The organism is Blautia hominis (genome assembly GCA_002270465.1).
Taxonomy (GTDB): domain Bacteria; phylum Bacillota; class Clostridia; order Lachnospirales; family Lachnospiraceae; genus Blautia; species Blautia hominis.
On sequence record NQOF01000011.1, the window covers coordinates 1 to 57,671 of the forward strand.

The following is a 57,671-nucleotide window of genomic DNA, read 5'->3' on the forward strand; positions in this document are numbered from 1 at the left end:
TTGTTGAGGGTACAAACAGCAAATTGAAAATGATAAAACGTACCATGTATGGTCGTTGTGGCAAGGAATTATTGGCCGCAAAGCTTATATTGTCAAATCGCTAATACGGATAATTGCGGAAGAACCCTAAAACTCCGTGCACATGGTGCAGTGTTAGCGGAATATACACCAATATAATAACTTCATTTCCGACCTGCACCAGATAAAAATATTTTATTCAATGAATGATAAAATGTTATATCTACCGAACGATATTTAAAGTTATTATAATGCATGCAATAAGCTATTTTCAGATACACAAGCAAATCAAATAGAGCCAAACGACATAAAACAACCCCGAAAATGCCCATTTTATCAGCATTCCCGGGGTTCTGTCCGTTATTCGAATTCAATCGTAGCCGGCGGTTTCCCCGTACAATCATACATAACCCGATTAATACGCTTCACCTCATTCACAATCCTACTAGTCACCTTCCCAATCACATCCCAAGGCACCTCCGCGCTCTCAGCCGTCATAAAGTCCGTAGTAGTAACCGCCCGCAGCACCACTGCATAGTCATAGGTTCTCTCATCCCCCATAACCCCCACAGACCTCATATTCGTCAAGGCCGCAAAATACTGCCCTATCTCCTTATCCAGCCCTGCATTGGCAATCGCCTCGCGCCAGATAGCATCAGCCTCCTGCACCATCTCCACCTTTTCCGCAGTGACTTCCCCGATGATCCTGATTCCAAGTCCAGGGCCCGGGAACGGTTGACGGAACACCAGATAATCCGGAATTCCCAGTTCAAGACCGGCCTTACGCACCTCATCTTTAAACAGATCACGAAGTGGCTCAATAATCTCTTTAAAATCAACATAATCCGGCAGACCACCCACATTATGATGTGATTTGATCACCGTAGACTCTCCGCCCACGCCGCTCTCCACAACGTCAGGATAAATAGTTCCCTGCACCAAAAAGTCAACGGTTCCGATTTTCTTAGCTTCTTCCTCAAACACCCGGATAAACTCTTCGCCGATAATCTTCCGCTTCTCTTCCGGCTCTTCCACGCCCTTTAACTTCTCATAAAACCGTTCCTGTGCATTCACTCTGATAAAGTTCAGATTATAAGGACCCGCCGGTCCGAATACAGCCTCAACCTCATCCCCTTCATTTTTCCTTAAAAGTCCATGATCCACAAACACACAGGTAAGCTGGTTCCCTACCGCCTTTGACAGCATAACAGCCGCCACAGAGGAATCCACACCGCCGGAAAGCGCACACAGCACTTTACCGTCTCCGACTTTCTCCTGGATCGCTTTAATACTCTCCTCCACAAAGGAGTCCATCTTCCAGTCTCCGGAACATTCACACACATTATATACGAAATTGGAAAGCATCTTCTTGCCTTCCTGCGTATGCAGCACTTCCGGATGGAACTGGACAGCATACAGATTCTTACCCGGATTCTGCACCGCTGCAACCGGACAATCAGAGGTATGGGCAATAATCTCAAATCCCGGTGCTTCTTTTGCAATATAGTCATTATGACTCATCCAGCAAATTGTCTTCTCGGACACATTCTCAAACATTTTGGAAGACTGTTCCACCGTAACTTCAATCTTTCCATATTCCCTGACAGGCGCTGTGCCTACCTGACCACCCAACAAGTGCATCATAAGCTGCGCACCATAGCAGATTCCCAGAACCGGAATTCCCAGCTCAAAGATTTCTTTTGTATATGTGGGGGAATCCTCCAGATACACACTGTTAGGACCACCTGTAAAAATAATTCCCTTAGGCTGGATTTCTTTTATTTTTTCAATATCTGTTTTGTAAGAATATATCTCACAATATACATTGCATTCCCGAACACGTCTTGCTATTAACTGGTTATACTGGCCGCCAAAATCAAGTACAATTACGGTTTCTCTCTTCAAAAAAGTGCCCTCCTGTTCTTTCGCATTCCTCAAAATCAGATTTTATTATAAAATATCCCGCTTCAATTTACAAGAAAATTTCCTTTCCATATTCTAAAAACAGAATATCTGACAAAAATCGTCCCTGCAAAGCCCCATTCTTAGTAAACCTTACTTAGAGTGTGTCAAACGGGATTTACATGAACCATGCAGTGTTTTACCAGCGGAAACTCCTTTTCAATGGCATCATGCACCTTCTGTGCAATCTCATGCCCTTCCTCCAGAGAAAGGGTTCCGTCCGCGGAGATTTCAATATCCACATACATTTTTGCACCAAACAGCCTGGTGTGCAGCATATCAATATTTAACACACCTGCCTGCTCCGAAATAATACCGCGCATCTGCTCCAGCGTCTCGTCATCACAGGATTTATCCACCATCTTGTCTATAGCATCCTTGAATATATCATAAGCCGCTTTTCCGATAAATAAACAGATGATCACACTGGCGATAGGGTCTAAAATAGGATAACCCAATCTGGCCCCCAAAATACCGGCAAATGCACCGACCGATGAGAGGGCATCCGAACGGTGATGCCATGCTTCAGCCATGAGCGCTCCCGAATTGATCTTTTTAGCTGCTGACCTGGTGTACCAATACATCCATTCCTTAAATACAATAGAAACAACAGCTGCCACAAGTGCGATCACTCCCGGAACCACCGCACTGCTGCTGTTCCCTTTTATGATCTTCTCCAAACCGCTGATTCCGATACCAAGCCCTGTTGCCAGCAAAATGACAGCCAGCACAATAGCTGCCACACATTCCAGCCTGTCATGCCCATACTGATGGTTCGCATCCGATTTTCTCTTCGAGATGCTGATTCCCAGCACGGCAATGATAGTGCCAAACACATCGGAAGCGGAATGTACCGCATCAGAAATCATAGCCCCTGAATGGCCTATAATACCAGCAAGCAGCTTAAATAGTGACAACACCACATTGCCGGCCACACTGACTCCGGATACGTGAAGTGCAATCTTCTTTGCCTTTTCGTCTGTTACAAATTCTTTCCTTACCTGTTCCATTTTAAATCCTCCCCGGTATTGATTCTTTATACTGCATAACTTCCTCTGCCGCTTCTTAATACCCGGGCTGTTTCCAACCATTTTAAAAAGCACCTGTGGAACAATAAAGTAATCTACTGTCCCACAGATGCCCTATGCTCATCTGCTGTCACTAAAAGTGACCCGGCTATACGGATGCCCAGCATCCGTGCCTGCTCAGTTTGTACTGTAATTTAAATGCAGTGCAAAGAAGTTTATGTTATTTTATGCCAGAGCAGGCCCATTAGTCAATGCTAATTTTTATATTTAATTTTCAGTCTCTAATTCCTTGATCACAATACCCATCCGTTTTGCACAGACAATGGCCTGTGTCATGTTGAGCACTACACCCCGCAGTTCTTCCTTGCCATCAGATATGATGATCCTGTCCATATCACAGTCAGACATATCCACACCTTTAAGCGCAGTTTTGAAAAAGCTTGCGCCGGCAAGTTTTACCTGATGTAAGTCCAGATTATCCAGCCCGCATTTACTCAGGCTTGACTCTTCCAGATTCGTGTCTTTGATCTTGACATAGCTCATTCTGGACGCATCCAGATTCATGTCAGAAAGATTACATTCCAGAAAGGACACATGACGCATAAGACTACCGTAAAAATCAGCTCCGACAGCCTTGCATGACTGAAAGGAACATCTTTTAAAATACACATCCGTGAGGCTAGTGTTGGAAAAGTCGCAGTTCTTAAAACGTACATCAGTAAAACTGGCTTCATCGAAGAAACAGCTTATAAACTTACAGTTTTCAAAAGCCATTTTTTTGAAGCGAAGCAGTTTTCCATCAAACTTAGTGATAAACACTCCCTTAAAACAGCAGCCTGTAATTTCTTCCTCAGATATTTTTGCATCTTCCAGAACAGAAACTACATCTTCTGTGACTGGAAGTTTCACAGGCGCTTTTGGTTCTTGAAACATCTTACTGTTCATATTTTACCTACATTTCTCTTTCGTTTTAAATTTTAATGCAATACATTAACCACAAATATCCGCACTTTTTGCCTCAACATTTCGGGTTATTCCCATTCAATCGTAGCGTTTGGCTTCGGACTCATATCATAGCAGACACGGTTCACGTTTTTGACTTCTTTCATAATACGGTCAGTAATTTTAAGAAGTACCTTCCAGTCAACCTGCTCAATCGTTGCGGTCATGGCATCCACTGTATTGACTGCACGGATGATCACTGGATATTCAAAGCTTCTGGCATTGTCACGTACACCGACTGATTTGAAATCCGGAACAACGGTGAAGTACTGCCATACTGTTTTATCCAGACCTGCATTCTTGAATTCCTCACGCAAAATCGCATCTGATTCGCGCACTGCCTCAAGACGCTCCCTGGTAATTGCACCCAGGCATCGAACGCCAAGCCCCGGTCCCGGGAACGGCTGTCTGTACACCATTTCTTCCGGAAGCCCAAGCTCGATCCCACAGGCACGTACCTCATCTTTAAATAACTGTTTCAGAGGTTCCACCAGTATAAACTGTAAATCCTCAGGCAGGCCGCCCACATTATGATGGGATTTCACCATTTTGGCTGTTTTTGTCCCGCTTTCCACAATGTCAGGATAAATGGTTCCCTGTCCCAGGAACTCAATCCCTTCCAGTTTTCTTGCCTCTTCCTCAAAGACACGGATAAATTCCGCACCGATTATTTTTCGCTTCTGCTCCGGATCATCCACATTTTCCAGCTTTGTCAGGAAACGCTCTGAAGCATCCACATAAACCAGATTTGCATCCATCTGGTCTTTAAACACTTCCACTACACTTTCGGATTCACCTTTGCGCATGAGTCCATGATTTACATGCACACAGGTAAGCTGTTTGCCAATGGCTTTGATTAAAAGTGCTGCGACAACCGAGCTGTCCACTCCACCGGATAAAGCCAGAAGAACCTTTTTATCTCCAACCTGCTCCCTGACGATCTCAATCTGGTCTGCAACAAAGTTTTTCATATTCCAGTTTGCTTCCGCATTGCATGTTTCAAATACAAACTTTTTGAGGACCTCTGCTCTCTGCGCTCCGCACAGGCCCTGGTATTTCTCACTGCAGGATGCCGGCTCATGGTCAATTGCCATTACAGGGCTGCCTGCCTGGTAAATTTCCTGTCTAACATCAATGCGGACACCGTCAACCATATGGTTCGGTCCGCCGTTAATGATGATTCCTTTTACATTCGGGAGCTTTTCCAGCTCTTCTTTGGTAATATCGTGGGGATAAATCTCACTGTACACACCCATATCCCGGATTTCTCTTGCAAGTACAGTGTTCTCTGTGCTCCCCAGGTCAAGAATAACAATCATATCCTGTTTCATCAATACTTTCTCCTTTTGTATTTTCATATATTACACTGCCCATGAGAAATATATCTCCGGCAGATGTATACTCTGATCAGACAAGTGACTGGTGCTGCCATTTCCCTCTTATGTAGCGGACCGTAAAACAAACAGCGCGGAACAGCCAGTCAATGGTCATGGCTACCCACACGCCAAATACGCCCCAATGCAGTTTCACTCCCAGCAGTACCGAGAATCCAATGCGGAAAATCCACATGGAAACAATGGCAAGAAGCATGGTAAAACGTACATCAGCTGCTGCACGCAGAGTATTCGGAAGTGAAAACGACAATGGCCATATGGTCACCACACATATGGAATGGTATATCAAAATTTTATAAGCGTAATTACTGGCCTCTGCTGATAACCCATAGGCTCTGATGATGAAAGGCATAACAAGCATTAGCAATATGTTTATTCCTATCAGGGAAACATAGGCAACCTTCATCAGTTTCTTCGTATAATAATGTACCTGTTCAAAATCATTTGCCCCAACACACTGAGCCCCCACTGTCAGCAGTGCAAATCCAATGGACATTCCCGGCAGGACCGCAAATGTTGCCACATTGTTTGACACAGCATTCGCTGCAATGGATGCAGTTCCAAATCCGGTGACAATACTGAGCACCAGGATTTTTCCAAGCTGGAACATACTGTTTTCCAGGCCGTTTGGTATGCCGATATACAGTATTTTCTTCAGAAGCATCCAGTCTGTTTTAAACGAAAACGGATGGTGGATATGCAGAATTCTGCTCTGATTATTTAAAAGACACAGCATCACTACACAGGCCACACCTCTGGATACAAGCGTAGGAATCGCAACACCCTCCACGCCTCTGTGAAAGCCGTAGATGAGCAGCGCATTTCCTCCCAGATTGATGGCATTCATAAGCAAGGACGTCTTCATGGCAATAGTTGAGTTCCCCATTGCGCGGAAAATAGACGCGCCTGCATTGTATAAGGCGATCATGGGTACAGACGCAAATACGATCAGCAGATAAACATTACAGTTGTACATAACGTCTGCTTCAATCTTTCCAAATACTCCATTGATAATAAGATTCTTCCCAAGATATCCAAGCACCATAATGATACAAGATGCTTTCAGGGTAAAGGACAGCAGTTGGTTTGTTGCCAGGCAGGCATTCTCAGCTTTCTTTTTCCCGATGAACTGACCTGCGATAACGGCTCCTCCTGTAGCCAGTGCTGTAAAAATGTTGATGATCAATACCATAACCGTATCGATCAATGATACACCTGAGACGGCAGCCTCGCCCACGCTGGCCACCATAATAGAATCGGCAAGTCCTACAAACGCCTGCAGAAACTGGTCGATAATCAGCGGTATGATCAGCTTCCGCAAATCCGCATTTGAAAAGAATCGATTCATTTGTCTTCCCCTCACAATAAACTTTTGTATTTTGATAGGAACAATTATACGCCCATATTTTTTTCAAAACAAGAGTCTCTTTTGTTATTTTTGCACCTTGTGCAGATATTTTTCCCTGGTAGCCATCCCGCCGCGGATATGACGCTCCTGCTTGTTCACGTCAAGAACCTTTCGGGCGCATTTAGCCAGCGAAGGATTAAGCTGCAGCAGACGCTCTGTAACGTCCTTGTGGACCGTACTTTTGCTCACCTTGAACTCCCTGGCGGTCTGGCGGACGGTTGCGTTGTTTTCAATGATGTAGTTGGCTATGGATATAGCACGTTCTTCTATATAACTTTTCAAGGAAAAATCTCCCGGAAACGTTGTTTTTACAATGTATGCCGGGAAATTTGGTTGTATGTCAATGCAAATTATTACTTAATGTAGTGTAGGATATTTGATTATACATGACTGTGGGATGGCAGGCGACCATTGCTATTGCCACCTGGATATCAGTTTTAATTCAATTAACCTACGCTACCGCAAAGGCAGCGGCTCTATCATGTGATGCAAATGTGGACCGTACCGCGAAGGCAGCGACACAAAGTAGGCGATAATTGCCCGGCCCCCAGGGTATTTCAATCTACGCTACCGCGAAGGCAGCGACCTTCACCCTTTGCGTCAGATACAGCCTGGTTGACATTTCAATCTACGCTACTGCGAAGGCAGCGACAAATCTATGGTTTTACTGAGATATCAGAGCGATTAATTTCACTCTACGTTACCGCGAAGGCAGCGACAAAGATTTGTATAGTCTCATTTCAAAATGATGTTATTTCAATCTACGCTACCGCGAAGGCAGCGACATTTGAACGGTGTGAGAAGCCGGAGGAGGTATAGATTTCAATCTACGCTACCGCGAAGGCAGCGACTGGATGCGCTTGAAAGAAATTGTATTTATTTGAGATTTCAATCTACGCTACCGCGAAGGCAGCGACGGGCCTATGAGGCATATAAACTGCTTTACCCGATAATTTCAATCTACGCTACCGCGAAGGCAGCGACGATTCCTTTTTGACACCTTAATCCCTGAGTATAACATTTCAATCCACGCTACCGCGAAGGCAGCGACCCTCGGGGTTTGTTAAAGTATTGATAAAAGTATCATTTCAATCCACGCTACCGCGAAGGCAGCGACGCTCTGGCGTCATGGGCGTTCCCGCTGGTATTTTATTTCAATCCACGCTACCGCGAAGGCAGCGACAGCAAAAATGCATAAACACTCTCACTATTTTTTGTATATAATACCACATTACCCTCACATTTACAATTAATTTCCACTGATTCATCCCATTTCTCCCAAATTCCCTTCTACCTTTAACCGCATATCAAGTGCGAATCCCCCGGCAAATTCATGTGCACTGTCATTTCGCACCAGAAAATCCCCTCCTATACACTTGACATCACCCTTCCCCACGTATATTGTATATAAAAAGCAACACCACCCCAAAGGAGGCATAACTTGAACTACACACTTTATCAACTTCTATGGTTTTTCTTACTCTATTCTTTCATCGGCTGGGCAATCGGCACATCGGTTGCGGCGGTCAGGGAGCATCGGTTTATTGATGTGGGTTTTTTATTTGGCCCTTATTGTCCGGCTTATGGTTTCGGCGCAGTGGCTTTTGCCGTATTTCTGCCTGAGCTTAAAAATCACCTGTTTTTTCTTTTTCTGGGCGGTGTGATCCTTTCATCTGTTATCACATTTTCAACAGGCTTTGTTCTGGAAAAGATATTCCATCGGAAATGGTGGGATTACTCACGAAAAAGATTTCAGTTTGGAGGTTATGTCAACCTTCCCTACACCATTGTATGGGGACTCTCAGCCGTAATATGTATTTCTTTTATCAACCCTTCCCTGAAAGAATTGCTTGCTTTGATCCCTTCCAATCTGGGAACCATAATCTTAATCATCCTTTACATTGTCCTCTGTCTTGACCTGGCAGGAACAGTTATGGCCATCAAAGCCGTACATTCCAGGCTGCGAAAGCTCTCCATCATTGAAGACGTTTCTGAAAACCTGCAAAAGGCCGCAGATATGATGGGTGAAGGCCTGACCGGATGGGTACAGAAGCATATGGCTAAGGCCTATCCCAGCCTGGAAGCGAAAGAATTACTGGCTGCCAGACAGGAAAAGGAACGGCAGATGGAGGCAGCCAGAGAGCGTGCCGGTGTATTTGCTGTGGGCTGTTCGTTCTATAAGCTGGTCTGCCTGTTTTTCCTCGGAGCCTTCCTGGGAGATATCACCGAGACTGTTTTCTGCCTTGCAACTACCGGAAAACTCATGAGCCGCAGCAGTGTTGTCTATGGACCTTTCAGCATCGTATGGGGCCTGGGCTGTGTCCTGCTGACCGCTATTCTATATCAATACCGCAGCCGCAGTGACAGCTATATCTTTATCTTCGGTACCATATTAGGCGGGGCTTATGAATACATATGCAGTGTGTTTACAGAGTTGGTTTTTGGCACCGTGTTCTGGGATTACAGCAATATTCCTTTTAATCTGGGAGGCCGGATCAACCTGTTATACTGCTTTTTCTGGGGCATTGCTGCAGTCATCTGGCTGAAATGCCTTTACCCGCTGCTGTCTTCGCTGATTGAAAAAATCCCGAAGAGAGCCGGAATCCCCATAACATGGCTTATGATCCTGTTCATGATATTTAACATGATCATGTCAGGCCTTGCACTGAACCGATACACAGAGCGTCACTCCAATAAATCTGATAATGACAATGCTGCCACCCGTTTTCTGGATAAGAATTTTACCGATGAACGCATGGAACAAATCTATCCGAACGCTATTTTAGTGGAAGATTAAACCATATATAAATCCAGAAAAAAAGACAAGATTTCGGAAATCACTTCCGCATCTTGTCTTTTTTCCTACCTCAGAAAGGATATATTTCGTAACTATTCAGTCGGTCTGCACATGCACTGCGTTGACCATAAAAAGGCATTCGGCAGCCAAACAGAAATCCCATCGTCAAGCCATACATGGGGGTGCCTGTAACTGTGAGGGTACGAAACAGTTTCTATCTTCTATTTTTTCTTACCGCAGCAATGCTTATACTTTTTCCCTGAACCACATGGACAGGTATCATTTGGATATATCTTTTTCCTGCGTTCTTCCTGGAAATCAATAATATCCGCTTTCCCGCCGGGCGTATCACCCAGCGGCTGAAATCCCATCCCGGCTGCCTTCTCCTTTACTTTCTTTACAGACTCAGGACATGACATTTCATCTGGCATATACCCTCGGTTCATTTGCATACGTGTATGATTCCAAACTCTCATCAGAATTTCTGCAAACTGTGGGAATACTGTCTCATCTATCATGACCAAATCGTTTTCCAGATAATTCATAATGTCCCCTATCTGACCGCCAATACGAATTATGCGCTGAATGTTCCTGCATATATCCCTGGCATCCTCCTCTTTCTCTACTGAAAACTCCTCAAAAAAATCTTCCATTTCATTCATATATCTGTCAAAAGGCACATAAAAGTAACCTCCGAGCGTCTGTATTTCTTCTCTTGTTGGGGTATAATAGGCCTTGATCCCCTGCATGCTTTTCAGATGCTGCAATCTGTCAACTTCCAGCAAATGCTCCTGAACCAGTTCGTTCCCAACGATTTCAAAATATTTTAAAAATCCGGGGATTTGACCACAAAATTCCCGCAGTTCTGCCTCTGAGATTGTATTTCCGGTATTCTTTTCATACATGGAAATCATCCGTTCCAGGGGACAAATTCCATACAGTTCTACACAGGCGTTGATATGATGCAAAATATCCTGCACTCTTTTCCGTTCCTTTTTCCACTCCTCATCGCAATTTTTACGGAAGGCGTCCTTCACATCTTCCGGAACATAAACCACCTCTATGTAGGTTGCTCCAGCATATCCGCTCTCCACAAGATTCCATACATCATCGGATTCATCCACACCTGTATTTCCTTTATCCATAAGGGTCAATTCCGTATCATTCATATACAGGAGGCATCTGCACATAACCTCCTTTGACAAAAGCTTTTCGTATACAAAATCTATTAAATCTTTCTTTAAAAATTTCCTATAACCGGAAAGACCATGTAATTCACAAATCTCCTGCAGATCATCCTTGCGGTAATCCTCCAGAATATCCCTGAGTGTCCCCTTTGCCAAATCGGCTCCCCACGCGTCTTTTAACTGTTTATATTGTGTCTCATACTCCTTAAGGATGTCATCCATTTTAGAAATCATTTTTTCACTCAACGCTTCATCCTTATTATCATTTACACCCTTATTGACACACTGAATCGTTTTGAAGCCGCTGCCCTTCTCTATTAACGCTTCGTAGATCTCGTTCTGAAGCATAGGTCTGCTTTTTTTCTTCTTCAAAGCCATATGTTTCAACGATTTATTTACTTCGCCCATATCATAAACAGAGGTAAAATGCTCCTCTGTCCAGCTTTTCATATTCTCAAACTCCGGATGGGACGAATCCTTTAGAATCTCCAAAAAATCATAATATCCGTAAATACCTCCGCAGTCCTCATATGGCGTTTCTCCCTTATACTTAAGAACAACAGGGTAAGAAAAGGCATAGTCCTCTATAACCTTTTCAATAGTCACCCTATGCTCCCAGTAATCTCCAAAATCGTACACATAAGTAAACCAGTCTTCCTGCTCCATAAAAGGATCTATGAGTGTTTCGGATGCCTTCAGATACTCCATATCATCCAGACCTATGAAATCCTCAAATTCCTCTTCAAGACTTATCTTCAAATGGTAAAATTCAAATTTAAACAAGTGATATCCGCACCACCCCATAACCTCATTGAGGACAACACTGAGCTGCGAAAAACTCAGTCCGGCCGGAACGACAAACCGCCTCCATATGGGCGGATGTGAATTCTTAACTGCAATCTTCATCTGGTATGCTTTCATAATACTGCCCCCTTTTATTTAGAAATCCAATAACTGTTCAGTACCCTCACAGTTACAGGCAAAAATCAATGCAAACTTGCCTTTGGCGATGGGATTTTTGCTTGGCCGTGGTACACTTTCTTACGGTCAGCGCAGTGAATGCGCAGACCTACTGAATAGTTACGAAATCCAATCATATTAACTGTTTCGTTTGTACCTTTTTGATTTATTTTAAGCTCATGGCTTACAATTCCCGCATGCCTCATATCCGTTATCCATAAGCTCGTCTTTACTGCCTTTATAATAAGCCTTATTTTCTTCCTTCATCCCCTTCAAAGAAGAGCAGGAAGGCAGGTGGATTTTTTTCGTATGTGTGTTCAATACATAGTCACAGTGCTCCGCATCGCTGTTATTTTCCTCCACATAAGGTTCCTCCTTATCACCGGACGCCGTTCTTGTGCCGGGCGAGTAATCATTACATGGCTCCTGTTCCCAGGATATCGTTTTTCCATCGCTGTGGAGAATGACTGTCCCCTGCTTGTCTGTACGGAATACAGGAATCCCGGCGTCCTCCAACAGCTTTATGGTATCCTGCCTGGGATGCCCGTAACTGTTGCCGTCTCCGCAGCTTATCACCGCGCAGGATGGAGAAATACGCTCCAGAAATCCACTGCTCAGATAAGAACCGTGATGATTCAGCAAAAATACATCTGCCCCAATATCCACACCGGACTCCATCACCTCTTTTTCACCGGTTTTCCCCATGTCTCCTCCAAAAAAGAAACGGTTATCCCCATTTTCCACTATGACTCCCACGGAATCCTCATTCTCATCCTCATGTCCGTAGGCAACCGGGGAGATGATCCGTACGGAAGCACTTCCGAGGGTAAATACATCCCCCTGTGACGGGTGTATCTCCTGATACCCCTGTTTATCCATAGCTTCCAGATAAGACTTATAAATGGAAGAATCTGTCTCATAATCAGCCGTTATGACTTTCCCCGCAGGAAACTGGTAAAGCGCACCGATAGCCCCTGCCAAATGGTCCTCATCAAAATGAGAGATCAGTATATAGTCCAGCGCCTCCACATTCTGCCGTTTCAGATAGCTTACAACAAAGGAGGACGCTTTCCGGTTCCCACCGTCTATGAGCATATAGTGTCCGTCAGACTCCAAAAGCGCTGCGTTCCCCTGCCCTACATCCAGATAATGCACCGTCAGCTGTCCACTGCCTGTCGCCGGGCCATCGCCTTCTGTCTGTACAACATCTGCCGCCTGACTGCTTTCTGACGTTTGCCCGCTCCCTGCTGCCTGACTACTCTCTGACGTTTGCCCGCTCCCTGCTGCTCGGCTGCTCTCTGACGTTTGCCCACTGTCCATTGCCTGGCTGCTCTCCGGCGTTTGCCCATTCCCTGCTGCCTGACTGCGCTCTGACGTTTGCCCACTCCCTGCTGCCTGCCCCACTGCACTGCATCCGGTCATAAGAAGCGCCAGAACCACCAGTCCGGCTAAAAGATTTTTCCATTTTTTCATTTCTTCAAGATTCCTTTCCTGTCTAATCCATGATGCCTGTTTATCTGTCTATTTTCTCCACAACGCATCTTCTTTTGTAACTATCCAGCGTGCTCAATAGTTATCTGCTTTTTTATAAGCCTTTTCCACTCTCTCACTAAAACATACCATAATGATCTCTTCTATATCGGGATACTTTTCCAGTCCTTCCCGAATGGTCTTTACCGCAATACGGGCAGCCTGATCCAGAGGATAACCGTAAATCCCCGTACTGATAGACGGAAATGCCACGGTCTTGCACCCATGTTCATGCGCTAACCGGATGCAGTTTTCATAACAATTTTTCAGCAATTCCGGCTCCCCGAAAGCCCCGCCGCTCCAGACAGGCCCCGGTGTATGAAGCACATATTCAGCAGGCAGCCCATACCCTTTTGTTATCTTTGCCTGACCTGTCTCACATCCTCCAAGCCCTCTGCATTCCTCCAAAAGTTCCGGTCCCGCAGCTCTGTGGATAGCCCCGTCAACACCACCGCCCCCTAAAAGGGAACAGTTTGCCGCATTAGCAATGGCATCCACACGATACGTTGTAATATCACCTATCTCAATCTTAAACCTTCCCATACTGACCACTCCTTTCTGGCATTCCCAATTGGCGCGCCATAATTGTTCCTTACCTTCGCTGTTACAGACAAAAACCATCTAAAACTGTCTTTACCATAACACGTTACCTGTCTGCCGAACATTCTAAACTGTAAACTCTGCCTGTCTGCCAAACATTCTAAACTGCAAACTCTGCCTGTCTGCCAAACATTCCAATTTGCAAACTCTGCCTGTCTGCCGATCATTCCAATTTGCAAACTCTGCCTGTCTGCCGATTATTCTAAACTGCAAACTCTGCCTGTCTGCCAATCATTCTAAACTGCAAACTCTACCTGTCTGCCAATCATTCTAAACTGCAAACTCTGCCTGTCTGCCAATCATTCTAAACCCCAAACTCTGTCTGTCTGCCAATCATTCCAAATTGCAAACTCTGCTTGTCTCCCGAACATTCCAAATTGCAAACTCTGCCTGTCTGCCGAACATTCTAATAGGAAAAGTAAGTGCACAGCCCTCCCAAATGTCCGCAATCAACCAATCTGTTACGGCACTGAATACTTACGCTTTTTCATGATCTGCCGCAGCTTACACCAGCATACCAAATGTGCTGCCGCAGTGATCACCCAGGTTATGGGATACGACAGATACAAAACAAATAGGCTGTGCTGCCAGGCAAATACGGTAAAGATCCATACGATCCTAAGTCCACAGGCTCCGGTCAGGGATACCAGCATAGGCATAACCGAATATCCCATGCCCCGCAGACTCCCCACCAGCACCTCCATAATTCCGCAAAGAAAATACGGAAGGCATATAATCTTAAGCCGCTGTATCCCATATGCGATCACCTCCGCATCCGAGGAATAGATTCCCAGCAGATGGGGTGAAAACAATACCATAAGACATCCGAAAATACCACCGATGACCGTCACCAGCACCAGGCACCTCCACAGGATCTGATCGATCCGCTTCTGATTCCCTGCCCCCATATTCTGGCTGGTAAAACTTAAAGTCGCCTGATAGATGGCATTCATGGAAGTATAAACAAACCCTTCCAGATTGGATGCCGCTGTATTTCCGGCCATGGCAATGGCACCGAATGAATTAACGGATGACTGGATCAGTACATTTGATATGGAAAATATGGCGCTCTGCATCCCGGCCGGAAGCCCAATGCGCACAATGTGCTTCAGCTTGTCCCTGTGCAATTTCAGCTTCTTCAGCTCCAGCCTGCACATGCCCTCCGTATGCATAAGACAGCGCAGTACGAGAAGTGCTGACACTGCTTGGGAAATGATCGTAGCCAGCGCTACCCCCGCCACACCCAGTCCGCACACGATCACAAAAAACAGGTTCAGCACCACATTGATAACCCCAGCCAGCAGCAGATAATACAGCGGCCTCTGGGTATCTCCCGTAGCTCTCAACACCGCCGCTCCAAAATTATAGAGCATCATAGCCGGCATACCCACAAAGAAAATCCTCATATAAAGCACTGCCTGCCCCAACACTTCCGGGGGTGTTGCCATCCATTCCAGCATGGGTCTTGCAAATGCCACTCCCAGAAAAATAAGGATACAACCGCATACAATACTGAATAAAATGGACGTGTGCACAGTCTCACTGACATTCTTAGCATCCTTTGCCCCATAAAAACGCCCCACTAAAACATTTGTCCCAATAGAGCATCCAATAAATACATTGACAAAAAGCTGTATCAGGGAACTGGTAGACCCCACTGCTGCAAGCGCATGGTTTCCTGAAAACCTTCCCACCACCACAATATCTGCAGCATTAAATAAAAGCTGCAGAATACCTGATAAGATAAGCGGCACGGAAAACAGCAGAAGCTTCCCCCAAAGCGGCCCGCTGCACATATCTATCTCATATGACTTCTTCATCTTACTCTTCTTTCCAAGGCGGAAATCTGCCGCCTAACCTCCTATTTTAACCTGAAAGCCGCCTAAAGACCCGGCAGCTCACAGCTCTTGATCCTTTTATAATAACCAGACACAGACAGGGCTTCCCACCTGCAGTTCATCCTCCGTTTCCGCCATATGGCAGTCCGTGTGCTTCACAGATAGAAGCTGATCAGAATCCTGGTTTGCGATCACCAGAAATGTATTCCCTGACTCTGTATCTTCAGCCGCAGCAAAGCACCGGGGCGTCTTCCCACCGGAAGGTATACTGCTGTTTGGCGCAATCCTTCCTGCCCCGTCCACATCATATACCGTAATACAGTCAGCGCCTCTGTTGGAAACATAAAGCCTTGTCCCCGAGGAATGGATGCGTATTTCGGCAGCCGTATTAAAAATCCCTCTGTCTTCGGTCACAAGACTGGAAACATCCTGTACCTGCTGCGGTGTACCATTTCCATACTCATATACAAGAACCCTGTTCCCCATCTCCTGCACCACATAGAATATGGGCAGAGAGGGATGATAAACCAACATCCTCGGGCCGTATCCGGGCATTGTCATCCAGCTTTCCTCCTCTGTAAAGAGCCACCGGCCATCCTGCTCCCTGACCACACAGCGACTGATCCTATCCAGTCCCAGATCACACACCAGCACTCCTTTTCCAAACCGGCATGGATGAATAGAATGCACATGCGGCCCCTCCTGCCGTTCTTCATCCACGGAATGCCCTTGATGCTGGATCACCATGGCAGGCTCCTGAAAGCGCCCCTCCTGACCGATCCTGTAAGCACAGGCAGAACCGCTTCCATAATTACTGATGTACAATATCCCCTCTGTCTCATCCAGATACAGATGACAGGGATTTGTTCCCATGGAAGGTTTCCTGTCCAGCAGCTTCACTGAACCATCCTCCCCCACCTCATAGACACTCACAGCCCCGCTTTTATGCCCTTCATACTCCTCCAGCTCACTGACCGCATAGATTCTCTTTCCGGCTTTATCTGCGCAGACATAAGAGGGGTTTTTTATCCCCTCTATGATCTGTTTCAGCCTTATTTTACCGGATACCATATCTATATCTGCCCAATATATACCCTGACCATTACCTGCAAAACGGCTTCCATCACCAAATATAACGGTCTCCGTATACGTGCCGATCAAAAATTCCTGTCTCTCCTTTGACATCCTGCCTCTACTCCCTCTTCTCTTATCACCCAGCGTCCTGCGGATAACGGATCCCGCAGATCCTTCTGATCTCATCCAGTTCTTTCATGATCTGAAGACTCTCTTCCCAGGGCATGACCGGACTCTCCATCCTGCCCTCCTTAAGCATCTTCTGTACCTCCAAAGCCTCATAATGGTATCCGTTCCCCGCCACTTCCACAACTCTTTTTTCTTTCAGCGTATCCGTACGGAAATCTTCATTTGGTTCAAACAAATATACGGTATTCGGACGCCAGAAATACGGTATTTCAAGTTCTGCCTTATCCGTGATGATCACTGCCCTGTTGTCCACTTTTCTATTGATGGAAAATACCATATCCGCCAGGCATCCGCATGGATAAGTCATCTGAATGCATGTATTTAAATCCACTGTCTCCTCATTTTTTTCAGACCATGCATGTATTACATCCGGCGCCTCTCCCAGAAGATACTGTGCAACACTCACACCGTAGACTCCCACATCAAGAAGTGCTCCGCCCCCAAGTCCTGCCTCAAACAGACGCCTTGTCTCCGGTTTGGCAGGCCCGCCAAATGTAAAATGCATATTATGTACTTTCCCGTACACACCAGCCTGTATTTCCTTTCTAAGCCCCCGCATGGCAGGAATGAACCTGGTCCACATAGCTTCCATAAAAAAGGTTTGGTTCTCCTTGGCCAAATGAAGGATCTCTTCCAGTTCCCTGGCGTTCATAGTCACCGGCTTCTCGCACAATACAGGTTTCCCAGCCTTCAGGCAGGCCTTTACACACGAAAGATGCTGAGGGTGGATTGTCCCTACATACACTGCATCCACCTCTTTATCATCTACCAGCTCTTCATAAGAACAGCAGTATTTCTTTGCCTTTATCCCGTAATCATTCCTTCCGGACCTGGATGCCAACACTTCCACCTGCATATCTGCCGCTTCCTCCAGCCCCCTGGCAAACTGGGATGATATAAAACCGCCGCCCATAATTCCCCATCTAAACATATAAATACCTCCTCATCCGTTCAGTCTCGGGTTATTTTTCCTCAATTATACCACAAACGGACAGCCGGGAATATACTTTCCCGCCTGTCCGTTAAAAATATGTAACAGTTCAGACAAGCTGAACCATTACGCATCCAGCCGTAAAAAACGCTTCGCGATGGGCTGGATGCCTGCCGGCACTACTTTTTCATACGGTCAGCGCAGTGAATGCGCAGACCTACTGAATAGTTACCAAAAATGTACTTTTTCAATCATTCCATGAATAAGTCCGCAGACCCGCTTTCAAGCAGCCAGGCCCCGCGCTATATTCCTCTATTTCCCATCCACTGCTGCCTGGAGTTTTGCTATGAGTTCCTGTACTTCCCGTGTACTGACCCCCGCAAAACTTCTGAATGTCCTAAGCGGTGAGTTCTCCATCATTTTAAGAGACATTTCCGGAGAAATGGCTTCACTGGCTGCACTTTCCCCATCATCTCCTGCCCCGATATTTTCCATCATGGTTTTCAACAGCCCACTCATGATTTCTTTCGCTTTAGGCTCTGCCAACAGTTCTGCGACTGTGGTATTCATATGGATCGTTACGGGAATTTCTGTTGTGGAGACAAGCTGTACCGCATCCCTTAAATGGATGTCCCTGGATGAACTTCCCACAAGGATCTCATATGTCCCGGTAGCTGCATACCAGTCTGAAATTTCTGTATTATACCACGCAAAACTTCTCTTATCCAGCTCCATTATAACTGTCTTTTCCTCGCCCGGTTCCAGCTCCACTTTGGCAAAATTCTTCAGTTCTTTCACCGGTCTGCTCACAACCCCTGTCTTATCCGCCACATAGAGCTGCACAATTTCCCTGCCTGCCATGTCCCCCGTATTTTTAACTTTAAGGGAAACGGTCAGCCTGTCCGTATCCTTTATTTCTTTTGCGGAGAGCTTCAGATCACTGTAGGCAAAGGTAGTATAACTCAGGCCATAACCAAAGGGATAGCGAACAGGCATTTCCTTTGTATCATAATAGCGGTACCCAACAAATACGCCTTCCCTGTACTCCACGGTCTTCCCATCTCCGGGGAAATTCAGATAGGAAGGATTATCACACAGTTTATACGGAATGGTCTCTGCCAGCTTACCGCACGGATTTGCCCTGCCGAAAAGAAGATCCACCTGAGCCTCTCCCACTGCCTGTCCGCACAGGTAGGATTCCAGGATGCCCTTCACATCATCCGCCCAGGGCATTTCCACAGGAGAACCATTGTGAAGGACCACCACGGTATTGGGCTGTACCTTTACGATCTCAGCGATCAGTCTGTTCTGGCATTCCGGCATTCTCATATGCTCCCGATCATACCCCTCCGATTCAAACGCATCGGGAAGCCCTGCAAATATCACAGCTATATCCGCATTCTCTGCTGCTGCAACAGCCTCTGCAAGCATGGCTTCATCTGCCTTATCTTCTTTCACATCATATCCCTGGGCATAGGACACATCCGCATATTTCTTCACAGCCTCCAGTGCGCCGGTCACCTTAAACGAGTTAATGTGTGAACTTCCGCCGCCCTGGAACCTGGGCTTCTCTGCAAATTTACCGATAAATGCAATCTTCTGACCATTCTCTTTCAGCGGCAGGATCCCGTCATTTTTCAGCAGCACCATGGATTCCCTGGCAATCTTTCCCGCCAGTTTATGATCTTCCTCCCTATCGAAGTTTCCGGGCTGTCGGTTATCCGTGAATTTAAAGATAATGTTCAGGATCCTTTCCACTGCAGTATCCAGAACCTCTTCCTTAAGCTCACCGGATCTCACAGCTTCCACGATCTCCGCATCCGTATGTCCGCCGCTTGCCGGCATCTCCAGGTCAAGCCCTGCTTCCAGTCCTTTTACCCTGTCATTGACTGCACCCCAGTCAGACATAACATATCCTTCAAATCCCCACTCGTCTCTCAGGATTTCTGTAAGCAGCCTGTGATTCTCAGACGCAAAGATGCCGTTGATCTTATTATAAGAGCACATCACCGTATCCGGTCTGCTTTCCTTGACTGCTGTTTCAAATGCAGCCAGATAAATCTCCCGGAATGTCCTCTCATCAATTTCAGAGGAACAAGACATTCTCCTGTGTTCCTGATTATTTGCGGCAAAATGTTTGATGGAGGTTCCCACATTTTTAGACTGCACACCCTTTATGTGTGCCGCAGCCATCTGGGAAGCCAGGTACGGGTCTTCGGAAAAATACTCAAAATTTCTTCCGCACAGAGGAGACCGCTTAATATTCACTGCCGGCCCTAAGATCACCGACAGATTTTCTGCCTGGCATTCCTCACCAAGTGTCTCCCCCAAAGTTTCCAGCAGCTCTCTGTCAAAAGAGCAGGCGGTAGCACAGGCAGTAGGAAAACATACTGCTTTGATACTCTCATTTGCACCAAGATGGTCTGCTTCTTTATCCTGTTTTCTAAGTCCGTGAGGTCCGTCGCTGACCATCACCTCAGGGATACCCAGCCTTTCCACACTTTTCAAATGCCAGAAATCCTTACCGGAACACATGCCTGCTTTCTCTTCCAGAGTCATTTGTTTTACAATTGCTTTAACATCTCGCTTCATATTTATCCGCTCCTTTGCATAAATGCACCATGCTTTTTTACCGTTGTGCCGCATGATGAGGTATATCATTAAAATACCACGCAAACGCCCGAATGAATATCATAATCCTGCTGTTTTTATCATATTATTGTCACAAATTCTCATTTCTGTTATACTTAAATAAGCTTATATGATCTCTGGAGGAACACCACATGGATATGCAAACCATCCGCCATAACTGCCGCCTGCTTTATCACTTGACACAGATACCTGTCTTCTGCCAGGCACCGGACGGCAGCATATGCTTCACCTATCCCCGGCTTGAAGGTATGGACTTATTCCCCCTTCCCCGCATGCCCAAGAAACTGCCCCGAAAAGGTACGGCCCCGCTGCCTGTTCTCTTCATGGAAAACAGCGCGTATTACAGTGCCGGACTCTCTCTTCCCCCGGCTGACGGTTGTTTTTCTCTTCACTTTGGTCCCTGTCTCTTTTCCCGGCTTTCCGACAGGGAATTGAAACAGGCTTTCCCGGGGCTGTGCGCACTGTCTCCGGGCAGCCGTTACACGCTAATGTCAGCGCTGCCTGTTATGGAGCAGGAATACTTTTATAATTATCTTTCCCTGGCCTGCAGCTTATTCTACCGGGAACGAATCAATGCGGAGGATATTATGGAGGCAAATGACCTGATCACTCCCGCACCTATACCTGCTGCTGTGCAAAAGACACTCTTTCATAGAAGAGAATCCTCCGCGTTTCACACACCTTATTCCTACGAAAAAAATCTCCTGGACGCCGTGCGTGCAGGAGACCTTATACGTGCCAAAGAATGTATGAACGAATTAAGCCTTACAGGTAAACCGGGAATTCTCTCTGCAGATCCCCTGCGGCACGCGCAGAATCTTTTCATTGCCCACATTACCCAGATCACCAGGGCCGCTATTGAAGGCAGCGCGGAGGAAGATATAGCCTATGCAATGAGCGACAGCTTTATCCAAGCTTCTGAAAAATGCACTTCCATCACACGCCTTCTTACTCTGCGTGACCAGGCCACCTGTGAATTCACGGCTGCAGCGGCAAAGGCAAAAGGTATCACCACCCATTCTCCGGCCATACGCAGAGCCGTGAATTTCATAAATGACCATCAGCAGGAAAAAATATGCCTCTCCGACATTGCCCATGCAGCGGGATTGAGCAAAGACCGTTTCTCCCATCTGTTCCGCCAGGAAATGGCTATAAGCCCTATGGAATACCTGAACCGGAAGCGTGTGGAGACATCCAAGTCTCTGCTGACTGTTTTTCAGTATTCTATTTCTGAAATCAGCATGATACTGGCCTTTTCCAGTCAGAGTCATTATATTTCCGTGTTTAAAAAATACACAGGCATGACTCCCAGGCAGTATCGGGATTCTTTCTAAAAAAATCCTATCTTCCAGCGGACTGACAACCTGTCAGTGCTTCTGGAAAATAGGATTCTTCCATCAGACATATCAGCCCGCGCTGTATGCGCGTTCTCTGTCCTTTTCCTTATAATGATGCGCTTCTTCAAGCATCATATCTTTTACTTTCATCAGACGGATCTGTGTACTTCTCTCGCTCTCGTCCAACTTCATGGTAATATACTTAATATTTTCCTGCGTCTCCGGAATGATAACATGTTCCAGAGCGTTTACTCTGCGTCGGGTCTTCTCAATCTCGGAAGCCATAAGCTGGCAGGACTTCTCTATCTCCGCAAGCTTCAGCATATCCGGCAGGATATCTGCCAGAGATTTCACCGCGCCGTCCAGGTCACCTGATGTAAAGGCAAAACCGTAGGAATAGATGTCATTTGCATCCGCGGTCCTGGTCTGGGACTGGAAGACAGGAATGTCAACACTCATGACATTCTTCTTGCCCGCATCCAGATACACCTCTTGTTTTGGTGCCATCAGCGCTGTGTTCAAGGTCTGTTCGGACATGCCGGCTTTTGCGATCACGAAGTTCTTGTTAGCCTCTTTAATACCCTCTTCCACTTTCAGGCGCAGAGCCATATTTTCTCTTGCCAGATCCAGGAACTGACGCATAAGCTCGTCACGTTTGTCCTTCAAAAGCTTGTGGCCCTTGACGGCGGTAACCAGCTTTTTCTTCTGCTTGGTAAGCTCCATTCTGGTAGGATTCACCTGGGTAGATGCCAAGACAATCACCTCTTTCTATGCATTTTCTGATGGAACAGCAGGATATTTTGTCCTGCTGTCCCGCCGGCATTATTGTTTACCGTAATATTCATCAAGGAATTTATCATCAATACGTTTCAGCTCGCTCCTCGGCAGTATGGAGAGCAGCTTCCAGCCGATACGCAGTGTCTCCTCAATATCGCGGTTTGTGGTATAGCCCTGTGAAACATACTCTGCCTCAAAAGCGTCCGCGAATTTAGCATAGATAAGGTCAATATCAGAAAGCGCCGCCTCACCGAGGATCGTCATCAGCTCTTTTGCCTCTTTACCACGGGCATAAGCAGCGAATAACTGGTTCATGGTGTTTGCATGGTCAGCACGTGTCTTGCCTTCACCGATACCTTTATCTTTCAGTCGTGACAGAGACGGCAGAACATCAATCGGCGGTGTTACACCCTTTCTGTAAAGCTCACGGCTCAGGATGATCTGACCCTCAGTGATATATCCGGTAAGGTCAGGGATCGGATGGGTTTTATCATCCTCAGGCATGGTCAGGATCGGGATCATGGTAATGGAACCATTACTTCCTTTCTTACGTCCTGCTCTTTCATACATGGTTGCCAGGTCTGTGTACATGTAACCCGGATATCCACGGCGTCCCGGAACCTCTTTACGGGCTGCGGAAACCTCACGCAGTGCATCTGCGTAGTTTGTGATATCGGTAAGGATTACCAGTACATGCATATCCTTTTCAAATGCAAGATATTCTGCTGCGGTGAGGGCCATCTTAGGCGTTGCGATACGCTCAACAGCCGGGTCATTTGCCAGGTTGATGAACAGAACTGTTCTGTCAATGGCTCCTGTCTCTTTAAAGCTTTCAATAAAGAAGTTTGACTCCTCAAAGGTAATACCTAAAGCGGCAAATACAACGGCGAAGTTCTCACCCGTACCGCGAACCTTAGCCTGTCTCGCAATCTGTGCTGCCAGCTGCGCATGAGGAAGACCTGATGCGGAGAAAATCGGCAGCTTCTGGCCACGAACCAGTGTGTTCAGACCATCAATGGCAGATACACCGGTCTGAATGAACTCTTCCGGGTACATCCTGGCAGCCGGGTTCATAGGCAGACCATTGATATCACGTCTCTCATCCGGAAGGATCTCCGGACCTTCATCTATAGGACGTCCCATACCGTCGAATACACGGCCCAGCATATCCTCAGATACCCCAAGCTCCATGCTTCGTCCCAGGAAACGCACCTTACTGTCAGACAGGTTGATACCTGTAGAACTCTCGAAAAGCTGTACCAGGGCATCACTTCCGTTGATCTCTAGTACACGGCAGCGGCGTGTCTCACCGCTTGCCAGCTCGATCTCACCTAATTCATCAAAATGTACATTTTCAACACCGCGCACCAACATCAGAGGGCCGGCAACTTCCTGTATGGTTCTATACTCTTTCGGCATTAGAAGTCCTCCTTCCCAAATACATTGGCAATATCAGCAGCAAGCTCTTTTAAAACTGCATAATATTCTTTGTCCAGTTTGTCCTCAGTCACATATTTAAAACGGCCGATCTTCTCACGTACTTCCATTTTGATCAGACCCTGGATATTCGCACCTTTTTCCAGTGCCTCCTTGGCCTGCTCATAGAAAGCCAGAACCAGCTTCATCATCAGATGCTGTTTCTTCAGTGAACTGTAGGTGTCCACCTCATGGAAAGAGTTCTGATGCAGGAAGTCCTCACGGATGGAACGGGCAGCCTCCATTTTCAGCCTGTCAGAAGCTGAGAGGGCATCCATACCAACCATCTTAACGATCTCTTCCAGTTCCGCCTCATCCTGCAGAAGACTCATGAGCTTCTGGCGGTTCTCCATCCAGTCTGCAGCCACATTATCGTCAAACCAGTCAGCCATGTTATCCACATACAGGGAATAGCTGGTCAGCCAGTTGATCGCCGGGAAATGACGTTTGTATGCCAGTGCGGAATCCAGTCCCCAGAACACCTTAACGATACGAAGGGTTGCCTGGGATACAGGCTCGGAAATATCACCACCCGGAGGGGATACGGCTCCGATAACGGAAAGTGCACCCTCTCTCTGGTCGCTTCCCAGAGAAACCACATGTCCGGCTCTCTCGTAGAACTGCGCCAGACGGGAACCCAGGTATGCAGGGTAACCTTCCTCACCGGGCATCTCTTCCAGACGTCCTGACATCTCTCTAAGTGCCTCTGCCCAACGTGATGTGGAGTCTGCCATCAGAGCTACGGAATAACCCATATCACGGAAATATTCTGCAATGGTGATACCTGTATAAATAGAAGCCTCACGTGCCGCAACAGGCATATCAGAGGTATTTGCGATCAGAACGGTACGTTCCATCAAGGACTGTCCTGTTTTCGGGTCTTTCAGTTCAGGGAACTCGTTCAGAACGTCTGTCATCTCGTTTCCACGCTCGCCGCATCCGATATAAACCACGATGTCGGCCTCAGCCCATTTTGCAAGCTGATGCTGGATAACTGTCTTACCGCTTCCGAAAGGTCCCGGAACGGCTGCCACACCGCCTTTTGCGATAGGGAAGAACGTATCCACTACTCGCTGTCCTGTTACCAGGGGCATTTCCGGCGGCAGTTTTTTCAGATAAGGACGGCCTTTACGAACCGGCCATGTCTGCATCATTCCCACTTCTTTGTCACCGTCTTTTGTTTCAATAACAGCAACAACGTCTTCCACCGTAAATTCACCGGCTTTGATCTCTTTTACCTTACCATTGATCCCGTAAGGAACCATGATCTTATGGTTCACGACGATGGTCTCCTGTACGGTACCGATAATATCGCCGTTCTGTACCTCGTCACCAACTTTAACAGTAGGAACGAAATTCCATTTCTTATCTCTCTTCAGAGAAGGAACCTCAACACCACGCTTTAAGTTGGTGCCGGAAACCTTCATGATCTCATCCAGCGGACGCTGGATACCATCATAGATACTTGTGATAAGACCCGGTCCAAGTTCTACGGAAAGAGGCGCATTCATGGATTCAACCGGTTCTCCCGGCCCCAGTCCTGATGTCTCCTCGTATACCTGAACACTGGCTTCGTCACCGTGCATCTCGATGATCTCACCAATCAGACGCTGATTACTAACACGGACAACGTCGAACATGTTTGAGTCCCTCATGCCCTCCGCGATAACCAGCGGTCCTGCAACTTTTTTAATCGTACCTTTGCTCATCGGAACGAATCACCTGCTTTCTAAATTAGTTCGTATCTGTGACATTTCGCCACCAAAATTCCGGTAACTGCGGCGCTGCCGCTAACCGGACCTTTTAATTATTGCTGAAAAGAATATCCGATCCAACAGCCTTCTCCACGGATAATTTAACTCCCTGCACACCTTCACCGGTATTTCCGAAAACACCGGGTATCAGGATAATTGCAGGAAGGAGCTGTTCCTGAAATTTATCAATCGTCTTTTTACACTCTGCAGCCAGCGCTTCTGTGATATAGATTATCCCATATTTGCTTGCTGCCAGATGTTCCAGTTTTTCTTCAGCTTCTTTTCGGGATGTTACCGGGAAGGTATCCAGACCCAGTGTAGCAAACCCGTAAATACTGTCGTAATCGCCCACAACTGCAATCTTAAACATACATTTCCCTTACCCTTTCCCGGATGGAATCATCCGAAAGCCCGCTGCGTTTGCCGGACAAAATGATTCGTACCGTTTTAATCTCGTTCTCCCTGGCAAGCACATAGGCAACCAGAGGTCCCACTGAAAATGACTGATATTTCTGAGGCTGCATGGTCTCCATCATACGGTTGTCGCACCAGCGTTCAAATGCGGACATAGACTCTGCAATGGCTTTTCCGCCCTCTGCATAAGCAGTGCCTGACAAATATTCCACAATGGCATCAATGCCGCTTACTGCTGCTTTGGAAAGCTGTGCCACACTTAAGGATTCGCATTCCACCATGGCACGCTTCATAAAGTCCATGTTTTTTGCGGTTTTCTGTGAACGCACAGCGATCTTAATATCTGCTATGGCAACGGTAGACTCCGCATAATCCTTGATAATGCTGTCCTTCGCTTCCCTGCCTGCTGCATAGATGGCTTCCAGGGCTGCCTTGTCCACAATAACATCACAGAGCTGTCCGTCCCTTGTGTGAAGCAGTGTCTCGTAGGCCTCTTTCGCAGCACCGGCCATATATTTGGGAAGTCTGGAAAAATCCTTGCTCCTCACGATCTCCAGCATCTCTTCCGGTGAAATGGCAGTGTCATCATAATAGATGTTCATGGCCCTGCCGTTCTCCTCCGTACATACATCCTTGATGGCTGCCTTCAGATTGTGGAACATATTCGGGTAGGAAAGTACATCAAAAACGGACATATCAACACCCAGGTCTTTAATATTTTCCCATATCTTTTCCTGCTCCCTGGTTAATATTGCCTCTGCATTCACCGGCGTATCCGCGCCGCCCCAACCCTTTTCCTGTATAAGCTGCAGGCACTGCTCCTCTGTCTGGCAGGCCATGAGCTGGTCAAGAGTGGCAGAAGTGAATAACGCCGTCTCAAGCGCACGGATTCGCGCAACCGCATAGGTATATTTTGTATCAATCAAGATAATTCCTCCTTCTTGCGGTTATCGCTTACGAAAATAATAATGCATGAACTTTATCGGAAAGTTCACCTCTCTTGGAATCAAACATGGCCTTAAAGGTACAGTTTTCCTCGATTCCACCATATATAAGGACAAAGCCGCCGCGGATATTTCTGTGTTCTTTGGAAAGAACCAGTTTTCCGCCCTTTTTCTCGGCTATGCCTGAAATTTCTTTTTCAAAGCCCTGCGGCATTCTCTTCAAATCTTCAGGTGAGAAACAAATTTCCCCTTCCTGAGCCAGAACGAATTTGTCCAGCATTTTGCGAAGCATGTTGAAATATGTCTCGTCATCTGCAGAAAGCAGTGTGTTATAGGCTCTTTCCAATACTTCGGAAATTACTTCCTGCTTTGCTTCCAGAAGCGCTTTTCTTTTCTGCAGATCACAGGAGGAAAGTGCGCGTTCCTTAATATTTTCAACATCAGCATCCGCTTTTTTGGAGATACGTCCGCATTCTGCTTCCGCCTTTTTTTTCATCTCCTGTTTTACTGCTTCTGCGCTTTTCTGCGCCCGGTCGATGATATCATTAGCGGAGCTTTTTGCTTCATCCAGAATCTGGCTTTTCATTTTTTCTAATCCAGTCATTCTTTAGCTCTCCTTTACTATTTCTATTCTGTCCTGTAATATCTGTCCCCATGCAGGGACTGCCCTCCTTTTATGATCAGAAGGAAAGGTTCGTTACGGAAAGAATGGAAATCAGCAGAGCAAGGATTGCATAGGTCTCAACCATGGCTGGGAAGAGCATAGCTTTACCGAACTGTTCCGGTTTCTTGGCAACGATGCCGATAGCTGCTGCAGATGTCATTCCCTGATATTTACCGGAGATCAGACCAACGATACCGATCGGCAGACAAGCTGCTAATACCAGTAAGCCCTGCTGTGGTGTCAGGTCTAACATACCGCCGCCTAACAGACCGATCTTGGAAAGTGTGATGAAACCAACCAGCAGACCATAGATACCCTGTGTACCGGGCAGAAGCTGCATGATCAGAACCTTTGCAAATTTGCTTGGATCTTCCGTAACAACACCTGCGGCTGCCTGACCGGCAATACCTACACCAATAGATGAACCTGCACCTGCTAATAATACTGCTAATGCTGCACCAAGTAATGCGTAAACAATTCCTAACTGACTCATAAATAAGTTTCCTCCTTAACATCTACATATTTCGTAGTTAATTTAAACGGGTTGAAAGGTCTTCCTCCACCCTCATAAAACTTGCCGAAGAACTCGACAAACTGTAAACGGTTTGTATGCACGTATGCGCCCAAAAGATTGATCGCCAGATTCAGTGAATGTCCGACAATAAAGATCACGATAAAACCAATGGCAGCGATAAAGCCATCCCCCAGCATACTTGCCATCTGATTTACTACAGAGGCGATAACACCTGTTGCAAGGCCCAGGGCCAGCAGACGGGAATAGGATAATACATCACTCAGCCATCCTGTTACATTGTATATATCATACGCACCCAGCGCCAGACGCAGTGCGATGTTCTTATTGGCACGGCCTGACATAAGGAGCAGACCTACAGCACCTGCGATCGCCAGCACTTTTCCAATCTGTGAAACTGCCGGCGGGAAGGTTCCTTCCGGAAGCTGGGAGATTGATGCAAAGATACTGCTGGGAAGCAGCATCATGATCAAACCGATCAAAAATACATACCAGATAATAACATCGCAGAAGAAATCCATATATTGTTTTTCTTTCAGATGCATGTATCCCTTTAAGGCAAGTCCCATAAACAGATGGATCACACCAAACAGCATTGCATACAGCAGAAGACGCATAGGGTCATTCAGCGGAACGAACCAGGCAGCCTTGATCAGTCCGCCATCCGGAACATTCACGTGGAAGAACGTTTTCGCGATCACATCCACAGCATCTCCGAAATATCCTCCGAAGAGTACGCCCCATACCAATGTGGAAAGTCCACAGTACATAAACATCTTCAGTGCCTTGTGCATGCCCTGGCCCATGCGCGGATATTTTTTCAATACAATAAAACATGCCAGGAAAATGATCAGCCCGTATGCCGCATCAGACAACATAAGACCGAAGAAAAACACATAGAAAAACGACATGATCGTCGTTGGGTCTACCTCGCCTTTTTTGGGAAGACCGTAAGATTCCAAAACACCCTCCACGGACTGGGAAAATGGATTGTTGCTCAGAAGCACAGGTGCTTCCTCATCTTCCTGTATCTCCTCCACGTCAAAGACCAGATCATAGCCTTCCTCCATTGCCTTTTTCACTGCGGGAACTGCCTTCTGGGGTATATACCCACTTACAAAAAAGGTCCTGGAAGACTGTGGAATATGTCCCAGGAGTTCATATTTCTCTGCTCTGGTACGGAAATAGTCAGATATCAAACGCAGGTCTGCGCGCTTGTCTCCATATTCAACAATATGCTTCTGACAAGTATCAATTTGTTTTTGGACAGCACCGATTTCTGCCTCCAAATTTTCTTTTTCGACCGCCGGAACTTCATCCACGATCTGAGATGGCTTAGCAAAGCCGCCCTGCCGCAGCGCATCCTCCACCTGCTGCGCGTCCTTTTTCAGACACAATGCAACAATATAAGTGGAATCTCTGTCCGCAGAAAGGACTGTCACATCCACGCCTTCAGCCTCGGGAGCATACTCCGCGATCAGGCTGTAAACCGCTTCCAGTGTCATTTCTCCCGAAATGGCACCGATGAGTGCCCTGGTAGAACCTGTGCCCTCAAAATTCATAGGCACATCCAGACTCATCCATGGAGCCAGTGCTTCTATCTGGTTCTCCATTTTCTGGATATTCGCACGGCACTCTGCGATTTCTTTCTGCCAGCCGGTTATTCTCGAAGCAATGTCCATCATTTCTTCTTTTCTAACCGCTACCTGGTTGTAAGCTTCTTTTTCAATCAGTTTTTTTCCTTCCAGACTGGACAGCAGGGATTTTTTCTCCGGTGCATATTCCTGCAGGATATCCAGTGCTAAGTCTGCCAGATTCGCTTTCTTCTCAAAAGTGTTTCTGGCTCCCTGGGTATCCATCTTTTCAAAGCCTGACTCATCGTCCAAAACCTGGGTCATTTCCATGACTCCCATGGTCTGCAGCTTTTCCAGGATGGCTTTCCGGTCCCTTTTCAGCGCGCAGATACTGACTCGCTGCATCTGCATTACTGCCATACTCTCATCCCTCCTTCAACTCGTTTTCTTGTAACTATTCAGTCCCCTCACAGTTGCAGTCAAAAATCCATGCTAAATCGCCTTTGGCGATGGGATTTTTGCATTGCTTTTGGGGCGCTTTCTTACGGTCAGCACAGCAAATGTGCGGACCTGCTGAATCGTTACGTTTTCTTTTCTTTCTCTCAGACTAATTCGGAAATAATCAAATCAACCGCTTCTTTTTCCCGGCTTTTTGCCGCGCTCTTCAGCTTCTCGATTTCTTTTCCGGCCTCCAAAAGGGCCTCGTCCGTCTGCTGCTTTCCAAAAGTTTCAGCAGAATCTCTGAGTTTTTTCGCCTTCTGCTGCGCTTCGGAAACCATATCGGAATACAACTTTTCGGAAGCTAGTTTTGCTTCCTCCGAAATCTTTTCACTCTGGCGCTTTGCATCCGCAACAACGTTTGCTGCCTCCTGCTCCGCATCCCGGATTTCTTTGATTGTTCCTTCTATCACAGTATCACCACCTTCACATAGTTTAAATATTACTATGAATTATGCAATTTGTCAATTTGTTCACAATATTTTTAACCGAATTACACGAAAAAAAGTTGCCTTATTTTGGTAATCCCGATAAAAAAAGAGAGATTGTATATAATTTACACAATCTCCCCGAATGTCTTTGTTTAATTTGACTTTATCTTACTCGTATAAGTAATTCTTCAGCTTCTCATCATCCAGACTGGCTGCATCAATCCACCGATACCCCGGATTGATAAAGGAATCATTCTCCAGCCCCAGCCAAGCCCTGGCTGCCGCTACCACTGTGGCATATCCCATGCCGTACGGATTCTGGGCAATAACTCCGGCCTCTCTTCCGTTTTTGATGGCTTCCTTCTGCTTCTTGCCTGCATCAAATCCGACTACCGCCATGTCTTCTTTTCCCGCTTCCTCAAGCGCGTCCAGAACCTCATCTGCCGTCATCTGATTGGTACAGAAATAGCCTTTCAGATTTGGGTTTTCATCCAGCACTTTTGCAGCCATTTCCTTGACGGACATCTCCTCATTTTCATAGGAGACATTCACAATCTTGATCTCCGGATGGTTTGCAGCGATCTCGTCGGCAAACCCTGCTTCTCTGTCCTGGCTGCTCTCAGAACTTTCAATATGGGCCATGACTGCGATCTCACCGCTGCCTCCAATGGCTTCGCTGAGTTTTTTAGCAGCGTCCGCTCCTGCTGCCTTGTTGTCTGTGGCGCAGACAGAGTTCACAGTCCCTGTCACAACGCCTGAATCCAGCACCACAACCGGGATTCCATTCTCCTCTGCAGTCTCAAGCTGTGCCTGACAGGATTCCATATCTATGGCTGCCAGACAGAGAACCCCCGGGTTCTCAGCCAGGACCGCGTCGATGATATTGATCTGACTCTCCACATCCGTCTCATCGGACGGTCCTTCAAAGGATAGTTTTATCTTATCATCACCTTTATATTCCAGTTTTTTATTTAAATCTTTTACGGCTGCTTCCATGCCTTTTTTTACAGTTTCCCAGTAGCCTGTCTTGGTGCTCTTGACAACTACTGCAATATGGCCGCCTGCCTCCAGATCCAATCCCTCCAGGGACGTATAATCAATGGTACCGGCACTGCTCTTCAGGGTTGTCATGGTCAGATCTTCAGACATGTCAGCGTCTTTCTCTTCTTCCGCATCCTGACTTTTCTCATCCTCACCGGTATTCACTGCGTTCTCTGTATTATCTTTTTCCTCTTCCTTCTGATCCTCTTCTGTATCTTTCTGAGGTTCCCCATTACTTCCCACAACCGGTTTATCTTCGGCTTTTGCCTCTGTATTCACAGGTACCTCATTCTTATCCTTATCACCGCATCCTGCCAGGGAACCCACTGCCAGCGCGATGCATAATAAAGCAACTATCGTACGTTTCATGCCCTACCTCCAAGGCTCACACCATGCCCCTGCACGGCTTTACCAGATTTTTACATGGACTTCTCTTCATTTTAACTACGTTTCCATTATACACGAAACTATACATTAGTCCATATGCTTTTTGTAATAATTTCGTAAAATTTTCAGGAACTTTTCTATTCATTTTTCCCATAGTCCAGAAGATTCCATTCGCGTAAAATCCCGTAAATCACCAAAGCAGAGAGAGGGCCAAGCAAAAAACCTGCTCCTCCGTACAAAAAAAGTCCCAGATACACGGACAGCAGAACAAGCAGAGGGGATACACCCACTTTTTTTCCGATCAGGCGGGGTTCCAGAAACTGCCTGACGCAGCTTGTGACAAGATAGAGGGCGATACATCCAACAGCACCCACGGCATTTCCCCTCAGGGCAAGTACCAGCGCTGCGGGCACAAGAAATGTTCCTGTTCCCAATACCGGCAGGGCGTCCAGAAGTCCCAGTGCCAGCCCGGCGAGGAGGAAATGGGATGTCCCCAGTAAAAACAGTCCGGCTATGCAGAGCAGAATAATAATTCCCATGATCTTTATCTGGGCTTTGAAATATTCCGCTATTCCGTTCTTCAAATTCCGGAAAAGATTTCTGATCTTCACGAAAACCGGCCAGGAGGCGAACTGTGCTTTCCAGTCTCCGTGTTCCTGCAGGATCAAAACCGCGGATACCACGCACAGGATCAGACCGCCTACCACCACCACACACGTTTTCATGGAATCCACCGCAGCTTCCATGGACTGGCTTCCGCCAAAAAAAGAACTTCCCAGATTGTTGAGCTGCATATAAATATACTGACTGCTCTCCTGGGCCGGTATTCCCATTGTGTACTCCACCTGTCTGCAGCATTGTCCTATGATTTGGCAGAATTCTTTTTTTATTACCGGATAGTAGGAGATCAGCCGGCCAATCTGTGTGGATAGAGCCTGGAGAAGCCACATGAAGCCAAGAATGCTTCCCACTGAGAGAAGAAGGATCAGAACCGCGCCAATGCCGCCCTCTGTAAAGTGAAGTTTTCTGCAGAGTTTCCGGTCAGCCAGCCATCTGGCCGCCGGAAGTATGGCGAGTGCCAGAAGCCCACCTAATAGAAATGGGAGCATCACAGGTACCGCATATTTCATTATCAGAAATACGCCTGCGAATACTCCCACTGTTATGCCCGCCTTCTTCCATCTCATCTTCCACTCACCATACCTTATTTTTTTATTCTTCTCTATCAGTATGTGTGGACTTTTCTTACCTATACTATAGGAAAATTTCCAGAGGGCTTTACCTGGAATTCCATTTTTTTCTTTGTTTTTGGATGGATAAATGATAATTTGTATGCACATAAAGCTATGTACTGCCATTCTTTTTCTTTCCCTGCCTGAGGGTTGTATTTGGTATCCCCCAGCAGTGGGTGGCCTGCATATGCCATCTGGACACGGATTTGGTGATGACGGCCTGTCAGAAGGTGGATCTCCAGTAACGATCTGTCTTCCTCCTCTTTTAATACACGGTATTTCAGAACGGCTTTTTTACTTTGAGGTGTTTTTTGCCTGGATACTCTGGATGTGTTGGTTTTGGGGTCTTTGATCAATTCATTTTCCAGGCGGGATTCTTTTTCGGTCAGAATGCCGCTGACAGCGGCAATGTAGTATTTTTCCATTTTGCCGTTTTGGATCTGGGTGTTTAGATCTTTGGCTGCCTCTTTGGTTTTGGCGAAGACCAGGATGCCTTCCACGGGCTGATCGAGGCGGTGGATCACGGCTAGGTAGGGAGGATCGCCTTTTGAGGTCAGGTAGGTTAGGAGGGTGGATTCCAGGTCTGGGGCGTTGATCTTTTTGGTTTGGACGGGGAGGCCTGGGGGTTTGTGGCAGATTAGGAGGTGGGGGTCTTCGTATAGGATTTTGGGGGTTGTCATAGTTATGGGGTCCTTTTTGATTTTTATTGGCAAGAGGGACGGGAAATACAGGGGGATGGGGCCGGGGTGTGGGCTGTGTCCGCGTGAAGCGTTCCGCTGTCCCGAAGCTAACCTGCTCCCATACACTAAATTCGTCAGCAATGGCTTCCTCATTAAGTGTCTGGGGCAGGTGGATCTTCGTGACGCTCCACTGAAACATCACACGGACACAGCCCACACCCCGGCCCCATCCCCCTGTATTTCCCTGGTTATCTCTGTCGGTAAAATAATTAAAACCAAGCCTGATTGATAGCTTTATATTATGAAAAAAATGCTGTTGATGTGCTATGCAGAAAACGGAAGGATTGGTGTGTGACAGGGGAACTTTGTTTGCCTGAGGGTATTATAGCATAGAATTCAAAAAATGAACAACCGTCATATCTTCGATTTTCGGATACAACGGTTGTTCTAATGATCTGCGTTATTCAATTTTTTTATTCCTTTCTTTTTCTATTATTGATAAAAAATCCGGAATGAATACTGTTATTTTGTTCTTTCCTTATTCTTCTATACTTCTTTTTAATCTTCTCATTCCCTATTTATAAATCTTTCACTCTGAATTCTTAATCTCTTTGAGCTTCCTTTCATTTCTTGTATGAACGTTCTACCCAAATCCCTTTTGGACTCTGACAAAACCTTCTTTGAAATGGTCTTCACTCTTCTTGGATATTGAAATTCTGGTTATTTGATAAGATTTATTGAAAGTTCATATCAAATCTATTATGGATAATAAAAAGCTTCTAACAAATAGTTCGGGCTATTTTGTTTTCAAAACATTTCTTTATACATTTCTTCGGGATATAAAATAACTTACTTCTTTTTCAAGAACTTCTAAATACAACAGGCTTATTTCAACAAATATAACTTATTATATCTTCTACATTTTTTATATCTTTGAATGATGTATAAATACTTTGTTCTTTCAAAATATATTTCTTTACATATATCCTGAAACCTTTTTATTACTTTTGTGGTAATTGTTCAATATGAGGGCACTTTTTGATATATCACCTAACCGCTTATTTATCCTCTTAATAGGATTCTTTTTCGGTCTTATGTAGTTAGGTCTTTCTCTAGGGAACTATGCCTTACCACTCTCATATTGATAATTGATATTCGCTATTTCCAATGGAATATACCTCCTTATCAATATTTCAAATGACACCTTTTACATTACTTTTTATCCTTGGTACTGTTATTCTTTTGTACTTTTTGTATCTCTCATACGTTGTACTGTTTACATTACTCTGGTTCCTATTATGTATTCTCCATACACTTTAAGGAGATATAATGTTTTATCTTTTGTACCTTGTAGCCAACTTCTTAAATAAAATTTATCTTCTCTTAGTTAAGAATTGGTTATGTAGTAATGTGTGTAGGTGTTTTCTTTTGATGGTTATATATTACCATGGGTCGTTTTATTTGTCAATATACTTTTTGAAAAAAGTTTTGTTTTTTTATAAGTTATATCTATAGCATTATTAAGCTGTAAATTATCTGTTTTTATGTGAATTTACTATACAATTCTTGAAAAGCATAATAATTCTGAACATTGGAAATTGCCAAAATAAAACACCGTACGACACATTATTTTATCCTTCATACCGGAAATGTCTGGTTTTGTCGGATAAATCCTGTGCCGTACGGCCTTTATGTTAACCTCTGTAGTAGTTGATCAGACAGCCTTTCAGAATGATCTCACGTTCATCATCTGTCAGATCACCTATTTTAACTGTAAATTCTGTACAGGAATCTCCTGCCACATAGATTTTTATTTCCTCTGCCTTTTCCTCCACAGCCTTTCGGATTCCCGGAAGGAACAGATAATCGCCTTTCTTGAACGGCAAATCACCGGCCTTTATGAGCAGAGGAAGCATACCCCAGTTGATCAGGTTGGAGCGGTAGCGTTTGGTCGCGTATTCATTGGCAATGTTAGCCCATCCGCCCAGTACTTTCTGACAGGAAGCAGCCTGCTCTCTGGCTGAACCGTCGCCCGGCTTAACTGCGAAAATGGTGCTTCCGATCCCTGTGTTGGAGCTGTCCATATCAGGATACAGTTCTTTCAGTTTGTCCCACACCGGTTTCAGTTCAGGCACAGCTTCCAGCGGACAGTTTCCTTTCTCACGGGCTTTCTCCGCAGCCTGGATCTTTTTTGCCAGCGGTACATACTCCGGATCTTTTCTGGACAAGGTAAATTCGGCAAGTCCCAGAGGGTTGGAGCGGAAGGATGAAGTCTCGCCGGACGGGATCAATTCATCTGTTGTGGTGACCGGATCATGGATCTCGGATACCACCTTAAGCACCAGGTTCTCTGTGAGAGCCGGCATTTCAGGCCAGTCCTTGATGTTGGGACCAAACTGTATTTCTGTATCCGGGTCAGCGATGCCTTTGCTGTCAAAAACCCGGTTCTCATAAATGGCCTTGTCAAAGAAATAGCGCGGTTTTGTATATTTCACATCAAAGTCAGTTGCCGCGGTCAGATATCCCTTGTTTGCTGCAGTGGCTGCTATGGAACGGGCATCCATCAGAGCCACAGAGGAGATCTGTCCGTTCTGTACTTTGGAGCCTTCCCGGTTAGGGAAGTTTCTGGTTGAATGGCGGATGCTCAGGGCATTGTTTGCAGGAGTATCTCCGGCGCCGAAGCAGGGGCCGCAGAAGGCGGTCTTCACAATAGCACCTGTCTGCATCAGGTCTGCCAGGACTCCGTTCTTGGCAATCTCCATGTAAATCGGTGTGCTGGCCGGATAAACACTTAATGTAAAGGCATCTGAACCAATGCTGGTGCCTCTTAAGATGTCCGCGGCATCACAGATATTCTCAAATCCGCCGCCTGCACAGCCTGCAATGATTCCCTGCTCCACATACAGCCTGCCGTCATGTACCTTATCTTTCAGTGTAAAGGGGATCTTGCCGTCCAGGCTCACCTGTGCCTTCTTCTCCACATCATCCAGAATATCCATCAAGTTTGCGTTCAACTCTTCTATGGTGTAGGTATTGCTTGGGTGGAACGGCATGGCGATCATAGGTCTTACCTGGCTTAAATCCACATAGACCATTCCGTCATAATAAGCCACTGCTCCCGGAGCCAGTTCTTTGTACTCTTCTGCCCTTCCATGTATTTCATAGAAATCTTTTATGGTATCGTCTGTGGTCCAGATGGAGGAGAGACATGTGGTCTCTGTGGTCATAACGTCAATTCCAATACGGAAATCAGCACTCAGCCCGGAAACACCGGGGCCTACAAATTCCATAACTTTATTCTTTACATACCCGTTGGCAAATACAGCGCCGATAATAGCCAGAGCAACATCCTGAGGTCCAACGCCCGGCATGGGCTTTCCGGTGAGATAAACACCTACAACCTCCGGCCTGTGTATATCATAAGTCTTTCCTAAAAGCTGCTTCACAAGCTCCGGACCACCCTCACCCATAGCCATTGTTCCCAGGGCACCATAACGGGTATGGCTGTCGGAACCCAGGATCATCCTGCCGCCGCCTGCCAGCATTTCCCTTGCGAACTGATGGATCACTGCCTGATGAGGCGGCACGTACATTCCGCCGTAGCGCTTTGCACAGGTCAGACCAAACATATGATCATCCTCATTGATGGTTCCGCCCACTGCACACAGAGAGTTATGACAGTTTGTCAGCACATAGGGAATGGGGAATTTTTCAAGCCCGGAAGCCCTTGCCGTCTGAATGATTCCTACAAATGTAATATCGTGGGATGTGAGTTTATCAAATTTAATCTTTAAATCATCCATATTCCCGGATGTATTATGTTTTTCTAAAATAGAGTAAGCCATTGTCTGCCTGGATGCCTCTTCCCTGTCAAGAGACGCTGCACCTGTCATCTGCGCAACAGCATTTGCTGCCTGGGGACCATCTTCCACCAGATCGGTCCCATTCACCAACCAGACACCGCCATCATAAAGTTTCACCATGATATATCCTCCTTGTCACTAATTTGTATCATTGTATACACTTATACAGTTCTTTTCTATTATACGGATTATCACGCTAAAATGCAAGCATTTTATCTCTCTATCGCTTTATTTAATTCAAGTGCCCTTACCGTCCGCATACCTTGTTCCGACAAGTGACTTCCATAAAGGGATGTAGCACGGTTTCCAATAAAATACCAAATAGGGATGCAGCACGATTTCAAATAAAATACCAAATAGAGATGCAGCAGGATTTGCAATAAAATACCAAATAGGGATGCAGCACAATTTTCAATAAAATACCAAATAGGGATGCAGCACGGTTTCCAATAAAATACCAAATAGGCATGCAGCACGATTTCAAATAAAATACCAAATAGGCATGCAGCACAGTTTCCAATAAAATACCAAATAGGCATGCAGCACAGTTTCCAATAAAATACCAAATAGGCATGCAGCACAGTTGCCGGCAAAATACCAGAGCCGGAAAAGGCTGCGAAAAAAGCTGCCACATACCCCGGGTGGATTCCCCGCGGCATATGGCAGCTCTGGCATATGATCCTCTTTAATCCTGTTTTTTCATAAATTCCATATAGCTGGAAACCATCAGCGCAATTTTGAATGTCAGTGCATCGTCAAACACTCTGATGTCAAGCCCTGTACTTTTCTGGATCTTCTCCAGTCTGTATACCAGTGTGTTCCTGTGCAGGAATAACTGACGTGAGGTCTCTGATATGTTCAGGTTATTGTCAAAGAATTTGTTGATCGTGTTTAGTGTCTCGTCATCCAGGGATTCCGGCAGTTTTCCTCCGAACACCTCTTTCATGAACATTTCACACAGAGGCATGGGAAGCTGGTAGATCAGACGGCCGATACCCAGGTTGTTGTATCCCACAATGGTTTTCTCCACATAGAAAATCTTTCCTACATCAAGGGCCATTTTGGCTTCTTTATAAGAGCGTGATACATCCTTTATCTCATGGATAATATTACCGTATGATACACGCACCTGTGACATAGCCTCCGCATTGAGCATATCCACGATCATTTTGGCGATGCTCTCAATGGACTCATAATTGTCGGTCTCCTCCAGGGTGCGGACAATTATTATATTTTTCTCATCAATCGCTGTAATGAAATCATTGGTTCTGGACACAAACAGATTCTTCAGGATCTCAATGGCATCCTGGTCCTTCTCATTTTTGGTCTCAACCAAAAGCACTACTCTCTTGGCCTCCACCGGGATGTGCAGCTTCTTGGCACGATTGTATACATCAACCAAAAGCAGGTTATCAAGGATCAGGTTCTGGATAAAGTTAGATTTATCAAAACGTTCTTTGTAAGCCACTATCAGATTCTGGATCTCAGCAACCGCTACACGGCCAATCATATAGGCGTCCTCATTGCCGCCTTTTGCGATCAGAATGAACTCCACAGACTGCCCGTCGTAGATTTTGAAGAAATGGTAGCCTTTCATTACCTGGCTGTCCGCCATTGATTCCACAAAGCCGGACACATCACCGAAATCCTCGTTCTCCACCGGAAATGTAGTAGAGTTTACCTTTCCATCCACATCCATAACACAGAGATCTATTCTCGTTATGGTTCTCAATTCTTCTAATGTCTTCTGTATCACCTGGCTTGAAATCATAGTTCTTCTCCTTCTGCGCACTTGTCAAAATACTAATATATCAATTACTATAACGTATTTTCGACAAAATATCAATTTTTTATTTTCATACAAAAGCTGGACGTCCCTGAGATATAAAAACTGCCGCAGATAAATCCGCGGCAGTCTGTATCTTTTCATAACAATTAGTTTGTAATTACCTGTTCTGTTTCTTTGTCGAATACATGAATCTTTTCCAGATCCAGAGAGAATTTAACAACATCGCCTGTTCTGGCTGTTGTACGCGGATTAACTCTTGCTGTCATCGGGAATCCTTCTGTGTCGAAGTATAAGTAAACCTCAGCACCAAGTAATTCGTAAACAGTGATCTTACCTTCGATCACGCTGCCCGGGAATGCCTGGATACGAGCTTCATCATCGTATACATGCTCAGGACGGATACCCATAACAACTGTCTTTCCATCATAACCGCCGTCGATCAACGGTTTTCTCTTGGAAGCAGGTAATGCGATCGTTGTTCCGCCAACTACCAGTTCAACTTCGCTGCCTTTTACGTGGCATACTGCATCCATCATGTTCATCTGCGGAGAACCGATGAATCCTGCAACGAACAGGTTCTTAGGAGCGTTGTATAAGTTCTGAGGAGTATCAACCTGCTGTACAATACCGTCTTTCATAACAACGATCCTTGTACCAAGTGTCATAGCCTCTGTCTGGTCATGTGTTACATAGATAATGGTTGCACCTAATCTCTCATGCAGTTTGGAAATCTCAGTACGCATCTGTACACGAAGTTTAGCATCCAAGTTTGACAGAGGTTCATCCATCAGGAATACTTTAGGCTCACGTACGATAGCACGTCCCATAGCAACACGCTGTCTCTGACCACCGGAAAGAGCTTTCGGTTTACGGTCTAACAGTTTCTCCAGGTCAAGGATCCTGGCTGCTTCTTTTACCATCTTATCAATCTGGTCTTTCGGAACTTTTCTCAGTTTCAGACCGAATGCCATGTTGTCATATACGGTCATATGCGGATACAGAGCGTAGTTCTGGAATACCATTGCGATATCTCTGTCTTTAGGTTCTACATCATTTACAACTTTATCACCGATTTTTAATGTACCGCCTGAAATCTCTTCCAGACCTGCGATCATACGAAGTGTTGTAGATTTACCACAACCTGAAGGACCTACGAAGATGATGAACTCTTTATCTTCAATTTCAAGGTTAAAATCTTTTACTGCTTCGAATCCGTTTGGATATGTTTTGTTAATATGCTGTAATGATAAGCTTGCCATTTTCATTTCCTCCTAATTGTTACGCGTCTCTTTGCTTTGATTAACTGTTACAAGTATAACACTGCCACCCCGTTTTTTACCATAGTTCAATTAAACAAAGATTAAATAAAGTCTTTGTTATCATCTCCAAGGAATTACACCCCATTGGCAATTTACCGAATTTTTTATTCTTCAATATACAACTTGCACAATGGATATTATTTCTCCATATTTTCTCCGCAGCCCGTGGACTCTATGGGAAATATAAGGGTAGTCTTAAACAAATCCCCATCCAGATAGATGATAAACCGGCCTCCCATAAGCTCCACAAGGTTCCTGGCAATGGAAAGTCCCAGGCCGCTGCCCTCTGTGCTCCTGGATTCATCCCCCTGGATAAACCGCTGGGTAAGCTCTTCCGCATCAATATTGAGAGGCTGCCTGGAAATATTCTTCAGGGAGAAGGCGACCCTGCCTTCCTCTATCCTCATGTCCGCATATACACGGCTCCCAGGAAGGGCGTACTTGACAATATTGCCATAGAGGTTCTCCATAACCCGCCACAAGGCTCTCCCGTCAGCCCGGATATAAACCCGCTCCTTAGGCATACTGCTCACAGTCTCCAGACCGCGGCTTTCGAGCTGCTCAAAGAATTCCCCCTGCACCTGCTGCTGGAACTCCTGATAGTCCATCTGCTCCGGCTGGATATGGAAATTGCCGGAGTTGATCTTGGATACTTCGATCAAATCCTCCATAAGTATTTTCAAACGCTGGGTCTTTTTGTCCAGCACATCCACATACTCTTCAATCTTGGGGTTCACAGTCTTCTCCCGCTTTAACAGTCCGATATAGCTGATCATGGAAGTGAGGGGCGTCTTCAGGTCATGGGAGACATTGGCTATCAAGTCCGTCTTTCTGCGTTCATTGTGCACGCTCTCCTGCACAGCCTTTTCCAGATTGTCGCCGATCCTGTTAATGTTGCCGGCGATTTCCGCATTTACCCCTTTCAGGTTCTCTGTAGGCAGTTTATATGCAAAATTATCCTGGGTGATCTTCCGCACACCATCCAGCATCTGCTCTCTTGCGGAGATCTCTTTCAGGATATGTCCGCCCGCGTACAGATTCAGGAACACCAGGACCACACCGCCCACGGTCCCTGCATGACATAGCAGATAACTGATGACCGTATAGGAAACAAACCCGGCCAGTGCCAGCGCCGCCCGCTTTCCGCCCCGGATACCTGCTTTATAGTTTTCAATGATCTGGTTAATAATGCTCCCTCTGCCAAGGGTCCCGGTCTTCCCTCTGCGGAGGATGCTCAAAACTCCTGCCAGCAGAAACGCATAGATGAAAAGAAGCAGGATCACATTTGCAGTAGCCTTTGGAGGAGGCAGGACTTCCTCCAGGCTGTTCCTGACGATCCATGCTCCAAGGTACAAAAACAGTCCCATGGGAACCAGCAGAAATTCAATGGCAATCTTATCAAAATACCTGCCGATCCCTTTTCCCTGTCCGGCTCTTTTTATGGTCAGCACACAGAGGATCATCAGGGAAATGAAAAACGCGGCAGCGAATAACACCAGCCCCTTTGGAAAGGTTTTGATAAACCAGGACCATTTATGATAAAACTGACTGCCGCCCCACAGGTAATCCTTGGCTGCAAATGTCCGGTCGATCCAGACGGAGAGGGTGACGTTCTCCATATCCACAATATCCTGATTGAGCTTCTTGATAATATCATACCGCATTTCATAAGACAGCGGGACATCTGTATCCAGAAAGAAGGTGTCTCCCTGAAACAGAATATGCGCGGCATTCTGCCGGTCCTCCTCCCCGGTACAGTTGGTGTAGACCTTGCCTGTCTCACGGTTTTCAAACCTGTATTTTATGTTCGTATTCTCAGACCTGAACCTTTCTTTGTCTTTCAGATATACCGGCATATCCGCGTCAATCTTCAGCAGGCACACAGCAAGTCCGGAGGAGCAGTGTACCTCGCTTGCCCTTTTCACATTTTTGTCCGACATGACAAATTCCAGAATGCTGTCAAACCCCTGAGGAGCATAAAGTTCGTCCAGAGTCCCTTTGATCTCCCTTAATTGACTGAAACTGTACAGGCTCTTGTCATTCTCCTGGATGTAATTCCTCCACCACTGATAGCTCTCATTCTCCTTGCTCCAGTCATAAAGGTGCTGGAGCTTATACACAAGACCGCTTGTATTACTGCCGCTTATGCTGCCCTGCTCCGAGTATTCCAGGATATCCACCAACTTATCCGGGTCGTACTCGCCGTCCGTCTCAAAATCATTCCTGAGACGGATATAATCAATCAGTTCGGATACCTCATTCTCCACATTCTGGGCGTAATCCCTGGTCCTGTAATAGGGCGGTGTCTCCCCTGCAAGCCAGCCCGGATCCTGCCATACCTGATAATAGTCGGCAATGATAATGTAGATCATCACTATTATTGCAAATAAAAAATGCAGGATCAGTGTCCCTGGATAACAGAACGGACGCCTATTCCTGCCGGGTCTTTTCTCTTTTCTATTACGAAATATTGTCAATTTTGTATCCCACTCCCCAAACAACTTTCAGATACCTCGGGTTTTTTGGATTCAATTCAATCTTCTCTCTGATATGCCGGATATGTACTGCCACCGTGTTGTCAGCGCCTATGGCTTCCTCATTCCATATATTACGGTAAATCTGCTCGATAGAAAATACTTTGCCTTTATTCTTCAGAAGAAACAAAAGGATATTATATTCAATGGGGGTAAACCGCACCCCTTTGCCATCCAGGGTTACTTCCTTCGTATCATCGTTCACAAGCAGTCCCCCGGAAAAATAAATGTGCTCCCCCTGCCCTTTCGGCATATTTCCCAGTTCGGTGTAACGCCTTAACTGGGATTTCACCCGGGCTACCAGTTCCAGGGGATTGAAGGGTTTTTCCATATAGTCATCTGCTCCCGCATTAAGCCCGGCGATCTTATCCTCATCCTCTGTTTTGGCTGTCAGGCAGATAATGGGGATACTGGAAAATCTGCGTATCCGGGTGATTGCCTGTATTCCGTCCATTTCAGGCATCATGATATCCACCACCAACAGGTGAACCTTCTCCCTGCGCACTGCTTCTACAGCTTCTATTCCATCATATGCGCACAGTACCTCATATCCTTCCTCCGAAAGATAGAGCTCTATGGCACGAACGATCTCTCTATCATCATCACAAACAAGTATCCTGAACATGTAACCACCTCTTGTCATTATTTTGCTATCGGGCACAGCATCCTGCCAGGGATGCCTGTACCCTGAATCGTCTCAGGACGTGGCGTCACTGCTGTAAATCCATTATACCATTATTTCTACATTTACCGTAAAGAAACGTAGATAAATTCCATAAAATTAAGAAATACTTAAAGAATACATATTAAATATACAGATAATGAACTTTTCTTCTGTATACAGCATTAACAAAACAACGACTTCAGGCAATTCCTAAATCAGCAGTAATTCTTTATGTATTACTTTACATATGTTGAATTCTTTTTTATAATAATACGAATTAGACAAATTCAATGGAAAGGAATTTTATTATGTTTCGTTTGATGGGAACAATCTATAAAGACACACATATGATCAAGAGTACCGTTATATGCGATGAGACGGATACCAACCGCACCAAAAAAGTATTTCACTGTCTGGATGCCATATGCTATGAGTTCGATCTGGAAAAGCCGCTGTGGCTGGATGTGAATATCAAAGATTTCCAGAAACACGCAAAAGCGCGTTTTAATCAGGATAATTTTATTGAGGTATTGGATTTTGATTTTCTGGAGATCCAGGTAATCGAAGAGGGATAAAAAATGGCCTGCACGGAAGTTGTGAACTTCCGCACAGGCTTTTTTATTAAAGTCTTTTCAGTAACTCTTCTCTTCTGTCCTCGTATCCCGGTTTTCCAAGGAGTGCGAACATGTTCTTCTTGTAGCTCTCAACACCAGGCTGATTGAAGGGGTTCACACCTGTCAGGTAACCGCTGATACCGCAGGCAAATTCAAAGAAATAAAACAACTGTCCGAGATAGAACTCATCCTGTTTCGGGATTTTCACCATCAGGTTCGGTGTATTGCCGTCTGTATGGGCAAGGATGGTTCCGTTCATAGCGCTCTTGTTTACAAAGTCCATGCCCTTGCCTGCCAGATAATTCAGGCCGTCCAAGTCATTGTCTGCCTCTTTGATGGCAAGGTCTTCTTTCGGCTCTTCGATGGCAAGAACTGTCTCAAACATGATTCTGGAGCCGTCCTGGATAAACTGTCCCAGGGAGTGCAGGTCTGTGGTAAAGTCCACGGATGCAGGGTAGATACCCTTCTGATCCTTGCCTTCGCTCTCACCGTATAACTGTTTCCACCATTCTGCCACATAGTGCAGGGTCGGCTCATAGTCAGCCAGAATCTCAACGGATTTGCCTTTTCTATGAAGAATGTTGCGGACTGCCGCATACTGCAGAGCGTCATTTTCCGCATACGGAGTATTCAGTGCCAGTTCTCTTCCGGATGCTGCACCTTCCATGAGCTTGTCAATGGAAACGCCGCTCACTGCGATCGGCAGGAGTCCAACGGCTGTCAGCACGGAGAAACGTCCTCCAACGTCATCCGGAACTACGAAGGTCTCATATCCTTCCTCAGTTGCCAGGGTCTTTAATGCACCCTTCGCTTTATCTGTTGTCGCATAAATCCTTTTTGCTGCTTCTTCTTTTCCGTACTTGTTCTCAGCCATTTCTTTGAACACACGGAAAGCAATTGCCGGCTCTGTTGTTGTACCGGATTTTGAAATGACATTGATGGAGAAGTCTCTGTCTCCGATAACCTCAGCAAGGCCTTTTACATACGCACCGCTGATGTTATTTCCTACATAATAGATTTCCGGAGCTTTACGGGCTTCTTTTGTAAGGTTGTTATAAAATGGATGGTTCAGGAAATCAATGGCAGCTCTCGCTCCCAGGTAGGAACCGCCGATACCGATCACAAGCAGCACATCGGAATCTCCTTTGATCTTCTCTGCTGCTTTTTTGATGCGGTCGAACTCTTCTTTGTCGTAGTCTACCGGAAGGTCGATCCAGCCCAGGAAGTCATTTCCAAGACCGTTTTTGGATACCAGAGTTTCTTTGGCCGCTTCCACCATTTTTTCCATTGCTGATACTTCTTCTTCGCGGATCACATTGGCGGCTTTTGAATAATCAAATGTAACTTTATTTCCCATTGCTCTCTTCTCCTTTTTCCTGTCGTTTGCCTGAAGCTGACCTGACAAAACGTCAAGACAGCATGTCCGGCTTTACTTGAACGTTGTCATTCAACAAATATAGTTTAGCAAATGATGGGAGGTTTATCAAGTTAGAAATTCCTTTATCACATCTTTGACGATGGCCTCCTCCTCTTTGTTCAGGAGATGACTGTACCGTTCATCTGTGGCTGCCGCTTCCCGGATGCGCTCTTCCACCTTCTCGGCCCGGGTGTCTTTATCCTGACCGCGGCGGTCCGGCATGGCGCGCTCCTTCTGGGCTTTCAGCCGCTGTTCCTGCTGGATCTGTTCCTGTTCCTTTGCCTTTGCTCTTGCCCTTCTGCCGGTCTTTCCCCCTTTCGCTGCCCTGGCAGCTTTGGAGTTAGAGCTCTGACGGACCGGTTCGATCTGGATGACCTTCTGGCTGTCACCCTTCTGGTTTTCCATATAATCCAAAAGATTTGTCTCAATAACCTCCTCCTGGAATCCCATGGATATGACCATGCGGATTAGAAGAAGCACAATGCCCATGACCGCTGCGCTGCCCACGAGAAGTCCCATAGCCGGGAAATCACGGGTGATGACCGGAAATGAGATCCGTTCCAGGCCTGTCCTCCTAAGCCACAGCACCCCGGCACCCGCTGCCAAAAAAGAGAGGACAAAAGTATACCAGGATACCCCTTTCATCTGCCGAAGGGTTATCGGTCCTATCTTTCGTCCTCTCATCCGCCTTGTGAGATACACAGCGGGGTTATGTATCGCTGAATCGTCTTTTACATTTCTCTGATATTCCAGCAGAAACTGCTGCAGCCATTTGTCTTTTACCGCCGGAATGTTTTTCATATCCCGGATTACTCTTCTGTTGCTCCCGTAGATTGCCAGTACGCTGAACAGGCTTAATAACCCCATCAGCCAGGTGCCATAATAAAATAAGTGCACAGTAAATCCTCCTCACTATTTCGGCGCGCAAAAAGCTCGCTCTTTATGGCATTCATTATATAGCAACCCAGGCGTTTTGAAAACAAAAATCGTGCGTCAAATGGCGACAAAAGCCGCCTTTTCGTTACTGTACACAGGCCACTGTACCGGGAGGCGTTTTCATGCCGAAAGCATAAAAATCCCGAGGCGGCCAGCGCGATATGGGGCAGAATGCTCCATATCTGTGCATCGCGAAGCGTGTTACTGGACATGGAGTGTACAGTAACGCCTTTTCTATAGTCTCTCCACCATGCTCTCCACCAGATTTACGGTGTGGCGGATCGCCTCTCTTTCAAAGGCGGGATAGTCCATATGGGCGCTGTCATCCGCCTTGTCGGAAATGGCCCTTATGACCAGATAGGGGATCTGATTGAGGTACGCAGCCTGTCCGATGGCCGCCCCTTCCATCTCTGTACAGTATCCGCCTGTATTCTCAATGATCCGGTCTTTCAGCTCTCTTTTGGCTACAAACTGGTCGCCGCTCACCACACGGCCCTCAAACACCCGGATATCGGGATTGACCCGACGGCAGACCTCCGCGGCCAGGCTGCGCAGCTGTTCGTCCGCAGGAAACGCCAGCGTGTCCATTCTGGGAACCTGGCCGATGGGATAGCCGAACTCCCTGGCATCCATATCGTGCTGCAGGGTATCTGTGGAGAGGACAATATCACCGATATTGATCTCCGCCCGCAGTGAGCCTGCCACACCGGTGTTGATGACAGCATCCACGTGAAAATCATCCGCCAGGATCTGGGTGCAGATACCCGCATTGACCTTGCCGATCCCGGAGCGCACGATCACAGCCTCCCTGCCGTTTAACCTGCCGCTGTAAAACTCCATGGACGCCTTTTTCTCTACTTTCACGTCCGTCATCTTTTCTTTCAGGATTGCCACTTCTTCCTCCATGGCTCCTATGATCCCTATATGTTTCATTATGATGATCCTTTTGTAACTGTACAGTGCCTGCACAGCTGCATCCTTTCTGTCATTTATGATCACGGTTCACACGTCACTGTCTTGCAGGTGTCTTGCTGCAGGTTCAGATGATCTCCGCCTGTTTCAGTATTTCCCTGATCTTCTCTGTCTCATTCTCATCCGCGGAAAGCAGAGGCGCCGCACAGGCAGGATCCATCTCCACGCCGCACAGGACCATGGCCTTTTTGATAATAGGTATAAACTGCTCCGCCACGTCGTAGATCGCCATCAGGCTGTCTATCTTCTGCTGATATGCCTGCATGGCCGCCAGATCATTATTTCTGGCCGCTCCGGCAAATCCTGCTGCCACAGCCGGAGCAAAGTTGGAAAGCCCTGCAATACAGCCGTCCCCGCCGCTTAACACATTATGGGCAAAGAACTCGTCAAAACCGGAATACACCAAAAATTCCGGAAACTCACGCTTAACAGCCTGGATTATGGCACGGGTATGTCCCATAGTTCCCACAGTATCTTTGATCCCCACAATATTCTTATGTCTGCGCACCAGACCCAGAATCACTTCCGGTTTTAAATCGTATCCTGTTCTTGCAGGGAAATTGTAGAGCAGCACAGGTCCGTTCACACGGTCCGCCAGGCTGTCGTAGAAATTTTCCACCGCGCTGTCAGGCAGATTGAAGTAATATGGGGAAATCACCATCACACCGTCCGCCCCGGCATCCAGGGCAAAATTGGAAAACTCCACGCACTCCTCAAACTCCATGCTGTTGGTACCGATGTAAACAGTGACTCTGTGGTCAATGCAGGCCACTGCTTCCCGCACCATATCTTTCTTTTCCTCCATGGGCAGCGCGAAAAATTCACCGATGCTGCCGAAAATCAGGATCCCGTCTATGCCTCCCTGAATCAGGTGTTCATAAATCCTTTTATTGGCCTCTGTATCAATATGTCCGTTCTCATCCAGTGCCGTCACTACCGGTGTAATCCATTTTGCTTTCATTGTCTTCTATCCTCTCTGTTATTTGGTAAAAATTATAACACGCATTTTCCCATGAAACAACTTTCCGACGTGAGTTTTTATCCGGCTTTTTCTTGTAACTATTCAGTAGGTCTGGGCATTCACTGCGCTGACTGTAAGAAAGTGTACCACGGCCAAGCAAAAATCCTATCGCCAAAGGCGATCCTGCATGGATTTTTGTCTGTAACTGTGAGGGTACTGAAGAGTTACTTTTTCTTTATAAAACTTCTCTGCGGCATTGCGAAAAAGCTTGACTGAACCCCTATTTATATGTACAATATTTATATAATAGGTATTATTTTCCAACATTTTTTCGTCATTATTCATGTAAACCGTGACCTTTACATGGGCTGTGGTCCTCTCCCTGACCGGTAATGTCAGACACCTTGTCCGCTGCTGTCTCAGAGAAAAACACGATCTCGGAAGGTTCCCCGGAGACATTTTCCCCGCGAAGTACCAGTCCGTTGCTGTTTTCCCTGTATGTAAGCGGCAGCAAACGGCTGTATACGCGTCCCTCTGCCTCATCCTGCACATGGACGGTAACCTGGGATGCCCGGATGTATTCCGTGTCTGCATTCCCATACAGCAGTTCCATTCTGGCATCCAGGGCCTGCAGGATCTGTCTGTGAAGCTCACCTGACTGCCTGGGATCCTCCGCGCCGGCTGCGGCCATAAGGTAATCCAGCAGTCTTGCTACCTGAAGTTCAATCTCCTGATATAAATTCTCCATGTTCTCTCCTTTCTCTCCGCCATCTTGTATATCTGCTATTATACAGGAAGAACAGCGGAAAGAAAAGATGTGATACACTGCTACTTACGAGACATAATACCCCCCTGCTACCAGAACAGCCTGAAGGAACTGATAACAGCCAAAGGAGGTATCCATATGATCAAAAAAGTATTGAAAATCAACGGTCTGCCCCGCACTTTAATTGTAAATGAGGAAGATTCCCTTGCCAAGGTCCTCCGTGAGCAGATGATGCTGACGGGATGTAAAGTAGGCTGCGGTCAGGGCCAGTGCGGTACCTGTACTGTCATCGTAAACGGTAAGGCAGTCCGCTCCTGTATCATGAAGATGGGCAGGCTGGAAGATGACTCGGAAATTGAAACCATTGAGGGTATCGGCACCATCGACAATCTCCATCCCCTTCAGGTGGCCTGGATGGGACACGGATGTGCCCAGTGCGGGTTCTGTTCACCCGGATTTATCATGTCCGCCAAAGTTCTTCTGGAAGAAAATCCTTCCCCCACCCGTGAGGAAGTGCGCCACTGGTTCCAGGTACACAGGAATCTGTGCCGCTGTACCGGATATAAACCTCTGGTGGATGCCGTTATGGACGCGGCTAAAGTCCTGAGAGGCGAAATGAAAAAAGAAGACCTGATCTTCAAGCCGGTGGGCAACAAGATACTGGGAACCAGCTATATCCGTCCGTCAGCCCTGAAGAAAGTAACCGGAACCTGGGATTACGGCGCTGACATGGCGCTGCAGATGCCCCCGAACACGGCACGGCTGGCGCTTGTACAATCAGAGATCCCCCATGCAGTCTTAAAGGGTGTTGATCATTCCGAAGCAGAAAAGATGCCCGGCGTAATCAAAGTCATCACCGCAAAGGATGTAAAGGGAAAGAACCGCATCAGCGGCCTTATCACATTTGCCAACAACAAAGGGGACGGCTGGGACCGCCCGATCCTCTGTGATGAGAAGATTTTCCAGATAGGGGATGCGGTGGCCATGGTAGCTGCCGACACGGAGGAACACGCAAAGGAAGCGGCAAAGAAAGTCAAACTGGACCTGGAACCTCTTCCCGCCTATATGAGCGCACCGGAAGCAATGGCTGAGGATGCCATTGAGATCCATCCAGGAACACCGAATATTTACTATGAGACCAACTGTATCAAAGGGGAGGAAACAGGCCCGATCATGGAGTCTGCGCCCTACGTGGCTGAAGTGGAGACCTACAGCAGCCGCCAGCCTCACCTTCATCTGGAACCGGACTGCGGTTTTGCTTATATAGATGAGGAGGGCAGGCTTACCGTACACTCCAAGAGCATTGGTATCCACCTGCACTCTGCCATGATCACTGCCGGCATCGGTATTGAACCGGACAAATTCCGGCTTGTGCAGAACCCCTCAGGCGGAACCTTCGGATATAAGTTCAGCCCCACCATGGAAGCCCTTCTGGGCGTTGCCTGTCTGGCGCTGGACGGACGTCCCTGTTCCCTGGTTTACGATATGTACCAGAATATCACCTATACCGGAAAACGCAGCCCGGCCTTTATGAACATCCGTATGGCGGCAGATGAAAACGGCAGATTCCTGGCACTGGAAGGTGACAATTATATTGACCACGGCCCGTACTCCGAGTTCGGTGACCTGCTGACCATGCGTCTGTCACAGTTTACAGGTGCAGGATATGACATCCGTAATATCCGCAACAAAAGCCAGACCGTATGTACCAACCATGCCTGGGGCTCCGCCTTCCGCGGTTACGGTTCTCCCCAGTCCTATATGGGCTCTGAGGTCTGCATCGATGTTCTGGCAGAAAAGATGGGCATTGACCCCTTTGAGCTGCGGTACCGCAACATTTACCGGAAAGGAAGCGGATGCACCACACCTACAGGACAGGAACCTGAAGTGTACTGTCTGGAGGAAATGTATGAGAAAGCGCGGCCTGTCTACTATGAAGCAAAGGAAAGGCTTGCAAAAATGAACACTGACAAGTTCCGGTACGGCGTAGGCTTTGCCAGCGGCATCTACGGCTGCGGCCTGGACGGCAAGGACAGTTCCTTTGCCAATATCCGCCTGAATCCTGACGGAACCTGTACGGTCTACAACTCCTGGGAAGACCACGGACAGGGCGCTGATATCGGTGCGCTGACCATGGCCCATGAAGTTCTCAGGGAAGCCGGATTCACACCGGAAATGATCAAGCTGGTGCAGAACGATACAGCCCTCACACCCGCATCCGGACCTGCGGGGGGAAGCCGTTCCAATGTGGTTACGGGTAATGCCACACGTGTGGCAGCGGAAATGCTTTTAAATGCCATGAGAAAGGACGACGGAACCTTCCGCACCTATGAGGAGATGACAGCGGAAAACATCCCCACTTACTATGAAGGCACATGGGCTGCCGCAGCCTGCACGGACTGCGACCTGGAGACAGCCCAGGGTGCACCGTTCAGCAATTACATGTACGAACTGTTTATCCCTGAAGTGGAAGTCAACATGGAAACCGGAAAAGTGCGTGTCATCCGCCTGACCACGGTATGCGACTTTGGAACCATTATCAACAAGATCGTGGTGGACGGCCAGGTCTACGGCGGCTGTACACAGGGTATCGGACTTGCGCTCACTGAGGACTTTGAGGATTACAGCAAACATACCACCTTAAAAGGATGCGGTATCCCTTATCCTGAGGATGTACCTGATGACTTCAATATCATATATACGGAAACCTCCAGGCCTTTAGGCCCGTTCGGGGCATCCGGCTGCGGAGAAGGCCCGCTCACTGCCGGCCATCCGGCTATATTAAGTGCCATCTATAACGCCACCGGCGCAAGGGTACTGGAAATCCCCGCACGGCCTGAAAAGGTAAAAGAAGCCATCAAAGCTTTGAAACAGTAGTTTAAAAACACCCATAGGAGGGCGCTTCGGCGCCTTCCTTACATAAAAGGCAGGAGGGATCCCATGCTTGAACTGAACCAGCAAAAATTACATGAACTGGAAGCGAAATGCACGAAAGAACAGCCGCCTGCTGCCATGGCCGCCTGTCCCCTTCATGTGGACTGCCGGGAAATATGCCGGGCCATCGCTGTCTCCGATTTTTCCAGAGCCAGAGAACTGTACGAAAAAAATGCGGTCTTTCCCGGTATTTTGAGTTATTTGTGCGAGGAACCATGCCAAAATGCCTGTATCAGAAAAGAACACGGTGATCCCGTAAGCTTACGCCTGCTGGAATGTGCCGCGCAGGCCTATGGTTCCCTGAAGAAAAAAAGAACGTTCCTCTCTAAAAGAGCTGAGAAAGCCGCAATCGTAGGAGCGGGCCTGACCGGGCTGGCTGCCGCGCTTGAATTAGGGAAAAAGGGCTATTCTGTCACCGTGTTGGAACAGGCCCCGAAACCCGGCGGTTTTCTGCTGACAGAAAGACGCCTGCCCCGGGAGATCCTGGAAAAGGACCTGGAGCGGCTGAATGAGTATAAAATTGAAATCCACACCCTTAATAGGGTTGATCATATAGAGACTCTCACGGCGCAGTACGATGCTGTTTTACTGGCCTGGGGGCTTCATACACCGGCTGTACATGCGGATGCCGTAACCTTTGCTGCCGATGAGGACAAGCTGTTTGCAGCGGGAGATGCCGTAAAAAGCAGCAGCGGAACTATACCGGATGCCATCTCTGAAGGCAGACGCGCGGCCATCTCCATGGACCGTTATCTCAAAAAAGTATCGCTCACCGCAGGCCGGGAGGGGGAAGGGGCATTTCGCACTACACTCCAAGTCACGGGAAAAGATGTGGAGTCTTTAAACTCCCGCCTATCATCCCGGCTCCCCTCAAAAGAGGAGGCCGTACAGGAGGCCTCCCGCTGTCTGGAATGTACCTGTACGGACTGCATTGACGCCTGCGCCTTTATGCGCCGCTACAAAGCCTGGCCAAAGAAATATCTGAGGGAAGTATACAACAACCTGGCTATCGCCATGGGTACCAGGCACGCCAACAAAATGATAAATTCCTGCAGCCTCTGCGGGCAGTGTGCCTCTGTTTGCCCCCATGGTTTAGACCTGGGCGAGGTGATACAGGAGGCCAGGAATATCATGGTATCCCAGAATAAAATGCCTTCCTCAGCCTTTGAATTCGCCTTGAACGACCTGACCTTTTCAAACTCAGAGCACTGCTTTCTTGTGAAGCCTGACCCTGAGAATGTCAAACCCGCCTATGTGTATTTTCCGGGCTGCCAGCTTGGGGCTTCCACCCCGGAGACTGTATGGCAGTCTTACAATGACCTCCGCGCCCGCCTTTCCGGGGGGACCGGCATAATACTGGGCTGCTGCGGCATTATGGCAAAATGGGCCGGACGCGGGGATATCTATGAAAAGACAGTCCTGCAGCTTAAAACTGCCTGGGAAAGCCTGGGATGCCCTGAAGTGATCACCGCATGTCCTGCCTGCCTTACCTCTCTTTCGGAGGCGGTTCCGCAGATGCACTGTACAGGTATCTGGGAAATCCTGCATACGATGGGCCTGCCGGTGACAGCGCATACCGGGGATATATCCCTGAGGATCCATGATGCCTGCCAGGCAAGAAATTCTCCCCGGATCAGAGAGCAGGTCAGGCATCTGGCCCGTTCCATGGGATGCAGCATATCAGAAGGCCCCTATACAGGGGCGTCCTCCAGCTGCTGCGGTTACGGCGGACTGACACAGTTCTCCAATCCCACACTGGCAGATGAGATGGCGGGGCAGTGCGTCTCGGATTCCGATACTGCCTTTCTTACATACTGCATTAACTGCCGGGACCGCTTCCTCAGACAGGGAGCGGAGGCTTACCATATACTGGAACTCATTTACCCTTCTTCCCATGAAGAACACAGATGGCCTTCCTACTCTGTAAGACAGCAGAACCGTATGTACTTAAAACGCAGGCTGTCAAAAGAGCTGTGGGGGGAACTAACTAAAGGAGAGATGCCCTTGAAATTATTTTATGACAGTGAGACCGCGGACCTGCTGGAAAAACGCATGATCTTAGAGCGGGATATCTGCTCTGTCATCGAAGCGGCTGAAAAGGACCGGGAACGGATACGTGATACCAGGAGCGGCCTGTGCATTGCACATAAGAAGGTGGGGAATGTCACGTTCTGGGTATGGTACCTGCCCAGGGAGGACGGATATGAAATCCGCAGGGTATATGCACATCGTATGGAAATCAAAGGGGATATATAATGTCAGAAAAATACTATGAAACTTATGCGTTTGAACCCGGCAGCCTTGTCTGCGACAAATGCGGCACGGCACTTGAACCGGGTGAGGTGGTGCTGCACTATATGGGAAACGATTTCCCTATTGAAATGCCGAAATGTCCTGTCTGCGGACAGGTCTTCATTCCGGAGGAACTGGCAACCGGGAAAATCCTGCAGGTAGAACAGGCATTGGAGGATAAATGACTAAATGACAGAATTAAAGGAAAATGACATCTGGGCAGACCAGGCGGCCTCCCATCCGGGAGGTAAGATGCTGACCAAAAGAATGATACAAAAGGCGCTCCAGGGAGGGTGGCTGGCAAACCACTGCCGGCTTCTGGATCTGGGTTGCGGCAGCGGGGAGACAGTAAGACTGCTCCGCGGCATGGACTTTAACGCTGAGGGCATTGATCTTAGAGCTGATCTAAACCAAGCCCATCTGGTAAGAGGGGACGCGTCCCTGCTCCCATGGGAGGCAGAAAGTTTTCAGGGGGTCCTGGCGGAATGCACTTTATCCGTAACCGGAACCGAACAGGTACTGCCTGAGGTCCTGCGGATCCTGGAGCCGGGAGGCATCTTTCTGGTATCCGATCTCTTTGAACTCGGGTGCCGGCCTTCCTGGCCTGAGAAGTATGATCTTGAGCTTTTGTATCTGGAGAATGCAACACCTTGTCTGAGAAATTACATCAGTGAGTGGATCTGGAAACAGGAACGAGCCTGTCCGCCCCTCTGTCTTGGGGGCCGGCGGATCTCTCCCGATGATCTGACTTACTACTATGCAATACTGCGAAAGAGAAAGGGGGCAGGATACTTTAATGGAACTCAGAGAATATCTGATGGAGTTAGGAATGCAGGGCTTTGAGTGCAGCCAGATCCTCATGCTGCTGGCCCTGGAAACGGACGGCTGTGAAAACCCTGACCTGGTACGGGCAATGAGCGGACTTACCGGAGGAATGGGGCACTGCCGGAAGGAATGCGGCGCACTGACCGGAGGCTGCTGCGTACTGGGATATTTCGCCGGAAGAGGAAGCACGGAGGAGATGGAACATAATCGGTTTACACAGATTGTAAAGGATTATGTAAACTGGTTTCAGGAGCAGTACGGCACTTTGGAGGGAAATACAGACTGCCGCTCCATACTGGGAGAAGATTTCTCCAAAACTTTTGCTGTATGCCTTCCCATACTGGAAGCGTGCCAGGAAAAATTGACAGCGCTTTTAAGCGAGAATGGTGTGATTGATTGAGTGAAAAAAAATACGAAAATATTTATGTACTGATCGCGGCTGCCGGTTGTTCCCGGCGCATGAAGCAGTTTAAGCCGCTGCTGCCGCTGCATGACATGTGTATTCTGGAGTCCACCCTGAAGAATTTTCAGGATGCGGGACTGCACAATATTATAACTGTTGTGGGATACCGGAAACAAAAGATGATTCCCATTCTAAAAAAAGCCGGTGTCCTTATTGTGGAAAATAACGCCTATGATGAGACAGACATGCTGGAGTCCATACGTCTCGGACTGCAGTCCGTCCCGCCCTGGGCCGATGCCGTATTTCTATGCCCTGCTGATGTGGCCCTTGTGTCCCCTTTTACCGTACAGGAACTCATTGCACATCACAGGGCATTTCCGTCTTCTGTTCTGCTGCCTGCTTATCACGGGGAATGCGGGCACCCGCCCCTTTTTACCAGGCCTGTCATGGAGGCCCTGACTCACTACAAGGGGGACAAGGGGATGCGCGGTGTGCTGGAGATGTTTCAGGATGACACAGAGATCCTTGAAGTACCTGATCCGGAGATCCTGGAGGATGCAGACCTGCCCAAGGACTATGAACGCCTGAAGGCTGCCGCAAAGAACAGGGCAGTTCCCAGCGTCCGGGTGTGTGAGGATATATGGGATTACGTGAAGACGCCCTCCCGGGTCCGGGCGCACTGCAGAGCGGTGGAGAGAACCGCACTGAAACTTGCAGAAGCATATGAAGCCCGACACGATAGCCGGAGCAGCAGCCTTATAGATATTACGGTGCTGTCAAGGGCGGCACTTCTGCATGATATGCTGAAAACACAGCCACACCATGCCAAAGCCGCTGCGGACATGCTGGAACTTATGGGATACTGCGGTGTGGCCGGATGTGTGCGGTACCACAAACAGCTTCCCACGCATTTTCGGGACACTGTGAATGAAACCACCCTGCTCTATCTGGCTGACCGGCTGGTGATCGAGGACAGAAGTGTAAGTCTTACGGAACGTTTCCTGCAGAAGAAGGCAGGATTTACTGGAAATACGGAGGCACTGGAATGTCTGGAAAGAGACAGGAAAACCG

45 protein-coding genes, 1 CRISPR repeat array and 1 riboswitch (1 of these 47 running past the window's edge) are annotated in these 57,671 nt (G+C 47.1%); of the genes, 9 read left to right on the forward strand and 36 right to left on the reverse strand.

What is annotated here, in order from left to right; all coding sequences use genetic code 11:
• Positions 1 to 378: 378 nt before the first annotated feature.
• From guaA (CI595_RS24190) to spoIIID, 6 genes are all read right to left on the reverse strand, one after another.
• Positions 379 to 1,923, reverse strand: coding sequence for a glutamine-hydrolyzing GMP synthase (gene guaA, locus CI595_RS24190; protein WP_095176170.1), 1,545 nt, complete (start codon positions 1,921 to 1,923; stop codon positions 379 to 381).
• 164 nt (positions 1,924 to 2,087) lie between these two features.
• The gene (locus tag CI595_RS24195; protein ID WP_095176171.1) at positions 2,088 to 2,990 is read right to left on the reverse strand and encodes a cation diffusion facilitator family transporter; all 903 of its coding nucleotides are present in this window, start codon (positions 2,988 to 2,990) and stop codon (positions 2,088 to 2,090) included.
• Between the two features lie 114 nt (positions 2,991 to 3,104).
• Positions 3,105 to 3,199: riboswitch (NiCo riboswitch) on the reverse strand.
• Positions 3,200 to 3,275: 76 nt separating this feature from the next.
• A complete protein-coding gene (locus CI595_RS24200) occupies positions 3,276 to 3,953 on the reverse strand; it encodes a pentapeptide repeat-containing protein (protein ID WP_095176172.1) in 678 nt (225 codons plus the stop codon).
• An 86-nt stretch (positions 3,954 to 4,039) separates the two neighbouring features.
• Complete coding sequence (gene guaA, locus CI595_RS24205; RefSeq protein WP_095176173.1) at positions 4,040 to 5,341, reverse strand: glutamine-hydrolyzing GMP synthase; 1,302 nt, start codon at positions 5,339 to 5,341, stop codon at positions 4,040 to 4,042.
• Positions 5,342 to 5,417: 76 nt separating this feature from the next.
• Positions 5,418 to 6,752, reverse strand: a complete 1,335-nt coding sequence (locus CI595_RS24210) for an MATE family efflux transporter (protein WP_095176174.1) — start codon at positions 6,750 to 6,752, stop codon at positions 5,418 to 5,420.
• A gap of 84 nt (positions 6,753 to 6,836) precedes the next feature.
• Positions 6,837 to 7,094, reverse strand: a complete 258-nt coding sequence (gene spoIIID / locus CI595_RS24215; protein WP_065544272.1) for a sporulation transcriptional regulator SpoIIID — start codon at positions 7,092 to 7,094, stop codon at positions 6,837 to 6,839.
• Positions 7,095 to 7,366: 272 nt separating this feature from the next.
• A CRISPR array of direct repeats spans positions 7,367 to 7,995; the repeat unit is 32 nt; unit sequence ATTTCAATCTACGCTACCGCGAAGGCAGCGAC.
• A 258-nt stretch (positions 7,996 to 8,253) separates the two neighbouring features.
• Here spoIIID and CI595_RS24220 point away from each other — a divergent pair.
• Entirely contained in the window at positions 8,254 to 9,609 is a 1,356-nt protein-coding gene (locus CI595_RS24220) for a putative ABC transporter permease (protein ID WP_095176175.1), read from the forward strand.
• Between the two features lie 221 nt (positions 9,610 to 9,830).
• On the opposite strand, the gene CI595_RS24225 is transcribed toward CI595_RS24220, so the two are convergent.
• The 7 genes from CI595_RS24225 to CI595_RS24255 all read right to left on the reverse strand — a co-directional run bounded on the left by CI595_RS24225 (position 9,831) and on the right by CI595_RS24255 (position 20,510).
• Positions 9,831 to 11,717: a plasmid pRiA4b ORF-3 family protein gene (locus CI595_RS24225; protein WP_095176265.1), complete on the reverse strand. Its 1,887-nt coding sequence runs from the start codon at positions 11,715 to 11,717 to the stop codon at positions 9,831 to 9,833.
• A 216-nt stretch (positions 11,718 to 11,933) separates the two neighbouring features.
• Positions 11,934 to 13,229 (reverse strand): ComEC/Rec2 family competence protein, encoded by a 1,296-nt coding sequence (locus tag CI595_RS24230; RefSeq protein ID WP_095176176.1) that lies wholly within the window; start codon positions 13,227 to 13,229, stop codon positions 11,934 to 11,936.
• A 93-nt stretch (positions 13,230 to 13,322) separates the two neighbouring features.
• On the reverse strand, positions 13,323 to 13,829 hold the full coding sequence (locus tag CI595_RS24235; RefSeq protein ID WP_095176177.1) for an O-acetyl-ADP-ribose deacetylase: 507 nt from the start codon (positions 13,827 to 13,829) through the stop codon (positions 13,323 to 13,325).
• Positions 13,830 to 14,347: 518 nt separating this feature from the next.
• Complete coding sequence (locus CI595_RS24240) at positions 14,348 to 15,706, reverse strand: MATE family efflux transporter (protein WP_095176178.1); 1,359 nt, start codon at positions 15,704 to 15,706, stop codon at positions 14,348 to 14,350.
• Positions 15,707 to 15,802: 96 nt separating this feature from the next.
• Positions 15,803 to 16,909: a lactonase family protein gene (locus tag CI595_RS24245; RefSeq protein WP_162291966.1), complete on the reverse strand. Its 1,107-nt coding sequence runs from the start codon at positions 16,907 to 16,909 to the stop codon at positions 15,803 to 15,805.
• 25 nt (positions 16,910 to 16,934) lie between these two features.
• Positions 16,935 to 17,918 (reverse strand): Gfo/Idh/MocA family protein, encoded by a 984-nt coding sequence (locus tag CI595_RS24250; RefSeq protein WP_095176180.1) that lies wholly within the window; start codon positions 17,916 to 17,918, stop codon positions 16,935 to 16,937.
• Positions 17,919 to 18,230: 312 nt separating this feature from the next.
• Positions 18,231 to 20,510, reverse strand: coding sequence for a glycoside hydrolase family 3 C-terminal domain-containing protein (locus CI595_RS24255; protein ID WP_095176181.1), 2,280 nt, complete (start codon positions 20,508 to 20,510; stop codon positions 18,231 to 18,233).
• Between the two features lie 191 nt (positions 20,511 to 20,701).
• Between CI595_RS24255 and CI595_RS24260 the strand changes: the two genes are divergently transcribed.
• Positions 20,702 to 21,904 (forward strand): helix-turn-helix domain-containing protein, encoded by a 1,203-nt coding sequence (locus tag CI595_RS24260; protein WP_095176182.1) that lies wholly within the window; start codon positions 20,702 to 20,704, stop codon positions 21,902 to 21,904.
• 72 nt (positions 21,905 to 21,976) lie between these two features.
• On the opposite strand, the gene CI595_RS24265 is transcribed toward CI595_RS24260, so the two are convergent.
• From CI595_RS24265 to CI595_RS24355, 18 genes are all read right to left on the reverse strand, one after another.
• On the reverse strand, positions 21,977 to 22,660 hold the full coding sequence (locus CI595_RS24265; RefSeq protein ID WP_095176183.1) for a V-type ATP synthase subunit D: 684 nt from the start codon (positions 22,658 to 22,660) through the stop codon (positions 21,977 to 21,979).
• Positions 22,661 to 22,729: 69 nt separating this feature from the next.
• Complete coding sequence (locus CI595_RS24270; protein WP_065544260.1) at positions 22,730 to 24,103, reverse strand: V-type ATP synthase subunit B; 1,374 nt, start codon at positions 24,101 to 24,103, stop codon at positions 22,730 to 22,732.
• The gene (locus tag CI595_RS24275; protein ID WP_095176184.1) at positions 24,103 to 25,869 is read right to left on the reverse strand and encodes a V-type ATP synthase subunit A; all 1,767 of its coding nucleotides are present in this window, start codon (positions 25,867 to 25,869) and stop codon (positions 24,103 to 24,105) included. Before CI595_RS24275 ends, CI595_RS24270 begins: the two co-directional genes overlap by 1 nt.
• A gap of 94 nt (positions 25,870 to 25,963) precedes the next feature.
• Positions 25,964 to 26,284: a V-type ATP synthase subunit F gene (locus tag CI595_RS24280; protein ID WP_095176185.1), complete on the reverse strand. Its 321-nt coding sequence runs from the start codon at positions 26,282 to 26,284 to the stop codon at positions 25,964 to 25,966.
• On the reverse strand, positions 26,277 to 27,254 hold the full coding sequence (locus CI595_RS24285) for a V0D/AC39 family V-type ATPase subunit (protein WP_095176186.1): 978 nt from the start codon (positions 27,252 to 27,254) through the stop codon (positions 26,277 to 26,279). Before CI595_RS24285 ends, CI595_RS24280 begins: the two co-directional genes overlap by 8 nt.
• A gap of 28 nt (positions 27,255 to 27,282) precedes the next feature.
• Positions 27,283 to 27,876, reverse strand: a complete 594-nt coding sequence (locus tag CI595_RS24290) for a V-type ATP synthase subunit E (protein WP_095176187.1) — start codon at positions 27,874 to 27,876, stop codon at positions 27,283 to 27,285.
• A gap of 76 nt (positions 27,877 to 27,952) precedes the next feature.
• A complete protein-coding gene (locus CI595_RS24295; protein WP_018593354.1) occupies positions 27,953 to 28,429 on the reverse strand; it encodes a V-type ATP synthase subunit K in 477 nt (158 codons plus the stop codon).
• Complete coding sequence (locus CI595_RS24300) at positions 28,426 to 30,462, reverse strand: V-type ATP synthase subunit I (RefSeq protein WP_095176188.1); 2,037 nt, start codon at positions 30,460 to 30,462, stop codon at positions 28,426 to 28,428. The genes CI595_RS24295 and CI595_RS24300 overlap by 4 nt, the downstream gene beginning before the upstream one ends.
• 182 nt (positions 30,463 to 30,644) lie before the next feature.
• Positions 30,645 to 30,953 carry a hypothetical protein gene (locus tag CI595_RS24305; RefSeq protein WP_095176189.1) on the reverse strand — a complete coding sequence of 103 codons (309 nt, stop codon included), beginning with the start codon at positions 30,951 to 30,953 and terminating at the stop codon, positions 30,645 to 30,647.
• A 186-nt stretch (positions 30,954 to 31,139) separates the two neighbouring features.
• Positions 31,140 to 32,381 (reverse strand): ABC transporter substrate-binding protein, encoded by a 1,242-nt coding sequence (locus CI595_RS24310; protein ID WP_095176190.1) that lies wholly within the window; start codon positions 32,379 to 32,381, stop codon positions 31,140 to 31,142.
• 155 nt (positions 32,382 to 32,536) lie between these two features.
• On the reverse strand, positions 32,537 to 33,586 hold the full coding sequence (locus CI595_RS24315) for an AI-2E family transporter (protein ID WP_162291967.1): 1,050 nt from the start codon (positions 33,584 to 33,586) through the stop codon (positions 32,537 to 32,539).
• 62 nt (positions 33,587 to 33,648) lie between these two features.
• Positions 33,649 to 34,452, reverse strand: coding sequence for an RluA family pseudouridine synthase (locus CI595_RS24320; protein WP_330397485.1), 804 nt, complete (start codon positions 34,450 to 34,452; stop codon positions 33,649 to 33,651).
• A gap of 1,553 nt (positions 34,453 to 36,005) precedes the next feature.
• Complete coding sequence (locus CI595_RS24330; protein ID WP_095176194.1) at positions 36,006 to 38,294, reverse strand: hydratase; 2,289 nt, start codon at positions 38,292 to 38,294, stop codon at positions 36,006 to 36,008.
• Between the two features lie 92 nt (positions 38,295 to 38,386).
• Positions 38,387 to 38,833 carry a hypothetical protein gene (locus tag CI595_RS24335; RefSeq protein ID WP_095176195.1) on the reverse strand — a complete coding sequence of 149 codons (447 nt, stop codon included), beginning with the start codon at positions 38,831 to 38,833 and terminating at the stop codon, positions 38,387 to 38,389.
• A 26-nt stretch (positions 38,834 to 38,859) separates the two neighbouring features.
• Positions 38,860 to 39,945, reverse strand: a complete 1,086-nt coding sequence (locus tag CI595_RS24340) for a PucR family transcriptional regulator (RefSeq protein ID WP_065544249.1) — start codon at positions 39,943 to 39,945, stop codon at positions 38,860 to 38,862.
• Positions 39,946 to 40,109: 164 nt separating this feature from the next.
• Positions 40,110 to 41,222: an ABC transporter ATP-binding protein gene (locus CI595_RS24345; protein WP_095176196.1), complete on the reverse strand. Its 1,113-nt coding sequence runs from the start codon at positions 41,220 to 41,222 to the stop codon at positions 40,110 to 40,112.
• Positions 41,223 to 41,419: 197 nt separating this feature from the next.
• The gene (locus CI595_RS24350) at positions 41,420 to 43,654 is read right to left on the reverse strand and encodes a HAMP domain-containing histidine kinase (RefSeq protein WP_147737763.1); all 2,235 of its coding nucleotides are present in this window, start codon (positions 43,652 to 43,654) and stop codon (positions 41,420 to 41,422) included.
• Between the two features lie 88 nt (positions 43,655 to 43,742).
• Positions 43,743 to 44,441, reverse strand: a complete 699-nt coding sequence (locus CI595_RS24355; protein ID WP_095176198.1) for a response regulator transcription factor — start codon at positions 44,439 to 44,441, stop codon at positions 43,743 to 43,745.
• A 347-nt stretch (positions 44,442 to 44,788) separates the two neighbouring features.
• Here CI595_RS24355 and CI595_RS24360 point away from each other — a divergent pair, with 347 nt between their 5' ends.
• Complete coding sequence (locus tag CI595_RS24360) at positions 44,789 to 45,055, forward strand: hypothetical protein (RefSeq protein ID WP_095176199.1); 267 nt, start codon at positions 44,789 to 44,791, stop codon at positions 45,053 to 45,055.
• A gap of 46 nt (positions 45,056 to 45,101) precedes the next feature.
• Here CI595_RS24360 and CI595_RS24365 read toward each other — a convergent pair whose 3' ends face one another.
• From CI595_RS24365 to CI595_RS24390, 5 genes are all read right to left on the reverse strand, one after another.
• Entirely contained in the window at positions 45,102 to 46,451 is a 1,350-nt protein-coding gene (locus tag CI595_RS24365) for a glucose-6-phosphate isomerase (protein WP_095176200.1), read from the reverse strand.
• Positions 46,452 to 46,577: 126 nt separating this feature from the next.
• Entirely contained in the window at positions 46,578 to 47,408 is an 831-nt protein-coding gene (locus CI595_RS24370; protein ID WP_095176201.1) for a hypothetical protein, read from the reverse strand.
• Positions 47,409 to 47,681: 273 nt separating this feature from the next.
• Positions 47,682 to 48,380: a 5'-methylthioadenosine/adenosylhomocysteine nucleosidase gene (locus CI595_RS24375; RefSeq protein ID WP_095176266.1), complete on the reverse strand. Its 699-nt coding sequence runs from the start codon at positions 48,378 to 48,380 to the stop codon at positions 47,682 to 47,684.
• A gap of 106 nt (positions 48,381 to 48,486) precedes the next feature.
• Positions 48,487 to 49,380 (reverse strand): dihydrodipicolinate synthase family protein, encoded by an 894-nt coding sequence (locus tag CI595_RS24380; RefSeq protein WP_095176202.1) that lies wholly within the window; start codon positions 49,378 to 49,380, stop codon positions 48,487 to 48,489.
• Positions 49,381 to 49,717: 337 nt separating this feature from the next.
• Complete coding sequence (locus CI595_RS24390) at positions 49,718 to 50,128, reverse strand: hypothetical protein (protein WP_243135245.1); 411 nt, start codon at positions 50,126 to 50,128, stop codon at positions 49,718 to 49,720.
• 156 nt (positions 50,129 to 50,284) lie between these two features.
• Here CI595_RS24390 and CI595_RS24395 point away from each other — a divergent pair, with 156 nt between their 5' ends.
• From CI595_RS24395 to CI595_RS24420, 6 genes are all read left to right on the forward strand, one after another.
• Positions 50,285 to 53,023 (forward strand): molybdopterin-dependent aldehyde oxidoreductase, encoded by a 2,739-nt coding sequence (locus tag CI595_RS24395; protein WP_095176204.1) that lies wholly within the window; start codon positions 50,285 to 50,287, stop codon positions 53,021 to 53,023.
• A gap of 63 nt (positions 53,024 to 53,086) precedes the next feature.
• Positions 53,087 to 55,336 (forward strand): pyridine nucleotide-disulfide oxidoreductase/dicluster-binding protein, encoded by a 2,250-nt coding sequence (locus tag CI595_RS24400; RefSeq protein ID WP_095176205.1) that lies wholly within the window; start codon positions 53,087 to 53,089, stop codon positions 55,334 to 55,336.
• Entirely contained in the window at positions 55,336 to 55,557 is a 222-nt protein-coding gene (locus CI595_RS24405; RefSeq protein WP_095176206.1) for a DVU_1557 family redox protein, read from the forward strand. Before CI595_RS24400 ends, CI595_RS24405 begins: the two co-directional genes overlap by 1 nt.
• 4 nt (positions 55,558 to 55,561) lie before the next feature.
• Positions 55,562 to 56,215, forward strand: a complete 654-nt coding sequence (locus tag CI595_RS24410) for a class I SAM-dependent methyltransferase (RefSeq protein WP_095176207.1) — start codon at positions 55,562 to 55,564, stop codon at positions 56,213 to 56,215.
• Positions 56,169 to 56,597, forward strand: a complete 429-nt coding sequence (locus CI595_RS24415) for a DVU_1555 family C-GCAxxG-C-C protein (protein ID WP_095176208.1) — start codon at positions 56,169 to 56,171, stop codon at positions 56,595 to 56,597. The genes CI595_RS24410 and CI595_RS24415 overlap by 47 nt, the downstream gene beginning before the upstream one ends.
• Positions 56,594 to 57,671 carry the 5' portion of a DVU_1551 family NTP transferase gene (locus CI595_RS24420; protein ID WP_095176209.1) on the forward strand. The gene runs 41 nt beyond the window's last position, so 1,078 of the gene's 1,119 nt are visible here — the first part of the coding sequence; its start codon is at positions 56,594 to 56,596; its stop codon lies off the right edge, out of view. The genes CI595_RS24415 and CI595_RS24420 overlap by 4 nt, the downstream gene beginning before the upstream one ends.

Coding starts and splice junctions, on each gene's coding strand:
- CI595_RS24195 (WP_095176171.1), bottom strand. CDS start 2,990: ATGGAACAGGTAAGGAAAGAATTTGTAACAGACGAAAAGGCAAAGAAG.
- CI595_RS24200 (WP_095176172.1), bottom strand. CDS start 3,953: ATGAACAGTAAGATGTTTCAAGAACCAAAAGCGCCTGTGAAACTTCCA.
- guaA (WP_095176173.1), bottom strand. CDS start 5,341: ATGAAACAGGATATGATTGTTATTCTTGACCTGGGGAGCACAGAGAAC.
- CI595_RS24210 (WP_095176174.1), bottom strand. CDS start 6,752: ATGAATCGATTCTTTTCAAATGCGGATTTGCGGAAGCTGATCATACCG.
- CI595_RS24225 (WP_095176265.1), bottom strand. CDS start 11,717: ATGAAAGCATACCAGATGAAGATTGCAGTTAAGAATTCACATCCGCCC.
- CI595_RS24230 (WP_095176176.1), bottom strand. CDS start 13,229: ATGAAAAAATGGAAAAATCTTTTAGCCGGACTGGTGGTTCTGGCGCTT.
- CI595_RS24235 (WP_095176177.1), bottom strand. CDS start 13,829: ATGGGAAGGTTTAAGATTGAGATAGGTGATATTACAACGTATCGTGTG.
- CI595_RS24240 (WP_095176178.1), bottom strand. CDS start 15,706: ATGAAGAAGTCATATGAGATAGATATGTGCAGCGGGCCGCTTTGGGGG.
- CI595_RS24245 (WP_162291966.1), bottom strand. CDS start 16,909: ATGTCAAAGGAGAGACAGGAATTTTTGATCGGCACGTATACGGAGACC.
- CI595_RS24250 (WP_095176180.1), bottom strand. CDS start 17,918: ATGTTTAGATGGGGAATTATGGGCGGCGGTTTTATATCATCCCAGTTT.
- CI595_RS24255 (WP_095176181.1), bottom strand. CDS start 20,510: ATGAAGCGAGATGTTAAAGCAATTGTAAAACAAATGACTCTGGAAGAG.
- CI595_RS24260 (WP_095176182.1), top strand. CDS start 20,702: ATGGATATGCAAACCATCCGCCATAACTGCCGCCTGCTTTATCACTTG.
- CI595_RS24270 (WP_065544260.1), bottom strand. CDS start 24,103: ATGCCGAAAGAGTATAGAACCATACAGGAAGTTGCCGGCCCTCTGATG.
- CI595_RS24275 (WP_095176184.1), bottom strand. CDS start 25,869: ATGAGCAAAGGTACGATTAAAAAAGTTGCAGGACCGCTGGTTATCGCG.
- CI595_RS24280 (WP_095176185.1), bottom strand. CDS start 26,284: ATGTTTAAGATTGCAGTTGTGGGCGATTACGACAGTATTTACGGGTTT.
- CI595_RS24290 (WP_095176187.1), bottom strand. CDS start 27,876: ATGACTGGATTAGAAAAAATGAAAAGCCAGATTCTGGATGAAGCAAAA.
- CI595_RS24295 (WP_018593354.1), bottom strand. CDS start 28,429: ATGAGTCAGTTAGGAATTGTTTACGCATTACTTGGTGCAGCATTAGCA.
- CI595_RS24300 (WP_095176188.1), bottom strand. CDS start 30,462: ATGGCAGTAATGCAGATGCAGCGAGTCAGTATCTGCGCGCTGAAAAGG.
- CI595_RS24310 (WP_095176190.1), bottom strand. CDS start 32,381: ATGAAACGTACGATAGTTGCTTTATTATGCATCGCGCTGGCAGTGGGT.
- CI595_RS24315 (WP_162291967.1), bottom strand. CDS start 33,586: ATGAGATGGAAGAAGGCGGGCATAACAGTGGGAGTATTCGCAGGCGTA.
- CI595_RS24330 (WP_095176194.1), bottom strand. CDS start 38,294: ATGGTGAAACTTTATGATGGCGGTGTCTGGTTGGTGAATGGGACCGAT.
- CI595_RS24335 (WP_095176195.1), bottom strand. CDS start 38,833: ATGCCGCGGGGAATCCACCCGGGGTATGTGGCAGCTTTTTTCGCAGCC.
- CI595_RS24340 (WP_065544249.1), bottom strand. CDS start 39,945: ATGATTTCAAGCCAGGTGATACAGAAGACATTAGAAGAATTGAGAACC.
- CI595_RS24345 (WP_095176196.1), bottom strand. CDS start 41,222: ATGGCAAGCTTATCATTACAGCATATTAACAAAACATATCCAAACGGA.
- CI595_RS24350 (WP_147737763.1), bottom strand. CDS start 43,654: ATGATCTACATTATCATTGCCGACTATTATCAGGTATGGCAGGATCCG.
- CI595_RS24355 (WP_095176198.1), bottom strand. CDS start 44,441: ATGTTCAGGATACTTGTTTGTGATGATGATAGAGAGATCGTTCGTGCC.
- CI595_RS24360 (WP_095176199.1), top strand. CDS start 44,789: ATGTTTCGTTTGATGGGAACAATCTATAAAGACACACATATGATCAAG.
- CI595_RS24365 (WP_095176200.1), bottom strand. CDS start 46,451: ATGGGAAATAAAGTTACATTTGATTATTCAAAAGCCGCCAATGTGATC.
- CI595_RS24375 (WP_095176266.1), bottom strand. CDS start 48,380: ATGAAACATATAGGGATCATAGGAGCCATGGAGGAAGAAGTGGCAATC.
- CI595_RS24380 (WP_095176202.1), bottom strand. CDS start 49,380: ATGAAAGCAAAATGGATTACACCGGTAGTGACGGCACTGGATGAGAAC.
- CI595_RS24390 (WP_243135245.1), bottom strand. CDS start 50,128: ATGGAGAATTTATATCAGGAGATTGAACTTCAGGTAGCAAGACTGCTG.
- CI595_RS24395 (WP_095176204.1), top strand. CDS start 50,285: ATGATCAAAAAAGTATTGAAAATCAACGGTCTGCCCCGCACTTTAATT.
- CI595_RS24400 (WP_095176205.1), top strand. CDS start 53,087: ATGCTTGAACTGAACCAGCAAAAATTACATGAACTGGAAGCGAAATGC.
- CI595_RS24405 (WP_095176206.1), top strand. CDS start 55,336: ATGTCAGAAAAATACTATGAAACTTATGCGTTTGAACCCGGCAGCCTT.
- CI595_RS24410 (WP_095176207.1), top strand. CDS start 55,562: ATGACAGAATTAAAGGAAAATGACATCTGGGCAGACCAGGCGGCCTCC.
- CI595_RS24415 (WP_095176208.1), top strand. CDS start 56,169: ATGGAACTCAGAGAATATCTGATGGAGTTAGGAATGCAGGGCTTTGAG.